The organism is Nitrosomonas sp. HPC101 (assembly GCF_009833125.1).
Lineage (GTDB): Bacteria > Pseudomonadota > Gammaproteobacteria > Burkholderiales > Nitrosomonadaceae > Nitrosomonas.
The window spans coordinates 1-57671 of the sequence record NZ_QRCC01000009.1 but is presented as its reverse complement, the minus strand read 5'-3'; the positions used below and the strand labels follow the sequence as shown (position 1 = coordinate 57671).

56 protein-coding genes, 1 tRNA gene and 2 pseudogenes are annotated in these 57671 nt (G+C 48.6%); 44 read left to right on the top strand and 15 right to left on the bottom strand.

Going from position 1 to position 57671, the window contains the following annotated elements:
* Nucleotides 1–191: 191 nt before the first annotated feature.
* From ABO04_RS06685 to ABO04_RS06665, 6 genes and pseudogenes are all read left to right on the top strand, one after another.
* Nucleotides 192–959, top strand: coding sequence for an ABC transporter transmembrane domain-containing protein (locus tag ABO04_RS06685; protein WP_160809905.1), 768 nt, complete (start codon nucleotides 192–194; stop codon nucleotides 957–959).
* Between the two features lie 9 nt (nucleotides 960–968).
* Nucleotides 969–1925 (top strand): ABC transporter ATP-binding protein, encoded by a 957-nt coding sequence (locus tag ABO04_RS06680; protein WP_160809904.1) that lies wholly within the window; start codon nucleotides 969–971, stop codon nucleotides 1923–1925.
* A complete protein-coding gene (locus ABO04_RS06675) occupies nucleotides 1925–3799 on the top strand; it encodes an ABC transporter ATP-binding protein (RefSeq protein WP_160809903.1) in 1875 nt (624 codons plus the stop codon). Before ABO04_RS06680 ends, ABO04_RS06675 begins: the two co-directional genes overlap by 1 nt.
* Nucleotides 3800–3979: 180 nt before the next feature.
* Nucleotides 3980–4178, top strand: a pseudogene (locus tag ABO04_RS12085) (IS3 family transposase); the annotation flags it as partial.
* 389 nt (nucleotides 4179–4567) lie between these two features.
* On the top strand, nucleotides 4568–5824 hold the full coding sequence (gene gltS, locus ABO04_RS06670) for a sodium/glutamate symporter (protein WP_240141456.1): 1257 nt from the start codon (nucleotides 4568–4570) through the stop codon (nucleotides 5822–5824).
* A gap of 511 nt (nucleotides 5825–6335) precedes the next feature.
* Nucleotides 6336–6917: a redoxin domain-containing protein gene (locus ABO04_RS06665; RefSeq protein ID WP_240141455.1), complete on the top strand. Its 582-nt coding sequence runs from the start codon at nucleotides 6336–6338 to the stop codon at nucleotides 6915–6917.
* A 74-nt stretch (nucleotides 6918–6991) separates the two neighbouring features.
* Here the strand turns inward: ABO04_RS06665 and gloB are convergent, their stop codons facing one another.
* Nucleotides 6992–7759 carry a hydroxyacylglutathione hydrolase gene (gloB, locus tag ABO04_RS06660; RefSeq protein ID WP_160809902.1) on the bottom strand — a complete coding sequence of 256 codons (768 nt, stop codon included), beginning with the start codon at nucleotides 7757–7759 and terminating at the stop codon, nucleotides 6992–6994.
* Nucleotides 7760–7858: 99 nt separating this feature from the next.
* Here gloB and ABO04_RS06655 point away from each other — a divergent pair, with 99 nt between their 5' ends.
* The 3 genes from ABO04_RS06655 (at nucleotide 7859) to dnaQ (ending at nucleotide 9857) form a co-directional block, all read left to right on the top strand.
* Nucleotides 7859–8590 (top strand): methyltransferase domain-containing protein, encoded by a 732-nt coding sequence (locus tag ABO04_RS06655; RefSeq protein WP_240141454.1) that lies wholly within the window; start codon nucleotides 7859–7861, stop codon nucleotides 8588–8590.
* 68 nt (nucleotides 8591–8658) lie between these two features.
* Nucleotides 8659–9147 carry a ribonuclease HI gene (gene rnhA, locus ABO04_RS06650; protein ID WP_164504295.1) on the top strand — a complete coding sequence of 163 codons (489 nt, stop codon included), beginning with the start codon at nucleotides 8659–8661 and terminating at the stop codon, nucleotides 9145–9147.
* Between the two features lie 11 nt (nucleotides 9148–9158).
* Nucleotides 9159–9857, top strand: a complete 699-nt coding sequence (gene dnaQ / locus ABO04_RS06645; RefSeq protein ID WP_160809901.1) for a DNA polymerase III subunit epsilon — start codon at nucleotides 9159–9161, stop codon at nucleotides 9855–9857.
* A gap of 242 nt (nucleotides 9858–10099) precedes the next feature.
* On the opposite strand, the gene ABO04_RS06640 is transcribed toward dnaQ, so the two are convergent.
* Nucleotides 10100–11488 (bottom strand): aspartate aminotransferase family protein, encoded by a 1389-nt coding sequence (locus ABO04_RS06640; RefSeq protein WP_160809900.1) that lies wholly within the window; start codon nucleotides 11486–11488, stop codon nucleotides 10100–10102.
* 463 nt (nucleotides 11489–11951) lie between these two features.
* Here ABO04_RS06640 and ABO04_RS06635 point away from each other — a divergent pair, with 463 nt between their 5' ends.
* The 10 genes from ABO04_RS06635 to der all read left to right on the top strand — a co-directional run bounded on the left by ABO04_RS06635 (nucleotide 11952) and on the right by der (nucleotide 22095).
* Nucleotides 11952–12362 (top strand): nitrosocyanin, encoded by a 411-nt coding sequence (locus ABO04_RS06635; protein WP_160809899.1) that lies wholly within the window; start codon nucleotides 11952–11954, stop codon nucleotides 12360–12362.
* A gap of 378 nt (nucleotides 12363–12740) precedes the next feature.
* Nucleotides 12741–13166: a nucleoside-diphosphate kinase gene (ndk, locus tag ABO04_RS06630; protein ID WP_160809975.1), complete on the top strand. Its 426-nt coding sequence runs from the start codon at nucleotides 12741–12743 to the stop codon at nucleotides 13164–13166.
* A gap of 37 nt (nucleotides 13167–13203) precedes the next feature.
* Nucleotides 13204–14343: a 23S rRNA (adenine(2503)-C(2))-methyltransferase RlmN gene (gene rlmN, locus ABO04_RS06625; protein WP_160809898.1), complete on the top strand. Its 1140-nt coding sequence runs from the start codon at nucleotides 13204–13206 to the stop codon at nucleotides 14341–14343.
* A gap of 45 nt (nucleotides 14344–14388) precedes the next feature.
* Nucleotides 14389–15183 (top strand): type IV pilus biogenesis/stability protein PilW, encoded by a 795-nt coding sequence (gene pilW, locus ABO04_RS06620; protein ID WP_160809897.1) that lies wholly within the window; start codon nucleotides 14389–14391, stop codon nucleotides 15181–15183.
* Complete coding sequence (locus ABO04_RS06615) at nucleotides 15170–16219, top strand: helix-turn-helix domain-containing protein (protein WP_160809896.1); 1050 nt, start codon at nucleotides 15170–15172, stop codon at nucleotides 16217–16219. The genes pilW and ABO04_RS06615 overlap by 14 nt, the downstream gene beginning before the upstream one ends.
* Before the next feature lie 33 nt (nucleotides 16220–16252).
* On the top strand, nucleotides 16253–17497 hold the full coding sequence (gene ispG, locus ABO04_RS06610) for a flavodoxin-dependent (E)-4-hydroxy-3-methylbut-2-enyl-diphosphate synthase (protein ID WP_160809895.1): 1245 nt from the start codon (nucleotides 16253–16255) through the stop codon (nucleotides 17495–17497).
* A complete protein-coding gene (gene hisS, locus ABO04_RS06605) occupies nucleotides 17490–18752 on the top strand; it encodes a histidine--tRNA ligase (protein ID WP_160809894.1) in 1263 nt (420 codons plus the stop codon). Before ispG ends, hisS begins: the two co-directional genes overlap by 8 nt.
* Before the next feature lie 22 nt (nucleotides 18753–18774).
* The gene (locus tag ABO04_RS06600) at nucleotides 18775–19413 is read left to right on the top strand and encodes a tetratricopeptide repeat protein (protein ID WP_160809893.1); all 639 of its coding nucleotides are present in this window, start codon (nucleotides 18775–18777) and stop codon (nucleotides 19411–19413) included.
* 2 nt (nucleotides 19414–19415) lie between these two features.
* A complete protein-coding gene (gene bamB, locus ABO04_RS06595; protein WP_160809892.1) occupies nucleotides 19416–20645 on the top strand; it encodes an outer membrane protein assembly factor BamB in 1230 nt (409 codons plus the stop codon).
* 49 nt (nucleotides 20646–20694) lie between these two features.
* Entirely contained in the window at nucleotides 20695–22095 is a 1401-nt protein-coding gene (gene der / locus ABO04_RS06590) for a ribosome biogenesis GTPase Der (protein ID WP_160809891.1), read from the top strand.
* A 99-nt stretch (nucleotides 22096–22194) separates the two neighbouring features.
* Here der and murU read toward each other — a convergent pair whose 3' ends face one another.
* Nucleotides 22195–22905, bottom strand: coding sequence for an N-acetylmuramate alpha-1-phosphate uridylyltransferase MurU (gene murU / locus ABO04_RS06585; protein ID WP_160809890.1), 711 nt, complete (start codon nucleotides 22903–22905; stop codon nucleotides 22195–22197).
* A gap of 23 nt (nucleotides 22906–22928) precedes the next feature.
* Nucleotides 22929–23927 carry a phosphotransferase gene (locus tag ABO04_RS06580; RefSeq protein ID WP_160809889.1) on the bottom strand — a complete coding sequence of 333 codons (999 nt, stop codon included), beginning with the start codon at nucleotides 23925–23927 and terminating at the stop codon, nucleotides 22929–22931.
* Nucleotides 23928–24075: 148 nt separating this feature from the next.
* On the opposite strand from ABO04_RS06580, the gene ABO04_RS06575 reads away from it, so the two are divergent.
* Complete coding sequence (locus ABO04_RS06575; protein ID WP_160809888.1) at nucleotides 24076–24378, top strand: accessory factor UbiK family protein; 303 nt, start codon at nucleotides 24076–24078, stop codon at nucleotides 24376–24378.
* 73 nt (nucleotides 24379–24451) lie between these two features.
* On the top strand, nucleotides 24452–25951 hold the full coding sequence (locus ABO04_RS06570) for a YifB family Mg chelatase-like AAA ATPase (protein WP_160809887.1): 1500 nt from the start codon (nucleotides 24452–24454) through the stop codon (nucleotides 25949–25951).
* Nucleotides 25952–25970: 19 nt separating this feature from the next.
* Here ABO04_RS06570 and dnaB read toward each other — a convergent pair whose 3' ends face one another.
* From dnaB to rpsF, 5 genes are all read right to left on the bottom strand, one after another.
* Nucleotides 25971–27368, bottom strand: coding sequence for a replicative DNA helicase (gene dnaB / locus ABO04_RS06565; protein ID WP_160809886.1), 1398 nt, complete (start codon nucleotides 27366–27368; stop codon nucleotides 25971–25973).
* Nucleotides 27369–27473: 105 nt separating this feature from the next.
* A complete protein-coding gene (rplI, locus tag ABO04_RS06560; protein WP_160809885.1) occupies nucleotides 27474–27929 on the bottom strand; it encodes a 50S ribosomal protein L9 in 456 nt (151 codons plus the stop codon).
* An 18-nt stretch (nucleotides 27930–27947) separates the two neighbouring features.
* On the bottom strand, nucleotides 27948–28178 hold the full coding sequence (gene rpsR / locus ABO04_RS06555) for a 30S ribosomal protein S18 (protein ID WP_205012760.1): 231 nt from the start codon (nucleotides 28176–28178) through the stop codon (nucleotides 27948–27950).
* An 80-nt stretch (nucleotides 28179–28258) separates the two neighbouring features.
* Nucleotides 28259–28567, bottom strand: a complete 309-nt coding sequence (gene priB / locus ABO04_RS06550; protein ID WP_160809883.1) for a primosomal replication protein N — start codon at nucleotides 28565–28567, stop codon at nucleotides 28259–28261.
* A gap of 1 nt (nucleotide 28568) precedes the next feature.
* Nucleotides 28569–28997, bottom strand: coding sequence for a 30S ribosomal protein S6 (rpsF, locus tag ABO04_RS06545; protein ID WP_160809882.1), 429 nt, complete (start codon nucleotides 28995–28997; stop codon nucleotides 28569–28571).
* A 654-nt stretch (nucleotides 28998–29651) separates the two neighbouring features.
* Here rpsF and ABO04_RS06540 point away from each other — a divergent pair.
* From ABO04_RS06540 to glmS, 11 genes are all read left to right on the top strand, one after another.
* A complete protein-coding gene (locus ABO04_RS06540; protein ID WP_160809881.1) occupies nucleotides 29652–30032 on the top strand; it encodes an ATP synthase subunit I in 381 nt (126 codons plus the stop codon).
* A 30-nt stretch (nucleotides 30033–30062) separates the two neighbouring features.
* On the top strand, nucleotides 30063–30872 hold the full coding sequence (gene atpB, locus ABO04_RS06535; RefSeq protein ID WP_160809880.1) for a F0F1 ATP synthase subunit A: 810 nt from the start codon (nucleotides 30063–30065) through the stop codon (nucleotides 30870–30872).
* 42 nt (nucleotides 30873–30914) lie between these two features.
* Entirely contained in the window at nucleotides 30915–31187 is a 273-nt protein-coding gene (gene atpE, locus ABO04_RS06530) for a F0F1 ATP synthase subunit C (protein ID WP_160809879.1), read from the top strand.
* Between the two features lie 31 nt (nucleotides 31188–31218).
* A complete protein-coding gene (locus ABO04_RS06525; protein ID WP_160809878.1) occupies nucleotides 31219–31692 on the top strand; it encodes a F0F1 ATP synthase subunit B in 474 nt (157 codons plus the stop codon).
* Nucleotides 31693–32229, top strand: coding sequence for a F0F1 ATP synthase subunit delta (locus ABO04_RS06520; RefSeq protein ID WP_160809877.1), 537 nt, complete (start codon nucleotides 31693–31695; stop codon nucleotides 32227–32229).
* A 12-nt stretch (nucleotides 32230–32241) separates the two neighbouring features.
* Nucleotides 32242–33783 (top strand): F0F1 ATP synthase subunit alpha, encoded by a 1542-nt coding sequence (gene atpA / locus ABO04_RS06515; RefSeq protein ID WP_160809876.1) that lies wholly within the window; start codon nucleotides 32242–32244, stop codon nucleotides 33781–33783.
* A gap of 3 nt (nucleotides 33784–33786) precedes the next feature.
* A complete protein-coding gene (gene atpG / locus ABO04_RS06510; RefSeq protein WP_160809875.1) occupies nucleotides 33787–34674 on the top strand; it encodes a F0F1 ATP synthase subunit gamma in 888 nt (295 codons plus the stop codon).
* A 30-nt stretch (nucleotides 34675–34704) separates the two neighbouring features.
* On the top strand, nucleotides 34705–36087 hold the full coding sequence (atpD, locus tag ABO04_RS06505; protein ID WP_160809874.1) for a F0F1 ATP synthase subunit beta: 1383 nt from the start codon (nucleotides 34705–34707) through the stop codon (nucleotides 36085–36087).
* A 25-nt stretch (nucleotides 36088–36112) separates the two neighbouring features.
* The gene (locus ABO04_RS06500; RefSeq protein ID WP_160809873.1) at nucleotides 36113–36535 is read left to right on the top strand and encodes a F0F1 ATP synthase subunit epsilon; all 423 of its coding nucleotides are present in this window, start codon (nucleotides 36113–36115) and stop codon (nucleotides 36533–36535) included.
* Between the two features lie 232 nt (nucleotides 36536–36767).
* Nucleotides 36768–38144: a bifunctional UDP-N-acetylglucosamine diphosphorylase/glucosamine-1-phosphate N-acetyltransferase GlmU gene (gene glmU / locus ABO04_RS06495; RefSeq protein WP_160809872.1), complete on the top strand. Its 1377-nt coding sequence runs from the start codon at nucleotides 36768–36770 to the stop codon at nucleotides 38142–38144.
* A gap of 39 nt (nucleotides 38145–38183) precedes the next feature.
* Entirely contained in the window at nucleotides 38184–40031 is a 1848-nt protein-coding gene (gene glmS / locus ABO04_RS06490; RefSeq protein ID WP_160809871.1) for a glutamine--fructose-6-phosphate transaminase (isomerizing), read from the top strand.
* A gap of 216 nt (nucleotides 40032–40247) precedes the next feature.
* On the opposite strand, the gene plsY is transcribed toward glmS, so the two are convergent.
* On the bottom strand, nucleotides 40248–40850 hold the full coding sequence (gene plsY, locus ABO04_RS06485; RefSeq protein WP_160809870.1) for a glycerol-3-phosphate 1-O-acyltransferase PlsY: 603 nt from the start codon (nucleotides 40848–40850) through the stop codon (nucleotides 40248–40250).
* Between the two features lie 225 nt (nucleotides 40851–41075).
* Between plsY and ABO04_RS06480 the strand changes: the two genes are divergently transcribed.
* On the top strand, nucleotides 41076–41429 hold the full coding sequence (locus ABO04_RS06480; RefSeq protein ID WP_160809869.1) for a dihydroneopterin aldolase: 354 nt from the start codon (nucleotides 41076–41078) through the stop codon (nucleotides 41427–41429).
* Nucleotides 41430–41848: 419 nt separating this feature from the next.
* Here the strand turns inward: ABO04_RS06480 and ABO04_RS06475 are convergent.
* From ABO04_RS06475 to rpsU, 5 genes are all read right to left on the bottom strand, one after another.
* Nucleotides 41849–41925 (bottom strand) — tRNA-Ile (locus ABO04_RS06475).
* A 49-nt stretch (nucleotides 41926–41974) separates the two neighbouring features.
* A complete protein-coding gene (gene rpoD, locus ABO04_RS06470) occupies nucleotides 41975–44218 on the bottom strand; it encodes an RNA polymerase sigma factor RpoD (protein ID WP_193565785.1) in 2244 nt (747 codons plus the stop codon).
* A gap of 161 nt (nucleotides 44219–44379) precedes the next feature.
* Nucleotides 44380–46185 carry a DNA primase gene (gene dnaG, locus ABO04_RS06465; RefSeq protein WP_160809868.1) on the bottom strand — a complete coding sequence of 602 codons (1806 nt, stop codon included), beginning with the start codon at nucleotides 46183–46185 and terminating at the stop codon, nucleotides 44380–44382.
* A gap of 96 nt (nucleotides 46186–46281) precedes the next feature.
* The gene (locus ABO04_RS06460) at nucleotides 46282–46734 is read right to left on the bottom strand and encodes a GatB/YqeY domain-containing protein (RefSeq protein WP_160809867.1); all 453 of its coding nucleotides are present in this window, start codon (nucleotides 46732–46734) and stop codon (nucleotides 46282–46284) included.
* 31 nt (nucleotides 46735–46765) lie between these two features.
* Nucleotides 46766–46978: a 30S ribosomal protein S21 gene (rpsU, locus tag ABO04_RS06455; RefSeq protein WP_011110871.1), complete on the bottom strand. Its 213-nt coding sequence runs from the start codon at nucleotides 46976–46978 to the stop codon at nucleotides 46766–46768.
* Nucleotides 46979–47256: 278 nt separating this feature from the next.
* On the opposite strand from rpsU, the gene tsaD reads away from it, so the two are divergent.
* The 11 genes and pseudogenes from tsaD to ABO04_RS06400 all read left to right on the top strand — a co-directional run.
* A complete protein-coding gene (gene tsaD / locus ABO04_RS06450) occupies nucleotides 47257–48273 on the top strand; it encodes a tRNA (adenosine(37)-N6)-threonylcarbamoyltransferase complex transferase subunit TsaD (RefSeq protein ID WP_160809866.1) in 1017 nt (338 codons plus the stop codon).
* Nucleotides 48274–48327: 54 nt separating this feature from the next.
* Nucleotides 48328–49557, top strand: coding sequence for an exonuclease SbcCD subunit D C-terminal domain-containing protein (locus ABO04_RS06445; RefSeq protein WP_160809865.1), 1230 nt, complete (start codon nucleotides 48328–48330; stop codon nucleotides 49555–49557).
* An 11-nt stretch (nucleotides 49558–49568) separates the two neighbouring features.
* Nucleotides 49569–52844: an AAA family ATPase gene (locus tag ABO04_RS06440; protein ID WP_160809864.1), complete on the top strand. Its 3276-nt coding sequence runs from the start codon at nucleotides 49569–49571 to the stop codon at nucleotides 52842–52844.
* 70 nt (nucleotides 52845–52914) lie between these two features.
* Nucleotides 52915–53640 carry a YebC/PmpR family DNA-binding transcriptional regulator gene (locus tag ABO04_RS06435; protein WP_160809863.1) on the top strand — a complete coding sequence of 242 codons (726 nt, stop codon included), beginning with the start codon at nucleotides 52915–52917 and terminating at the stop codon, nucleotides 53638–53640.
* 2 nt (nucleotides 53641–53642) lie between these two features.
* Nucleotides 53643–54179, top strand: a complete 537-nt coding sequence (gene ruvC / locus ABO04_RS06430; RefSeq protein ID WP_164504294.1) for a crossover junction endodeoxyribonuclease RuvC — start codon at nucleotides 53643–53645, stop codon at nucleotides 54177–54179.
* Nucleotides 54176–54760 (top strand): Holliday junction branch migration protein RuvA, encoded by a 585-nt coding sequence (gene ruvA, locus ABO04_RS06425; RefSeq protein WP_160809862.1) that lies wholly within the window; start codon nucleotides 54176–54178, stop codon nucleotides 54758–54760. The genes ruvC and ruvA overlap by 4 nt, the downstream gene beginning before the upstream one ends.
* 18 nt (nucleotides 54761–54778) lie before the next feature.
* Nucleotides 54779–55819: a Holliday junction branch migration DNA helicase RuvB gene (ruvB, locus tag ABO04_RS06420; RefSeq protein WP_160809861.1), complete on the top strand. Its 1041-nt coding sequence runs from the start codon at nucleotides 54779–54781 to the stop codon at nucleotides 55817–55819.
* Nucleotides 55820–55877: 58 nt separating this feature from the next.
* A complete protein-coding gene (gene ybgC, locus ABO04_RS06415; protein WP_160809860.1) occupies nucleotides 55878–56291 on the top strand; it encodes a tol-pal system-associated acyl-CoA thioesterase in 414 nt (137 codons plus the stop codon).
* Entirely contained in the window at nucleotides 56284–56988 is a 705-nt protein-coding gene (gene tolQ / locus ABO04_RS06410; RefSeq protein WP_160809859.1) for a protein TolQ, read from the top strand. Before ybgC ends, tolQ begins: the two co-directional genes overlap by 8 nt.
* Nucleotides 56985–57401: a protein TolR gene (gene tolR / locus ABO04_RS06405; RefSeq protein WP_164504292.1), complete on the top strand. Its 417-nt coding sequence runs from the start codon at nucleotides 56985–56987 to the stop codon at nucleotides 57399–57401. Before tolQ ends, tolR begins: the two co-directional genes overlap by 4 nt.
* 20 nt (nucleotides 57402–57421) lie before the next feature.
* Nucleotides 57422–57671, top strand: a pseudogene (locus ABO04_RS06400) (protein TolA); the annotation flags it as partial.

Genomic DNA, 57671 nt, shown 5'->3' with positions numbered 1-57671 from the left:
TGTGCAGATATTAGGCCATGGAAAGGAAACACCACAATGACAGATGATAATATTTTAAAGCTGAACGATCCAACTCAAATTGAGTGCAATCAACTTCTGACATTCTGTGCAATTGGCTTCTACACCGGGCAACTCCAATGGCGATTCAGGAGTGGCTTCGAGGTGCGCGTCAGACCGCAGGTTTCGCTGTAATGAAGACACTACTGCGTTACGCAGCTCATTACACAAGCCAAATCGCCTTGCAACTCGTCTTTGCAACGGTGTGGGTGGCCTCTCAGCTGGTCATCCCGTGGTTGATGGCGGATATCATCGATAACGGAATCATGCGCAACGACGTGGTCTACATCGTGCAGCGCGGGCTGCTGATGATCGCAGCCTCGGTCGTGAACGTCGCGAGCCTCTTGACCATGCTCTACTTCCTGACTCGTGTGAGCGCCGGGATTTCGCGCGACCTGCGTGGCGACATCTTCGAGAAGGTCATCGACTGGACGGGGCAGGCGCGCCAGGCCTTCTCCACTTCGACTCTCGTTACGCGCAACGTCAATGACGTGAAGCAGGTTTCGAGCTTCGTCGACATCGCGCTGCGCAAGATTTACACGCTGGCGATCACCATCATCGGCGCGGTCGCGGTTGCGTTCACGCTCGATGCTAGCCTCGCGCTGTTAATCTTCCTGATCGTACCCTTCGTGCTGCTGCTGACGACCATGCTGACCTCGAAGGTGATGCCGCAATACGCCAAGGTCCGCGAAAGCATCGACAGCATCAATCGTCTGTTCCGCCAGAACATGCACGGGATCCGCGTCGTCAAGGCTTTCGGCAAGGCCGAGTACGAGCAGCGCCGGTTCGACGGCGCGGTAGCCGATGCCTACGACGCCACCATCAGGGCAGAGAGTAGCATGCTGCTGCTGTCGCCGCTGGTGCTTCTGTTCGCGAACGTGCTGATATTGGTCATCTTGTGACGCGGCGGCGTGCGCGCCGAGTCCGGCCTCATAGAGGTCGGCGTCCTGGTCGCGCTGATCGAGTATGTCATTCTGACCCTGATCAGCATCCAGCAGTTCGCGGCGTTTATCACCGTCCTGCCGCGCGCGAAGGTGTCGCTCGACCGCGTCGGTGAGGTTCTCGCCACTGCGGAGCCGGTGTGGATTCCGGCCACCGGAGAAGGCGAGTCGGTCCGGCAAGACAGCTCCTCCGGCATCGAGATCGAGCAGCTGACGTTCCGTTATCCGGACGCAAGCCTCCCAGTCATCGACGAGCTGTCGCTGGCGGTCAGGACCGGTACGACATCGGCGATCATCGGCTCGACCGGCAGCGGCAAGACCACGCTGCTTCGGCTGCTAATCCGCGACTACGATCCCACTCGCGGGTCGATCCGCATCGATGGCAGGGATTTTCGGGATCTCACTCGCGAGGACTTCAACCGCCTGTTCACGATTGTCCCGCAGCAGACCTTCCTGTTCAGCGATTCGATCCGCGAGAACATCCGCGCGGGCAAGCCCGATGCCAGCGACGAGGAGATCTGGAGCGTGCTCGATGCCTGCCAGATCGGCGACTTCTTCCGCAGTTCGAAAGACAGGCTGGACACAGACATCGCCCAGAATGCCGTGAACCTCTCCGGCGGACAAAAGCAACGGATCGCCCTGGCGCGGGGCCTGATTCGCGACACCCGCTACTACCTCTTTGACGACTGCTTCTCGGCGCTCGACTTCGCCACCGAGCGCAAGGTCCGCCAAACCATCCAGGAGCGGCTGACGGGTAAGACCCTCATCATCGTTGCTCAACGCGTCGCGACCGTCCGACATGCGGCGGAGATCCTGGTCATGGATGAGGGGGCCATCGCCGGCCGCGGTAGCCACGAAGCGCTACTGGCGAGTTCGACGATCTACCAGGAGATCATCGTCTCCCAGGTTCGTGGGGAGGTCTCGTAATGGCAAACCGAGACCAGAAAGAAGGCGAGGCGCTGCCATCGATCGGTCGCGCATCCGGCGGTGCGGGCCGGGTCATGGGTATGCTCACCGACGAGCGGGCCGCAGACAGCAAGGCGACGCTGGCCAGGCTGCTGTCCATGATCAAGCTGTTCCGGATAGCCTTCATCGTGGCACTCGCCCTGACGCTGATCGGCACACTGTGCCAGGTTATCGCCCCGATACTGGTCGGCAGCATGATCACGACCATCGCGCGCACGCTTACCGACGGTATTGCCGTCGCTTGGGACGACATCTTGCACACCATGGTTATCCTGACGGTGTTGTATGTCGTTAACTTCGCGTCCACCTACGCAGCCAGTACAACGATGGTGCGGCTGACGCAGAAGATCGTGGCAATGCTGCGCACGGACATCGATGTGAAACTCAATCGCGTTCCGCTCAACTACTTCGATACCAGCGCCGCAGGGGACGTATCGAGCCTGCTCTCGAACGACCTGGACAACGTGTCGAATACGCTCCAGACCGGACTCACCTCTTCGATCGTTGCCGTGGTGATGATGCTAGGTGTATTCGTGATGATGCTCACGATCCATCCGGTGCTCACGCTCGTTGCGGTGGTGGTTGTGCCGCTCAGTTCGTGGGCGGTGAAGGCGCTGGTCGACCGGGCCAAGTCGATCTTCCGCCGGAATGCAGAAATCACCGGCGCCTTGAACGGAGAGATCGAGGAGGCATTCCAGGGCAAGGATGTCGTGCGCACCTATCATCTGCAGGACCGGCTGAAGCGGCAGATCAAGACGTTGAACGATGAGCTATACGAGACCGAATGGAAGTCCTCCTACGTGTCGTTCATGGCGCGCCCGGCCGGCGATCTGATGCTCAACATCGACTATGTCGTGGTGTCGGTTCTCGGCGGCTGGTACGTCATGAGCGGGGCCATCACGATCGGCAACTTCCAGGCATTCATCACCTACACGAGGATGTTCACGGGACCATTCCAACAGGTGCTCGGCATCGTCAACACGATTATGAGCGCGCTGGCTTCTGCCGAGCGTATCTATCGCTTTCTCGATGAGCCCGAGATCATCGAAACCGGCATGGCGACGCTCGATCCAAGCAAGATCAAGGGCGATATCGTTTTCGATAAGGTCGACTTCGCCTACGTGCCCGATCGCCCGCTGTTCGTCGACACCTCGTTCGCCGTCGAACAGGGTCAGCAGATCGCAGTCGTCGGGCCGACTGGCGCGGGCAAGACCACGCTCGTCAACCTGTTGATGCGCTTCTACGAGATTCAGGACGGCAGCATCCTGCTGGATGGCATTGACACCAAGACCTATGCGACCTCAGAATTGCGCAAGGCCTTCGCGATGGTGCTGCAGGACACCTGGCTATTCGAAGGTTCGATCCGTGACAACATCGCTTACGGCGCGCAGCTTCCGCCCGGCGGCACGCTCGCGGACGTGCCCGTGGCCGAGATCGAGTCCGCTGCGAAGTTGGCGCGCGCGAGCAGCTTCATCGAACACCTGCCTTGTGGTTACGAGACCAAGCTGACCGAAGGTGCCATCAACATCTCGCAGGGCCAACGCCAGCTGCTCACGATTGCCAGGGCGATCATCAAGCGTGCCCCGGTCATCATCCTCGACGAGGCCACGTCCTCGGTTGATACGCGCACCGAGGTGCTTATTCAGCACGGCATGAAGGTGCTGACTTCCAACCGGACGAGCTTCATCATCGCGCACCGGCTGTCGACCATCCGTGATGCCGACCGGATTCTGGTCATGGAGCGGGGCGCGATTGTCGAAAGCGGAACCCATGAGGCTCTGGTGCAAGGTAAGGGTTTGTATTCGCAGATGTTCCGGGCAGGCCAGGCGTTGTAATAGCTCCCGCTACGGAAAACAATCCTGATCGGCAAGGGTCGGGTTTTCAGGTCTCGATAATGGATGGTTGCCGATCGAAAACAGCCGTTGATCAGTCAGTTTGAGCAGGTGCAAAGGCTTGCGGAATCGAGCAAGCCTACGTCGAGGCAGCGTGTCCTTTCAAGATGCCGGTATGACTAGGTCAACGGCCTTTATAAAGCAGAATTGATTTACCGGAGAGCTCCGTGCAAATCCAGAGCTGCTGTAGAACTGGTAACTCTGGAGAGGGTGTTCTGGCTACCATCAGCGCTTGCCTGGCTCAATCGGCAATACTCCACCCATTAAGGCAGAACAACGTTATTATAGAGCAACTCGAAATATCCAAAAAGCAAACCACTAATCAGCCTCCTCAATTCCCGAGGCGATTACTTCGATGGAACTTACCAATATCAAGGCGGTTGCTGGAATCTCGATTGATCTGCCAAGCAATCCAAAAAATTAAGCATGGCATTTTCATAGTGTTGTCGAGTGATTTTTATCTTCTGAAAGCATTGTATTTGCTTGATTCGTAACCATTATCCTGAGGCTTCAAGATTCTGCAGTTGAGCGATAGGCTGCATAAAATACAGTATCGCAAAGATGCAGATTATGCCTTTTTCCACTTTATTTTTGTGCGTGAAATAACCCCCGCTGGGGGTAAAGCGCGCACCTTACAGCGCGCCGATTACGCCGGGCAGCAGTGCAATAAAGTCGGAGGTGCCGCTCACCCGGGAACGCGACGGAGTCCGTATGATTGAAAATATCGTGGCTGACCTGCCCAGTATCGATATGCTGCCGAAGGTGACCACCATGCAGGTGCTGCCCTCGCTCACCCTGTCGATCCTGCTGCTGTTCATCGGCAAGGGGCTTACGGTTCGGATCGCCACCTTGCGCCGCTACAGTATCCCCGAGCCAGTAGTGGGAGGCGTGCTGTGCGCGGCGGTGGTGTGCGCACTGTATTACGGCATGGGTATGAAGGTGCACTTTGAGCTCGGCGCGCGTGACATCTTCCTGTTGTACTTCTTCGCTGCACTGGGGCTGAACTCTAACATCGCCTCTCTGAAGAAGGGCGGCTGGAAGTTGGTGGTGCTGCTGGCGCTGGCGGGGTTCTACATTGTGTTCCAGAACCTGGTGGGCATGGGTCTGGCCGGCGCCTTCGGCATGGACCCGAAGGCTGGGCTGATGGTCGGCTCGATCTCGCTCACCGGCGGGATCGGCACCACCATCGCCTGGACGCCACACTTCGTGGAGGAGCTGGGCATTGTCAATGCCGGTGAGCTAGGGTTAGCCTCGAACATGGTCGGGATGATCGCTGCCTGCGTGGTGGGCGGCCCCATTGCTGGCTGGCTGATCAAACGCTATCCGGTGATGCCTTCAGTCGATGCAGAGCTTGAGGTCGGTACGCTGTACGGTGATGAATCGCGCTCGACCCTAGACTACACCGGCGTGCTGCTGGCGCTGTTCTGGCTCAACATCGCGCTGATGCTTGGCCAGGGTATCAGCTACCTGATCAGCGAGGCCGGGTTGCTGCTTCCGGAGTTCGTCGGCGCCCTGGTCGCTGGCATCCTGTTGCGCCTGCTCGGCGATCTGTTTGCGCCCAACGGCGGCCGGATGTGGAAGCTAGACACCATGCAGCCGGGCATTGCCCTGATCTCCGACATCAGCCTCGGCCTGTTTCTGGTGATGGCGCTGATGGGCCTGCAGCTCTGGGTGCTGGAGCCGCTACTGGGATTTATCTCGGTGGCGATGCTGGTGCAGATCACCCTGGTGGTGCTGTTCTCGATGTTCGTCGTGTTCAAGGCTATGGGCAGTGATTACGAGGCAGTGGTAGTCAGTTCGGCGTTCGGCGGCATTGCTCTGGGCTCCACGGCAACCGCGATGGCCAACATGACTGCGGTCACCCGCGAGTACGGTGCCGCGCCGCGTGCATTCGTGATCGTGCCACTGGTATGTGGATTCTTCATCGATATCGCCAACGCAGTGATCGTCGGCGTGATGGCGGGTTGAACAGGGTGATCAAAAACCGGAAGGCAACTGGTTCTCATCTCGCCATCCAACGGCTGACCCGGCAGATTGTGGTGCAGGAGCGCGCCATGCGCGTGAATTCAAAGTAACTTGGTCAAAATTAAATAAAGATCTGCTATTGCTCTTCAGTTTTCAGCACTATGAGAAAAAAACCTATGGAAGCAACGGGCGGTTTTCGCACTCAATCAGCGTGGTACAGATAGATAAGTCGCTCAATGTGGAATACTTCAAAGGTCGTGTAAACTACCCAAACAAACCAGACTGGTAACTGACTCTCATGACAAACGCTTTTCAGTGGCTAAAAAGTAACTGGAAACAGATTATGAACGTGGTATTTTTCATGATAGTAAGACATACACCGGCAAGATAACATTGAAAATAAAGAATTTTTTATCCTTTTTTACTATCGAAATTGGGAATGAAATCAGATCTCTTGGATGCGCTGCCGGCCAGCAAGAAATATTTTTATTTTTAATAATGTATATCGATTTAAATGATGAAAAAAAATACGACTGTTGAAAAAATAGCAGCGCCAGAGCTGATTACTTCAGGCTGGCTGAATACGCCTCAACCAATTACGCTGGCTTCTCTGCGTGGCAAGGTGGTGTTGATACATGCTTTCCAGATGTTATGCCCGGGATGTGTTCAACAAGGTATCCCGCAGACACAGCGGGTTTTTGATGAGTTTGACCCGGAGCGGGTAGCGGTGATTGGTCTGCATACGGTTTTTGAGCATCATGCAGTCATGGGGCGTGATGCGCTTGAGGTTTTTGCCTATGAGTACCGACTGCGTTTTCCGATCGGGATCGACAAGCCGAATGAACAACACTCCATTCCGCATACGATGATGACTTACCATATGCAGGGTACGCCGACTCTCATTTTGGTGGATAAAACCGGCCATCTGCGTTTGCATAAGTTTGGCCATGTCAATGATCTGTTGCTGGGAGTGTCGATTGGAACATTGCTGGCTGAGGAAATATCCGATGAGGCATTGTCTGCCGGATCGGCAAATTCAGCGGGAGAAAAACCCGGCGTGCAGCCGGGGTGCGATGATGAGGGATGTCAGGTCTGATGCGGGATCTTAAACGACTTCAGGTGGATTGATTGCTGAATCGTTACGGCTCTATGGACTTCTCAGCGCAGAGTTTACCGAAAGTTATTTTTCCAGTCGCGGATTGTCGCGAAAACACTAACCGGATTATCAAGTTGTCGACCGGCGTACTGGCTGGCACTTTGAATAATAGCTGGCTGATCGCAGCGCAGAAATGGATTGGTGGCCTTTTCGACAGCCAGGCTGGAGGGAAGTGTAGGGATGTTTTGCTCCCGTTTCTTTTCCACGACGCTTTCCAGCTTGATCAGCTCCAGATTGTCCGGATCGATTGTTCTGGCAAACCGGACATTGGTCAGCGTGTATTCATGGGCGCAATACACCAGGGTTTCATCAGGCAGTCTGGCCAGTTTTTGTAAAGAATCAAACATTTGTTGCGCACTGCCTTCAAATATTCGTCCGCAACCACAGGCAAACAGCGTATCTCCACAAAACAGACAATCCTGGCCATAATAGGCAATATGACCTGCGGTATGGCCGGGGATATCCAGTACATCAAGCTTTAGCGATAGCTCCGGGAAATTGAGCGTATCTCCTTGTGATAATGGATGGGTCAGTCCTGGTATTTTTTCATTGGCAGGGCCATAGACGGGGATCGCGAATTCTTGCATCAAGGAGGGAATTCCCCCTGTGTGATCGTGATGATGATGAGTACAGAGGATGGCAATTGGTTGCAATCTCTGTTGTCTTAACCAGACAAGCACTGGCGTCGCATCACCTGGATCTATGATGAGTGCGGAATGTTGATCATGCACGATCCAGATATAATTGTCTTTAAAGGCGCAGATGGGAAAAACGTTGATCATTTTTTCTCCTTGCAGTAAATGACAGGCGGATCCTTATCATAACGCATGAAAGTAGGTTCCCGGTTTTGCGGGTGGTATTCGACTAATCATTCTGACGATATGTTTGATTCTGCATTGCAGCAAAATATGCAACAGTGGTTTGAAACTGCATTGGGCCAGTACGTTCTGGAGCAGGAGCAGCGTTATTTTGATCGTGTTGTGGCGGATGTTTTCGGGTATAACGCAACTCAGATCGGTTTTGCCGGGTTTGATTTTATGCGGAACAACCGGATGCCTTTCAAGTTTGTACTTGGCATGGGGGAAAATGTATCAGCCAGCGCGTATCCTGGTTTTTTGCCGATCAGGAGCGGCAGTCTGGATCTGGTGCTGTTGCCGCATACACTTGAATTTAATTCGTACCCTCTTCAGATTTTGCATGAAGTGCATCGGGTATTGATTGATGAGGGCCGGGTGATCATCAGTGGATTCAATCCATTCAGCCTCTGGGGAATGCATCAGCGTATGGCAAGATCGGAAACTGATTTTCCATGGTGTGGCCGTTTTATTGCCTTGCCGCGTATACGGGACTGGCTGGATCTGCTGGATTTTGAAACTATTGGCGGCCAGTTTGGCTGTTATGTTCCACCTTGTACCAGGGAGAAATGGCTTTCCAGGCTGTATTTTATGGAGGCGGCCGGAGATCGCTGGTGGCCTGTTGCCGGTGGGGTGTATTTTTTGCAGGCGGTTAAGCGTGGATGTGGCATGCGTATTATCAAGCCTCGCTGGGAACATTCGTCTGCACGTAAAGGAAGAGCAGCAGCCGTTCCACAAATAGAACTCGGGCGGGATTGATGGTTTCGGGATCTGTACGTTAATACGGAAAGCGCGGCAAATGGGTGAATAACAAGGACAGGACAGACATGCAATCGGAAGGTAAGGTGAAACGGGTGGAAATTTTTACAGATGGCGCCTGCAAGGGTAACCCGGGCCCGGGAGGATGGGGGGTTTGTCTGCATTTCAATGGCGAAATACGAGAATTATTTGGAGGAGAGCCCGTTACCACGAACAATCGTATGGAACTGCTGGCCGCCATTCGTGCCTTGCAGGCACTGGAATCCATGCCGGATATTGGACAGCAGCCCTTGCAGGTGCGCTTGCATACGGATTCGCAATATGTACAGAAGGGGATTAGTGAGTGGATTCATGGCTGGAAGAAGCGTGGATGGCAAACTGCTGACAAAAAACCAGTCAAAAATGAAGCACTGTGGAGAGAGCTGGATGACTTGTCTCACCGTCACCAGGTTGAATGGTTCTGGGTGCGGGGGCATAACGGACATAAAGGTAACGAGCGTGCAGATAGGCTTGCTAATGATGGTGTGGCGTTGGCGTTTTCTGAAAAAGTAGATTGACTGGACAGATTATGCGATATGTATTTCTGGATACGGAAACAACTGGCCTGAACCCGGCGCTGGGGCACCGTATCGTCGAGATAGCTGCTGTAGAGGTATGTAATCGACGTTTGACTGGCCACCATTTTCATCGTTATCTTAATCCCGGGCGGGAAAGTGATGAAGGTGCTCTTCGGGTGCATGGCCTGACCCGTGATTTTTTGCGGGATAAACCTGTGTTCCAGGAGGTTTGCGACGAATTCTTGAAATTTATAGAAGATGCCGAAATTCTGATTCATAACGCGCCGTTTGACGTGGGCTTCATTAATCATGAACTCGATCAGATCAGATCTGAACCTTTGCAACAATACTGTCTGCAGGTGACTGATACGCTGCAGCTGGCAAAGGAGCTGCATCCGGGCAAAAGAAACAGTCTGGATGCGTTATGCGAACGTTATCAGATTGATAATTCCCACAGAACGCTGCATGGCGCTTTACTGGATGCCGAGCTGCTGGCCGAGGTTTATCTGGCGATGACACGTGGCCAGGAAAGCTTGCTGATAGAGCCGGAAGTATTGGAAGCAGGAAAACCCCGCGATTCAGAATTGCGTGTGGTGGAAAATCTCACATTGATTGTTCAGCCTGCTGGCAAGACAGAGTTAGAGTTGCATGACCAGTTGATGGAATATATCCATGCGGAAAGCAAGGGGAACTGCCTGTGGCGTAATTAAGATTATCAGTCATAAGAGATCGTTAGCGCGGGTCAATACAGCGATAACGATGCAGATAATTGTGCAGAGAGAGCCTTTCCATATTCATGAATACATTGATTATTGAAAGGGAAGAACTGGATTATTTCACGCCTATAGCGTTCGCAAGGACGAAGATTGATGAATTACCATCGCGGTGTACAAAATCCCTGTTATCGAGCATCACGTAGTGGCACGGCAATCCGGTGCCGCCATTACCGTTGCTAAGCATGTAATTTTGCACGCAGTGCCCGGGTTGCCAGTACCTTGCCAAAATCCCAGACTGCGGCGGGGCCGCGGTGTGCACTGGCTACGACATCGTTGACTGCTGAAACGATCCATTGAACATCAGATTCCGTCAGAATGAGTGGCGGAATGAATTTGACAATATTCATTCCGCGACCGGCCACCTGAGACAATATCTGATGTCGTCTGAATAACGGTACGGTTATCAGTTGCGAAAACAACCCTTTATTGGCGGCTTCAAGCATTTTCCATGACAGTTTTAATGACAGACTTTTTGTTGGCTCGGCAAATTCTAGTGCAATCATCATGCCCTTGCCACGCACTTCCTTGAGACACTCATATTGCTCTGTCAGCGGAGTCAGTGCATCCATGATGGCAGTGCCGGTATAGGCGGCATGTTCAATCAGATTTTCTGATTCCAGTACTTCCAGTGTGGCCAGACCGGCAGCCATTGCAAGATTGTTTTTGCCAAACGTGCTGCCATGAACGACAGCACGATCCATGCGATTAAAAACGCGATCAAAGATCCATTCCTTGCAGACCAGTGCGCCTACCGGCACGAATCCACCCGAGAGGGTCTTGGAGATACACACGATATCGGGTTCAACCGACCAATGTTCGACTGCCCACCATTTTCCGGTTCGTCCCAACCCGGTTTGTATTTCATCAACAATAAATACAACGCCATATTTGCGAGCGAGTGCTGCCGCTTCCGGCAGATAGTCATCATCCGGTATCCAGACGCCGTGCCCCTGAATTGGTTCGGTAATAAAGGCTGCAACATCTTCCTGGGCAAGTGCTTGCTCTAGTGCCTCAAGATCGTTGAACGGAATTTCAATGAAATCGGGCACTAATGGTCCGAACCCCTTTTTGTAATGATCATCTCCCGTGGCGGAGAGGGAGCCGAGACTCAGTCCGTGGTAGCAGCCGTGGCAAAAAATAACCTTGGATTTTCCAGTAGCGTAACGGCTGAATTTAATTGCCGCCTCGACCGTTTCAGTGCCCGAGTTAGCAAAAAAAACACGATTTAATCCATCTGGGGTCAGTTTTACCAGTTTTTCTGCCAATAGTCCGGACAGTAGCGACACATCGAGTTGGACAAGGTTGGGTAAATCTGCCTTTAGAGTGCTTTCAAGTGCTTCGATAATTTTCGGATGATTACGTCCCAATGCAAAAACGCCGAAGCCGCTCAATAAATCCAGGTAGCGATTATCCTGATCGTCAAATAAATAAGCACCCTGAGCTCTGACATAGTGGCGGTCAAAATCAATTGTTTTAAGCACTTTGACCATCTGGCTGTTCAGGTATTTATCATGCAGGGAAAAGTTTTCTCTGCTGCGATTCTGGATGAGATCTTGAATTTTCATGAATGGGGCTCCGGAGCGGGACGGATGCTGGTAAACAAGGATAAGAGTATAAAAATCAGCGATATTCTACATTAATCCAGGCCGGTTATATATTTGCCAACGGGGCTGCAATTTCAAGGGGCTGTATCAAGGGGCTGTATTGTGCCGCATTTGGAGTGGGGATAGGGAAGGCATTTATGACTCAGCACGGATCGGCGTTGTGACATTGACATTTCTGGTTGTCCTGTCTAAAATTTTGGACCGGAACTCGGTGGTCAATAAAAATAGTGAGCTCCCAGGTCGGCTGGACGGATTTTGATAACAAGCAACTTTCCTGGCAGGCAGAGGTAGATGTGCATATATTCTTTAAGGGTATGTTCATGCGCTGATTGCAAGTAAGAGTTACCTATATCAATAATATCGTCGGGCTGGTGAATGATATTTCGCTGAAATAAGGTATAAATACAAAGTAGAGGAAGATAATATGAAGATAACAAAGACAATGCTTGCTGGTTTTGCCTTGGGATCGTTGCTGGTAGCAGGTGCTGCACAAGCTGAGCACAATTTGAATGTGGTTATCAATGCTTACGATACCACTATCCCCGAGCTTAACGTGGAAGGTGTAACAGTAAAAAACATTCGTGCATTCAACGTGTTGAATGAGCCAGAAGCCTTGGTTGTCAAAAAAGGAGACAAGGTCAATATTGTAGTTGAGAACAAATCTCCGATCAGCGAAGGATTCTCGATTGATGCCTATGGTGTCAAAGAAGTACTAAAAGCCGGCGAAACCAAAACAATCAGTTTTACTGCTGACAAAGAGGGTGCTTTCAATGTTTATTGCCAGCTTCACCCACAAAACATTCACCTGCCTGGTTCCCTTAACGTCATAGAGTAAGTTTAGGAATCACAGTAGCTGGTAATAGAACAGGCTGGATTCAATCCGGCCTGTTTTTTGGGTGAACATCCCGCCTGAAATTAACCTGGTGTTGCCACATTACTGATATTTTTCCGTATTTCAGAAACTGATGTCTGATGACATCAGCCCCCTTTTTAAGTATCCAGTTGCACCTTGAGTGCGCTTCTTCCTCTAAGCCTGTTCAATATCTACTGAAGGGCGTATTGTGGTATTGAAATACAGGCATCAGAATGCTTTTCTGGTGTCGGTTGTCTCCAAGATATTTCCAATAACCCGCCAGGCTGTTGTTTGATAAATCACATAAAGGTTTTTTGTTAGAATGCCGGCTTGTGATGAACTATTTCTATGAGGTATTTGATGGTGGTTGAAAGGACTTTGTCCATAATTAAGCCCGATGCAGTAGCAAAGAATGTTATTGGGCAAATTTATGCAAGATTTGAAGCAGCTGGTTTGAAGGTTGTTGCCGCCCGTATGGCGCATTTATCGAGGATCGAAGCAGAAAACTTTTATGCTATTCACAGAGAAAGACCTTTTTTTAAAGATCTGGTTGAATTCATGATTTCCGGGCCGGTGATGATTCAGGTGCTGGAAGGAGAAAATGCAATTGCCAGAAATCGTGAATTGATGGGTGCTACCGATCCAAAAAAAGCGGGAAAAGGCACGATTCGCGCCGATTTTGCAGAAAGTATTGATGCCAACGCGGTGCATGGTTCGGATGCACCGGAAACTGCTGTCGTAGAAATAGCCTGTTTCTTTCCATCTCTGGAAGTATATTCACGCTGAAAATCTACAGATTTTCTGATCTGGGAGGTCGGATGCAATGATTAACTTGCTTGATTTCAATAAAACAGGGCTCATCCATTTTTGCGAAGAAATGGGTGAGAAACCTTATCGTGCGAGGCAATTGTTGCGCTGGGTGCATCAGTCCGGCAAGACAGAGTTCATGGAGATGAGTGACTTGGCAAAGACGTTTCGTCAGAAGTTGACGGAATGTGCGATTGTCCGTTTGCCCGAAATCGTCAGTGACCATACTGCAGGAGATGGTACGCGCAAATGGTTGTTAGCGACGGGAGCGGGAAATGCGGTGGAAATGGTTTTTATCCCGGAGCCCAATCGGGGAACACTCTGTGTTTCCAGTCAGGTTGGCTGCGCATTGGCATGCAGCTTTTGTTCTACCGGTCGGCAGGGTTTTAATCGCAACTTGAGTGTGGCAGAAATTATTGGCCAGTTATGGTGGGCTAACCGATTGCTCGAAACACAGGCTGACAAGTCATCTTCTCCGGATGCTGCACACATGCGGATGAATCATACGGAAACAAGACGCCCGGTTACAAATGTTGTCATGATGGGAATGGGAGAGCCACTGGCCAACTTTGAAAATGTGGTAACTGCGCTTGACCTGATGCTGAGTGATGATGCCTATGGCTTGTCACGCCGCCGGGTAACGGTGAGTACATCCGGCCTGGTTCCTGCGCTGGACAGACTGCGTGAGTGCTGCCCGGTGGCGCTCGCAGTTTCGTTACATGCGCCGAATGATGCTTTACGTGACCAGTTGGTGCCAATTAATAAAAAATATCCGATCAGGGATCTGCTGGCTGCCTGTGAACGCTACCTGCCGGCTGCACCGAGAGATTTTATTACGTTTGAATATGTTATGCTGAAAGGTGTGAATGACAGCGTAGAGCTGGCGCGCGAGTTGGTGCAAGTGATCAAAAATATCCCATGCAAACTTAACTTGATTCCATTTAATACCTTTGCAGGTTCCGGTTATGGACGATCGGGAGCTGATGCTATTGGCAATTTCCGGGATGTATTGATGCAAGCAGGAATTGTCACGACAGTACGCAGGACGCGCGGGGATGATATTGCAGCTGCTTGTGGCCAGCTGGCGGGGCAAGTGCAGGATAAAACGCGCAGGACGAGGATATGTGGATCTACTCAGGCTATGAATGCAGGGTGAAAGAGATTTGTAAATCCAGTGTTGCAAGGGATGATTGCAGGCAGTATGAGCAGGCTGATTAGAGCAGGCGCTATCGGGTTTCTGGTCTGGTTGGTGGGTTGTGAGCATGTACCGGTTCAGGAAAAACCAACGCCTGAAGAATTGAAACAGCGTGCATTGCAGAGTGCAAAGATTCATACTGAACTGGCGGGTCAGTATTATTATCGTGGCCAATATCGGGTAGCGATAGAAGAAGCCGGAATAGCGCTGCAGAAAAAATCTGATTATGCGCCCGCTTACAATATGCTTGGGCTGGTTTATATGGATTTACAAGAGGACGACCAGGCAGAGTGGAACTTCGAGCGTGGGCTTGGAATTACACCGGACGATCCTGATATACGTAATAATTTTGGCTGGTTCTTATGCCAAAGAAAGCCCGATAAAATGGAACAGGCTATTGGTCATTTTATGGCGGCTGTCCGTGATCCCTTGTATGAAACACCCGAGCGCACTTATACCAATGCAGGGTTGTGTGTTCTGAAACAAAATAATTTTGAACGAGCGCAAGGTTTCTTTCAGCAAGCTCTGGTGATTCGCCCTGGTTATGCCTTGGCGCAACTTGGGATGGTAGAGCTGGATTTCAGTCGGGGTGAGGTGAAGAAAGCCTGGTCGTCGATTATCCGGTATCTGCAAACATATTCTCCTACGTCGGGCAGTTTATGGTTGGCGGTTCGTATCGCACAAGCAAACGGTGATATCAATGCAGAAACCAATTATGCTTTTCAGTTACAGAAGCGTTTTCCTGATTCGAAGGAAGCCAGGGAATTGCGTGCAGGCAGATTGAATCATGAAAAAAAGTGAGATAGATAAAAAAGATATACTGGACAAGGGTCAGAACTTGGTGGCTGACAACAATATTGACACAATCCAGGAAAATTCTGATCAGACTGCATCATTTCAGCCTGAACATACAAAGACGACGTTGTCATTTCAAGCCGATACAGAAAGCACAGGCAGTGTGACAGTGCCCGATTTTGGACAAAGATTGCGTGCTGAAAGAATCAGGCGTGGCATGAATATCGGAGAAGTGGCACACCGGTTGCGTTTGTCTGAGCAACAGATAGAAGCAATTGAGGCACAGGATTTTTCCAAGCTCCCTGCTGCCGTATTTCTGCGGGGCTATGTACGCAACTATGCTAACTTATTGCAGCTCGATGATACGACTTTGCTCGTAGAGGCGATACCACAATCCAGACCGGCAGACAGCATTTTTACCAATAAGAGTCCATTGCAGCGTTTTAAAGCAATGGAACCTGTTTACCAGCCCGGGCGAGGTGGCCGGGGCGGATGGTTGCTGTATGTAGTGGTAATACTGGCGGCATTTGTGGCTTATGGGCTGTATCATGAAGAAATTCCGGAGCAGATGGCATCCTATATGTCGGATGAAGAGGATCAGGTTATCCAATCAGGTTCTAACAGCGGGAATGATCAGATGGCGGTAGATCTGGCGCTGCCGCTGTCACCAAGCACCTCGATGCCACCCATGGCACCGTCTGCGTCAGCGGGTGTCAGTTTGCCATCCACTGCCGTGATCTTGCCTAGTTTGCCGGCCCCGACTCCGGTTGCAGATGCAGCCAGGGCAGCAGATACTGGTAAAAAATCATTGCACTTTGTTTTTTCCAAGGATTCCTGGGTGAAAATCAAGGATACTAATGGCCAGGTTATCCTTGAAAAAATCAATTCACGAGGAACTGAGCAGACGCTGGAGGGAGAGCCACCCTTGTATCTCGTGATCGGCAATGCAGCCGGGGTCAGTCTTACCTATAACGGACGCAAGATCGATCTTGCACCCTATACCCGCGGCAATGATGATGTTGCACGCTTTTCACTTGAATAACCTGTATCAAATTTAGAGATCTGAGTGCTAGCCATGTCTTCTAATAACGTACCTGCCCCGCGCCGGAAGTGTGTGGGCGTAAAAGTGGGGTCAGTGATGATCGGTGGCGGTGCACCGATTGTTGTGCAGTCAATGACCAATACCGATACTGTCGATGAGCTGGCGACTGCCCAACAGGTCGAACAACTTGCACTTGCGGGTTCCGAGCTGGTCCGAATTACCGTCAATTCCATGGAGGCTGCACGAGCGGTTGTGGGAATTCGTGCACGTCTGGATGATGTGGGGTGTCATGTTCCGCTGGTTGGTGATTTTCATTTTAACGGACATAAGTTGCTGACAGCCTATCCGGAATGTGCGAAAGCGTTGGCCAAATACCGTATTAATCCGGGAAATGTGGGTCATGGCAAAAAGCGTGACGAACAGTTTGCCATGTTGATTGAAATGGCCTGCAAATATGACAAACCAGTTCGCATTGGGGTCAACTGGGGTAGTCTTGATCCGGAAATGCTGGCACGGATCATGGATGAAAATGCACGTTTGCCGGATCCACTGGGCGCTTCGCAGGTCATGTATAAGGCGCTTATCACCTCTGCGCTGGAAAGTGCGGCAAAGGCAGAAGAATTGGGTCTGGGTCGAGATCACATCGTGTTGTCATGCAAGGTCAGTGGTGTGCAGGATCTGATTGCGGTTTATGGTGAACTGGCTGCGCAGTGTGACTATGCGCTGCATCTGGGGTTGACCGAAGCCGGTATGGGATCGAAAGGTATCGTTGCTTCAACAGCAGCACTGGCGGTACTTTTGTTCAAAGGGATCGGCGATACGATCCGGATTTCCCTGACGCCGGAACCGGGTGGAGACCGTGCGCGCGAAGTCATCGTCGCCCAGGAAATCTTGCAGACAATGGGGCTGCGCGCGTTTGTTCCTCTAGTGGCGTCCTGTCCGGGATGTGGTCGCACAACCAGTACTTATTTCCAGGAACTTGCTGAAAGCATCCAGCTTTATGTGCGTGAACGGATGATCATCTGGCGTGAGCAATATGAAGGTGTCGAAAATATGTCGCTGGCAGTGATGGGGTGTGTGGTCAACGGACCGGGCGAAAGCAAACATGCCGATATCGGTATCAGTTTGCCCGGATCAGGAGAAACACCCGTTGCTCCGGTTTTTGTGGATGGCCAAAAGACCGTTACCCTGAAAGGCGACAACATCGCAGGCGAATTCCGCATGATCGTCGATGAATATGTACGCACCAAATACCGGAAGAAAGCAGCTAATGCCTGAAACAATCCGGGCCGTGCGCGGGATGAACGACATCCTGCCCGACGAAAGCAGCTTGTGGGCGTTTTTTGAGGATACCATTCGTACCTGGCTGGCTGGTTATGGCTACCGTAATTTGCGTACCCCCATTGTTGAACAGACTGATTTATTCGTCCGCTCGATTGGAGAAGTGACTGATATCGTCGAAAAGGAGATGTACTCGTTTGTTGATCATCTTAATGGCGAGAATCTGACATTGCGTCCGGAAGGCACAGCTTCCTGTGTACGTGCGGTAATCGAGCATAATCTGCTGTATTCCGGTCCTCAGCGCTTGTACTACAACGGCCCGATGTTTCGTCATGAGCGTCCGCAGAAAGGGCGCTATCGCCAGTTTCATCAGGTGGGTGTGGAAGCGCTTGGGTTTTCCGACCCGGATATCGACGCAGAACTCATCATTATGTGCACGCGGTTGTGGCGTCTGCTGGGTATTTCGGATGTGCGTCTTGAAATCAGCACACTGGGAAACATTGAATCACGTTCGATTTACCGTGCGCGCCTGATCAGCTATCTGGAAAAATTTCATGATGTACTGGATGAAGATGCACGTCGACGACTGAGAACCAACCCGTTACGTATCCTTGACAGCAAGAATCCGACCATGCGTGCAATACTGGAAGATGCCCCCCATTTGTTCGATGATCTGGATGAAGATTCGCTTGCGCATTTCGACGCGTTGCAACAAATTTTGCACAATCAGGGCATCAGCTTTGAAATTAACCATCGTCTGGTCAGGGGACTGGATTATTACAATCGCACCGTATTCGAATGGGTGACTGATAAACTGGGTGCCCAGGGAACGATCTGTGCAGGTGGGCGTTATGATGGACTGATCGCCCAGATTGGTGGTAAACCAGCGCCAGCATGTGGTTTTGCTATGGGAATAGAGCGAATACTCTCTTTGATCAGTGAAACAGGCACTGCGGAAATACGCTTTGTGCCCGATGTTTATGTTGTTCACCAGGGGGATACTGCGGCTGAATTTTCATGGAAAGTCGCAGAATCCTTGCGGGACGAGGGATTCAAGGTTGTGCGACATAGCGGAGGAGGAAACTTCAAAGCACAGATGAAAAAGGCTGATGCCAGTGGCGCACGTTTTGCTGCCATTATCGGAAATGACGAGGCGGAAGCCGGGCAGGTCAGTATCAAATCGTTACGCGAAATTGCGGAACAGATCAAAATTGATCTGACAAAAGTTGCTGTGTTTCTGCAAAATATTTAATGAAGATGGAAGGTGGGAAATAATGTCTGCATACAATTTTGAAGAACAGGAAAAGATAGATCGGCTGAAGACTTGGTGGTCCGCTAACGGTGCAACATTGTTGCTTGCTATTGCCGTTTTTGCAGCAGCAGTAGTAGGTACCCGGTTGTGGAATCATTACAAGGTAGAACAGGCCCGGCAGGCAGCTGATTTATATACTGTCCTTCAACAACAGATTGAAAAGGGAGGAGATCTAGTAAAAATAACGGATGCTGCGCAGCTGATCACCGAAAGTTTTCCCGGTAGCGGATATGCCTCGCGTGCAGCGTTGATTGCGGCCCACTCTGCAGTACAGGCAGACAATAACCAGTCTGCCAGGGATATGCTGCAATGGGTGCTTGATCATACCAAAGAACCGGAAGTGAAGGATCTGGCCCGGTTGCGGCTGGCGAGTGTACTGATGGATGAGAGCGAATATGATCAGGTGTTGTCCCTGTTGAACACGCAACACGGTGCTTCTTTTACCGGGCTTTATGCAGATTTGCGGGGAGATGCACTGGCAGCTTCCGGGAAGACGAATGAAGCACGTGCAGCCTACCAGAAAGCGCTGGACAGCTTGGATGCACAAGGTGCCTACCGGAACGTGGTACAGATGAAACTCGATGTATTGAGAGCACATTAATAGTGGTCGGCAGCATTCTGTTATTGGTTTTTGGCCATGTTTTTTATGCAGGTGGCCGGATGTTGCGTGCTTGTGTTCTTTCTTTACTGATTTTGCTGAGTGGCTGTGCGAATTTGAGCGAGCTGGGCGGAGGACATTTAACTGATCTTTTCAGTGGCGATGAAGATGAGGTCGAGATCGATAAGGAAGAGATTGCTGCATTACAAAGCTTAGCTCCGATCAGTCCACTCTGGCAGGCAAAGTTAGCAGAAAGCAAAACTGCTGTTTTTTTACCAGTTTATGATAACGGTGCGCTTTACGTTGCTGATGAAGATGGGCGTCTGATCAAACTCGATCCGGCGACCGGTCTTGAAATCTGGCGTGTGGAGACCAAGTCCCAACTTTCGGGGGGAGTCGGCGCAGGCCGAGGGATGATCTTGCTTGGAACCTACAAAGGTGAAGTGCTGGCATTTGATGAGGCAGGAAATGCCTTATGGCAATCGCGGGTTCCCGGAGAAATCCTGAGTCCACCAAAGACAGACAGCGGTATTGTGGTGGTGCGTACCGGTGACAGTCGGCTTTTTGGATTGAATGCGACAGATGGTAAACGCATCTGGAGTTATCAGAGCGTAACACCGCCGCTGACAGTTAGAAGTTTTGTCGGCGTATCAATTGCGCGAGGCGCTGTTTTTGCCGGATTCCCCGGTAGCAAGCTGGTTGCGCTGGATCTGCTCACTGGCAATGTCGGTTGGGAAGCAACCGTTGCACAACCGCATGGCGTTACTGAACTGGAACGCATGACCGATATCAGCAGTCTGCCCATTGTTGATGAAAATCAGGTGTGTGCTGTGGCTTATCGCGGACGTGCCGCCTGTTTTGAAATTTCCAGCGGTAATCAGATTTGGGTGAGAGATGCATCCAGTAGCATGGGAATGGTGATTGATAATCATCACGTGTATATCAGCGAGGAACATGGGACAGTTGCAGCGTATGACAAGAGTAGTGGTACTGTTGTCTGGAGGCGCGGAAAATTGGGCAGTCGGAAGCTGTCCGGCCTGATGATCGCCAGAGGCGACCGATTGATAGTCGGCGATGATCAGGGATTCGTTACTCTAATCAATCGCCAGGATGGCTCCTTGCTCGCCCGCTCACCCACCGATGGTGGCATGATTTTATCGCGTGCCGAATATCTGCCGGATGGCTTTGTTGTACAAACACTTAAAGGTGGGATCTTCGCCTTTTCCTTGCAATAACCGGGTTTCTCTGCTTTCCGGGTAAGGCATTTTTCATATCGCCATCATTATGAAACCCACTCTCGTACTAGTCGGGCGTCCGAATGTCGGAAAATCGACATTATTCAACCGCCTCACCCGGACTCGTGATGCAATTGTAGCTGATATTCCCGGCCTCACGCGCGATCGACACTATGGTCACGGCAGGCTGGGTATTAAACCCTATCTGGTGGTGGATACCGGCGGTTTTGAGCCGGTGGTTAAAGCTGGCATTTTGCATGCTATGGCTAAACAAACCCTGCAAGCCGTGGATGAGGCCGATGTTGTTCTATTTATTGTCGATGGCCGTCAGGGATTGGCTCCGCAAGATAAAATCATCGCAGAGCAACTACGCAAAACTGGCCGGAAACTGATTCTCGTCGTCAATAAAACCGAAGGAATGTCCTATGCATCGGTGACAGCTGAATTTCATGAGCTGGGGTTGGGTACACCTTGTGTTATTTCAGCTTTGCATGGGGAACATCTTGGGGAACTGATTGATTTTGCCCTGGAGGATTATCCGTATACAGAAGATACCGGAGAATCCAGTCAAGATAAGCGTCCTATCATTGCTGTTGCCGGCCGTCCGAATGTCGGGAAATCTACGCTGATTAACGCTCTTTTAGGTGAAGAACGGATGATCGCCTTTGATCAACCAGGCACTACCAGGGATAGTATTTACGTTGATTTCGAATATGACCAGCGTTGCTATACGCTGATTGATACGGCGGGTTTGCGGCGATCAGGCAAGATTTGGGAAACCGTGGAAAAATTCTCGGTTGTCAAAACCCTGCAATCGATCGAAGCAGCCAACGTGGTTATTCTGGTGCTCGATGCGCAAGACAGTATCTCCGAACAGGATGCCCATATTGCTGGATTTATCCTGGAAACTGGCCGCGCGCTGGTGGTTGCAGTCAACAAATGGGATGGGATGGATGATTACCGGCGCGATACTGTCAAGCGGGAATTTGAACGTAAACTTGCTTTCCTGAATTTTGCCAATCTGCATTACATTTCCGCCCTATACGACAAGGGTGTGAAAGGATTGATGCCCTCGGTGGATCAGGCTTACGCTGCTGCCATGGCGCATATCCCCACGCCCAGGCTGACACGTGCCATGCTGGCTGCCGTCGCCAAACAGCACCCTCCTCGTGGTGGAATGTCACGCCCTAAACTGCGTTATGCCCATCAGGGTGGAGAGAACCCCCCACTGATCGTTATTCACGGATCCATGCTCGAGCATGTTCCGCAAACCTACCGCCGCTATCTTGAAAATACATTCAGGGATGTTTTCAGCTTGCAAGGCACTCCGTTACGCGTAGAATTCAGAACCGGCCACAACCCTTATGCCGGTAAAAAAACACCGCTGACAGAGGAAGAAGCCCGCCGGGCGCGCAACCGGCGTCGCCGCAACCGCAAGAAATACGGCTGATTCAGAACGTAATTACTGCCGCTGCTGTTTTTGCTGGTGTTATTTCATCGTATTTTTCTGCTGGCGGGATGCTTTTTATATCAGTTTGAAAAGGCAATGCTACTTCAAATGTTTGAGCATGATATCAAGCTGCTGCAGGCGTTCTGGCGTGCCGATATCCAGCCATTTACCAGAGAAGTGTGAACCACTGATTTTTCCGGCTGAAATTGCTTGTCGCAGCAGTGGCGCCAGTTTAACGGCCTGATCCGGCGGGACAGTTGCGAATAATGCGGGATGATAGACGCCGACGCCGCTGAAAGTGAGTTTCCTGCAATCCGGATCGGCTGATTCAACCAGCGTACCAATGCGGGTATTCAGAAAAAAATCACCTTGAGGATGATGGGGTGGATTGTTCACCAGGATCAGGTGTGCCAGTGTTTGGATCGGGTTTGATTGTATCTGCTGCAGAACGGCTTGCAGCGCGGAAAAATCCATGTCACAGAAAATGTCGGCGTTGATGACGACAAAGGGCTGATTTTGACTGGAATCGGTGAGCAGTGGAAGGGCGTTGGCAATGCCGCCGGCTGTTTCCAGTATCCGTTGTTCAGGCGAATAATAGATTTGCAAGCCGTAGCGGTTACCATCCTGCAGCGCCGCTTCGATCATGTTGCCAAGGTAGGCATGATTGATGATGACATTGGTGAAGCCGGCCTGTGCTAGTTTTTCCAGATGGTACTCAATCAGCATTTTACTGCCGGCTCGCAGCAGCGGTTTGGGACAGGTGTCGGTGAGCGGTCGCATGCGTTTTCCCTGGCCTGCAGCCAGTAGCATGGCCCGAAATTTCACAGGGTGCGTCAAAATGTGTAGCCGGTTGCTGGCTGTCGATCTTCCAGTTGATCGAGCAGTCGGGCGAGCAGATGCAGTTCGTGATAACGTTCACAGGTTTGTCGCAGGTGATGCAGAACAATGGGGATATCCTGCAGATAGGCGGATTTGCCATCGCGGTAATAAAGTCGGGAAAAAACACCTAGCACCTTGAGGTGACGCTGCACCCCCATAAATTCGAAATCCCGATAGAACGTTGAAAAATCGGTGGTAACCGGCAGTCCGGCGTGGCGTGCCTGTTCCCAATAGTGGATTGTCCAGTCCAGTACTTGTGCCTCTTCCCATTGAATATAAGCGTCTTTGAACAGCGAAACCAGATCATAGGTGATCGGACCGAAAACAGCATCCTGAAAGTCGATTACGCCCGGATTGGGGGTGGCGATCATTAGATTGCGACTGTGGTAATCTCGGTGGACAAAAACCTGTGGTTGTGCAAGGTTGTTACCGAGCAGCTGATCAAAAGTAAGCTGCAGTACATTTTTCTGCTCATTATCTGGTGCAGATTGCAAATGGTTTGTCATATACCAGTCTGGAAATAATGCTAGCTCGTGTAAAAGCAGCGCCCGATCGTATTCGGGGAAAACATTTTTACGGCTGGGACGTTGAATTTTGATCAATGCATCGATGGCTTCCCGGTAGAGTGGGTCAGCATGGTCAGGGTTGGCGTTCAGCGCTTGTAGATAGGTGGTGTTGCCCAGATCGGAGAGCAGCAGAAAACCCTGCTCCAGATTTTGCGCAATGATATCGGGCACGTGAATGGACGCTTTTGAAAAAACAGTAGCTGCGTGCAAAAACGGCCGGCAGTCTTCCTGTTGCGGCGGCGCATCCATTGCAATCAGTGTGTGCTCAGGAAATGAGATGCGGAAATAGCGGCGAAAGCTGGCATCTGCCGAAGCGGGTGCCAAGGTGAAAGACTGATCGGGGTAAAGCGTTTTTAGCCAGAATTGCAGAAGTTGCAGACGGTTCATTAGAGCGAATTGGAAAAATAATGCTGATTTTGTGCTGTTTACCGGCCAAGGTGCAGGCGACTGATTTGTGTTTGCCTGTTAATTGAAAATATGAGATTTTATCTCGGAAACCGCTTACAAGGCTTCGAAATTTTAATGGAGAGAAGAAATGCTAAATAAGAATGTACTGGATGAAATCGGCAGCAAGGTAAATGAAATTCTGGCCGGCAGTCCAGCCAAGGATATCGAAAAAAATATGCGCGTCATGCTGTCAGGCGTATTTTCCCGGCTGGATCTGGTCACGCGCGAGGAATTTGATGTGCAGCAGGAAGTGATCAAACGTACTCGCATTAGGCTGGCAGAGCTGGAAGAAAAAGTGAACAGACTGGAGCAGCAGATACATCCATCCACAGTGGCTGAAGGCACCGTAGAGGATGTGATGGATGCTTCTGATTTCAAGACCGGCCAATGATAGAAAGCACTGAGATTTGTTGCATTTTTTGCCAGTAAAGTACCGATTCTCCATGCTGTGATCATCATCTTTTATGTCGCTGGCTATTCTGTATAGCCGCGCATTGTGTGGCATGGATGCACCGCTGGTGACTGTGGAGGTGCATCTTGCCAACGGCCTGCCAAAATTTACTATTGTCGGGCTTCCCGAAACGGAAGTCAGGGAGAGTAAGGACAGGGTACGTGCTGCGCTGCAGAATGGACGATTCAAATTTCCTGCTCGACGTATCACGGTTAATCTCGCACCGGCTGATTTGCCCAAGGAAAGCGGACGTTTCGATTTGCCCATCGCACTGGGTATCCTGGCGGCGACTGGACAGATCCCTGTAAACAAACTGGATCAATACGAATGGGCGGGAGAGTTGTCGCTGGATGGTCAGCTACGCCCTATTCGTGGGGCTCTGGCCATGACTTATAGCGCTTCTCGCTCCGGTCGCAGTTTCGTTCTGCCTGAGCAGAATGCCGGTGAAGCGGCGCTGGTCAAAGAAGCAACCATCTATCCTGTGGCTTCGCTGTTACAGTTGTGTGCGTATTTGACTGGTCAGGAGCCATGGCGACCTTATCGTGTCGAGCTGGAAGAGCGGATATCAGAAAATTATCCGGATATGGGGGATGTCAAGGGGCAGGTGCAGGCCAGGCGTGCACTAGAGATTGCTGCAGCAGGCGGGCACAGTGTGCTGATGATTGGCCCGCCGGGTACGGGAAAAACCATGCTGGCCCGGCGTATTCCAGGCATTCTGCCCCCCATGACAGAGCAAGAGGCACTGGAATCGGCTGCCATTCAGTCCTTGGGAAGTGGTCGTTTTGATTTAACTCACTGGAAATGCCGTCCTTTCCGCGCACCGCATCACACAGCGTCAGCGGTAGCATTGGTTGGTGGGGGCAGTATTCCACACCCGGGCGAGATTTCACTGGCAATGCACGGCGTTTTGTTTCTCGATGAGTTGCCTGAGTTTGATCGGCGTGTGCTGGAAGTGCTGCGCGAGCCGTTGGAATCCGGCCATATTACGATTTCACGTGCAACACGACGGGCAGATTTTCCTGCCCGATTCCAGCTCATTGCCGCAATGAATCCGTGTCCGTGCGGGTATCTTGGGCATTATGATGGCAAGTGTCGCTGTACGCCTGATCAGGTGGCGCGTTACCGTAGCAAAATTTCCGGTCCGTTGTTAGATCGAATTGATATTCAGATTGAGGTGCCCATGCTAGCAAAAAAGGATTTAATGCATCCTGGCCCGGGAGAATCCAGTACTGCTATCCGGGCAAGGGCAGTGGCTGCGCGGCAGCGGCAGTTGGATCGGCAGCATGTATCCAATTCAGAGCTGGGAGTGCAGGAGATTGAGAAATATTGCCGTCTGGATGCGGCAGGGAAACAGATGTTGGAGCGGGCCATGACGCAGCTGAATATTTCAGCGCGAGCTTACCACAGAATACTCAAGCTGGCTCGGACCATTGCAGATTTATCGGGGAGTGAGCCTGTTCTGGGAAAACATGTGGCAGAAGCTATCCAGTACCGCCGTATGGGTATAAATTGATTATCTGGGTAGTAATTGATCAGTAGTAATCGCTGGAGCGGGCGCAATTTTCAAATCGTGTAAATTCACCCAGAAAGGTCAAATCAACCTTACCAATCGGCCCATTACGCTGTTTGCCGATAATAATTTCGGCAATACCTTTGTCCGGAGTATCCGGGTTATATACTTCATCCCGATAAATAAACAAAATAACATCTGCATCCTGTTCGATGGCCCCTGATTCACGTAAATCAGACATAATCGGCCGTTTGTTGGGACGTTGCTCAAGGCCACGGTTCAGCTGTGATAAAGCAATGACGGGGACCTGTAATTCTTTTGCCAGCGCTTTCAGTGAGCGTGAAATTTCTGAAATTTCAGCAGCGCGGTTTTCATTGCTGGAAGCAGCTGCTGACATGAGCTGCAGGTAATCAATAATGATCAATCCTAGTCCTTCATGCTGTCGATATAAGCGTCGGGCGCGGGCACGTACTTCCAGCGCATTCAGTGCTGCGCTCTCATCAATGAAAATGGGTGCATCATGCAACTTCCCCAGCGCATGTGTTAGCCTTGGCCAGTCATCGTCATCCAGTTGACCAGTGCGTACCTTGTGCTGATCCAGTCGGCCAATTGATCCCAGCATGCGCATGACAAGCTGTGCCCCGCCCATTTCCATGCTGAAGACTGCAACCGGTTTACCGGCTTCTAGCGCGACGTATTCGCCTATGTTGAGCGCAAATGCTGTTTTTCCCATAGAAGGCCGGCCGGCAACGATGATTAGATCGCCCGGCTGAAAGCCGGAAGTTTTCTGATCGAGGTCATTGAAACCGGATGGAATGCCGGTGATGTCGCTGGGATTGCTCCGGTTATAGAGCATCTCGATCCGTTCGACTACCTGCTTAAGCAACGGCTGTATATCAGTAAACCCTTGTTTCCCGTGTGCGCTTTGTTCAGCAATTTCGAATATCCTGCTTTCTGCTTCATCCAGCAGATTTCCCGCAGAGCGGCCTGCCGGATTATAAGCGGAGTCTGTTATCTGAGTACTGACTTGTGCCAGCTTGCGCATGATCGAACGCTCGCGCACGATTTCTGCATAACGGCGGATATTGGCAGCAGACGGGGTGTTTTGTGCAATAGCGCCGATATAAGCTAATCCGCCCGCATGCTGTAGTTGAGCTGCATTTTCGAGCGATTCTGCAACGGTTATTACATCTGCTGGCTTACTCTGCTCTATAAGATGACATATGTGTTGATAGATGAGTTGATGATCCTGGCGATAAAAATCACTCTCGATAATAATGTCTGCTAGTTTGTCCCATGCCTGATTATCCAGCATGAGCCCGCCAAGGACGGATTGTTCAGCCTCGATGGAGTGGGGTGGAAGTTTGTAGATACTATTATCAGCGAGGTTTTGAATAAAGTTGGTAGTGGATTGATTCATGTGGATTGATAGTGGCTAGCAGCAAGATCGAGGGGTATCTGATGAAGAAACAAAAAAAGGACTGCTCCGGTCCTTTTTTTGGTTTGATTTTTCTCCAGCAGGGTGTCAGGTTGTTGTTTCGCCCAGTACGGATACAGTAATATGAGACGATACTTCGCTATGCAGTACAACAATAACCGTATAGTCACCCACTTGCTTGATTTGTCCTTCGGGCATACGAATCATGGATTTTTCAACGGCGAATTCCTGTTTGCGTAATTCTTCAGCAATATTTGCACTGGTGACTGATCCGAAAAGTTTGCCATCCACACCCGCTTTCTGGGAAATTTGTATGAGCAACCCATCCAGCTTTGCAGCTTGAGCGCCAGCCGCATCCAAAATATCAGCCTGTTTCTTTTCCAGTTCTGCACGTTGTGTTTCAAATTCAGCTATAACCTTCTCGGTTGCCCTCCTTGCTTTTTTCTGGGGGATCAGGTAATTGCGGGCATATCCTGGTTTGACATTCACGATACTACCCAGTGAGCCAAGCTTAGCGATTTTTTCTAACAAAATAACTTGCATGTTGTTTCTCCCGATTGCTTAGTGCTGATCAGTATAGGGTAATAACGCAAGGAAGCGAGCACGTTCAATGGCTACGTTTAACTGACGTTGGTAATATGCGCGCGTGCCTGTAATACGAGCCGGTATAATCCTGCCATTTTCGCTGATAAAATCTTTCAGCAGATCAACATCTTTGTAATCTATATTTTTGATTCCTTCAGCAGTAAATCGGCAAAATTTCTTGCGCTTGAAGAGAGGCCGGTTTGCCATCCGATCCTTCATCTTGTTTTTTGCATCCTTGTTTCTTGAGAATCTCATATTATTTCTCCGTATGGGTTGGGTATTTGTTTTCAGACGATTCTGGCATCACGAACATGTAAAACCAGCTGGTTACTTAAGCGATTCTTCTTTGTAACGAAACCGGTAAGTTCGACATTGCTGCCAGATCCCATGCAAGCAATTTTTTCAGCCATGCCCGCCATGGCAATTGCCGCAAGTTCAAATTCAATCTTGCGCTGGGCGCCAGCTTCTTCCTGATTGGAAGCATGGCTGAGTCTAAACTCGGTAATCATAATACCCACGGGGGTATAGCGAGGTGTATTCAGATCAATAATTTTTCCACCAATAACTACTTGATTCAGGTTCAGCGGAAGTTTCATGTCAGGATTGGGTATCGCTTTCCTCGGCTACTGTTTGTGTATCGTTGGTTGAGTCACTGGCTGTTCTCGTTCGGGGAGGGGCGCTTCTGTTGTTTTCATCCGGTTTCGATTTGTCTTCTTGCATCATGGGGGAAGGTGTTGTGACCGGAGCATGCATGCGAACAGTAAGATGACGGAGAATAGCATCGTTAAACTTAAAACTGTGCTCCAGCTCATTGAGGCACTCCTGATCACATTCAATATTCATCAGGATATAGTGTGCTTTGTGTAGTTTTTGTATGGGATAGGTGAGCTGCCTGCGTCCCCAGTCTTCAAGTCGATGAATTTTACCGGATTTTTCAGTAATAGTATTGCTGTAGCGCTCAACCATGGCGGATACCTGCTCGCTCTGATCTGGATGAACAATAAAAATAATTTCGTAATGTCTCATAATTTCCTTGTGGATAAAGCCTTCTTGCAACGTTTCAGTGTAAAACGAAAAAGTAAGGCAAGGGATCACCTTAAAACTTACGCGTCGACATCATATCGAATCGCGCCAACAAACCTGCCATTTTCAACGGCGGTTTGATAATTTTACTTAATCAATGGCTAAATTTCAAAAAGAATTAGATCTTTCTTTTTTGGGGTATGTGCAGGAGTTGCAGAAAACAGGAGAGAAGACTCCGATGCGAATGAATCCAAAGCAAGTAAATACGCTGACGTAATCTAAATCACGGAAATATATGAAGTATTGGGTGATGAGTTCAACCGGTATTTCCAAGGCAGTTGCGCTTACATTCTCCTAATGTCCTAATGACGCGAAGGAGCGATAGTCATTATCCCATTCTTTAGGCGTTTTGTTTTAACCTGAGTACCTCGAGTACTCGAAAAGTGATGAATAATTAAAAGTATAGCGTTCTTTATGATTAATTATCAAATAATAAAAATCTACCTCGTCTAAATTCTAGTTTCAGGCAGTTTTAAACATGATTGCTCTACCGATATTTCTCGTTCGCATTGACTGGGTAGGGTGATCAAGGTAGAATCGCCGCACTTTTTTAGGGGCATTGCACTTTTTTGATTTTTCGAAGTATCCGCTTGGATTATGTTTCTGATTAAGAACAGGCCGCTTGGCATTATTCTGCTCTGGCAGCTGGCATTTGCGATTGTGGCGATGATCGTGTGTGGCTTGTTGGCAGGTGTGAGTGGCGCGTTCTCTGGTTTTCTTGGTGTGTTTGTCAGTGTGATTGCCGGAGGAGCTTACGCAGTTTTGATATCGAGGCATAGCGGATATTCGGCAGGCAATGTTTTGCGCACTGCACTTCGTGCGGAGGCTGTAAAAATATTTTTAATAGTGATGCTGTTATGGAGCGTATTTACAGCATATAAAGATTTAAAGCCTGTCATGTTTATCGGTTCATTTGTTATTGCTGTACTGATATCAAGCATGGCAGTGTTTATTTCTGAGAAACCTCGTGTTAAATGAGCATATCAAATAACGTCAAAAGGCAGGTGGATGTCAACAGAAGCTGAGTTAAACCCAACATCTTATATACAGCATCATTTAACAAATATGACGGTAGACCTCGGAGAGGGGTCGTTCTGGGTTCTGCATGTCGATACACTGGTGATGTCGCTGATACTCGGTGTGATCAGTCTTGGTTTTATCTGGATGGTTGTAAGGAAGGCTACATCGGGAGTTCCCAGTAAAACACAGGCTTTTGTCGAGTTGCTAATAGAGTTTATAGATGATCAGGTGAAGAATACATTTCATGGCAATCGGCATGCCTTTGTTGCTCCTGCGGCATTAACGATTTTTGTCTGGGTTCTGCTGTTGAACTCAATGGATTTTTTGCCTATCGATATTATGGCGTGGATCTATGAGCATGTATTCGGTTTGCATAACTGGCGAGGTGTGCCAACAGCTGATGTCAATACGACTTTTGCGCTTGCGTTGTCTATCTGGATATTGACAATTTACTTCAGTATCAAGGTGAAGGGCTTTGGCGGATGGATTAAAGAGTTATTTTGCGCTCCTTTCGGCAAAAACCCTGTGTTGTGGCCATTTAATTTATTATTGAACCTGATTGAGTACATCTCAAAGCCTTTGTCTCATTCCTTAAGACTTTTCGGGAATATGTATGCGGGTGAGATTATTTTCATGTTGCTTGGCATGTGGGCGGCAACAGGGGTTGCCGGTACAATTTTTGGAGCTGTCCTTGGTGTTGGCTGGGCAATTTTTCACATACTGATCGTAGTGTTGCATGCGTTCATATTTATGATATTGGCTGTGGTTTATCTTTCCATGGCACATGAGTCACATTAATTGATAAGATTTTTATTATTAACTTGAGCTAAAGGAAAAATTATGGAGAACGTTCAATTTCTTGCAATGATTCAGGCATACACCGGAATTGGCATTGGATTAATGATCGGCTTGGGTGCAGCGGGTGCGTGTATCGGTGTGGGTGTGATGTGTGGTCGATTTTTAGAGGGTGCGGCGCGTCAGCCTGAAATGATTCCTACTTTGCAAGGGAAGGTGTTTTTGTTGTTGGGGTTGACTGATGCTTCATTTATTATTGCCGTGGGTTTGGCGATGCTTTTTGCATTTGGTAATCCGTTATTAGCTGTTGTTCAATAAATTGGTTGCCGAATGTAAATAAGGGGCTGTTATGAATATAAATTTCACATTGGTCTCGCAAGCGATAGCTTTTTCCGTATTTATATGGTTTACCACAAAATTTGTGTGGCCGTATTTGTTGCGTGCCATTGAGGAGCGTCAACAGAAAATAGCAGATGGTTTGGCTGCGGGTGAGCGTGGCAAAAAGGAATTGGAACTTGCCAGTCAACGGTCATCAGAGGTATTAAAGGAAGCCAAGCAACGCGCAGGTGAGATCGTTATTCAGGCGGAAAAAAGAGCTTCGGATATTATAGAAGAAGCGAAAAAAAACGCTCGGGTTGAGGGCGAAAAGATTATGGCTGGAGCCAAAGCAGAAATTCAGCATGAAATTTTTAGTGCACGCGAATCTCTGCGTCAACAGGTGGCAGGGTTGGCAGTGCAAGGTGCTTCAAAAATTCTACGTCGTGAAGTGAGTGCAAAAGTTCATGCTGATTTACTGGCATCAATAGAGACAGAGTTAAAATAAATGGCTGAGGCGATAACAATTGCACGACCCTATGCAGAGGCAGTTTTCAGACTTGCTCAAGAAAGTGGATCTTTGTCTTCCTGGTCGGAGATGCTTGGGATTGTCAACTCGGTTATTCAGGAGTCTCAGGTAAGTGCTTTAATCGGTAATCCGCAAATCCCGTCAGCAAAGTTGCGTGAAATTATTTTTAGTGTCTGTGACAAGAAACTAAGCGAAGATGGCAGGCGCCTGATTTCATTGCTGATTGAAAACGGGCGGCTGCTTGTGTTACCGCAGATAGGCGAGCTGTACGAGCAGCTTAAGGCTCAATATGAGAGTGTACTTGAGGCAGAAATAGTGTCAGCGTTTCCTCTTGAGTCGCATCAACTGGAAAAGCTCATATCGGTTCTTGAGGCGAAATTCCAGCATAAGGTAAAAGCTCGGGTAAATGTGGATAGCGAGCTTATTGGTGGTGTAAAAATTGAAATTGGTGACCAGGTGATTGACAGTTCTGTGTCCGGAAAGCTGGAAGCTATGGCGGCGGCTCTCAAAAGCTAGGAGTTATATAAAATGCAGTTAAATCCATCAGAAATTAGTGAGTTAATCAGGAATAAAATTGAAGGGCTTTCCGTTACGTCGGAATTTCGTACGCAAGGGACGGTTGTGTCAGTGACGGATGGTATCGTTCGGGTACATGGGCTCTCCGATGTAATGCAAGGCGAGATGCTGGAATTTCCGGGTGGGACGTATGGTTTGGCGTTAAATTTGGAACGTGATTCGGTCGGATCAGTTATCCTTGGCGCTTATGAGCATCTTAAAGAAGGGGATGTTGTAAAGTGTACTGGCAGAATTCTTGAGGTTCCTGTAGGAGAGGCACTGCTGGGTCGTGTTGTAAATGCTTTGGGGCAGCCGATTGATGGTAAAGGGCCTGTGGCTGCACAGGGGATGGAGCCTATAGAAAAAATTGCTCCTGGTGTTATATCACGTAAATCAGTTGATCAACCGATGCAAACCGGCTTGAAATCGATCGATTCAATGGTTCCTGTTGGAAGGGGGCAGCGAGAACTGATTATTGGAGATCGACAGACGGGTAAGACGGCGGTGGCAATTGATGCGATCATTAACCAAAAAAATGAAAATATGATCTGCATCTATGTTGCAATTGGTCAAAAAGCTTCATCAATTGCAAACGTGGTACGCAAGCTGGAAGAAGTCGGTGCCATGGAGTACACCATTGTGGTAGCGGCTTCTGCTTCTGAATCGGCAGCTATGCAATATATCGCGCCTTATTCTGGCTGTACCATGGGTGAATATTTTCGTGATAAGGGCCAGGATGCGCTGATTGTCTATGATGATCTGACTAAGCAGGCATGGGCTTATCGTCAGATTTCCTTGCTGTTGCGCCGACCTCCTGGTCGCGAAGCCTATCCGGGCGACGTTTTCTATCTTCATTCTCGTTTACTGGAAAGAGCAGCAAGAGTCAATGCTGATTATGTCGAGAAATCTACTGGTGGAAAAGTAAAAGGAAAAACAGGATCACTAACAGCACTGCCTATTATCGAGACTCAGGCAGGTGATGTAACGGCATTTGTGCCTACTAACGTCATTTCAATTACAGATGGGCAGATATTCCTTGAATCTGATTTGTTTAATGCAGGTATACGTCCGGCAATTAATGCGGGTATTTCAGTTTCCAGAGTGGGAGGGGCTGCTCAGACCAAGGTGATTAAAAAATTGGGCGGAGGTATACGTTTGGCATTGGCACAATATCGTGAGCTTGCCGCCTTTGCGCAATTTGCTTCTGATCTTGATGAAGCAACACGTAAGCAGCTGGAACGTGGGAAAATGGCGACCGAGTTAATGAAGCAGGCACAGTACGCTACATTAAAGGTTTCAGAGATGGCATTAACGCTGTTTGCGTTGAATAAAGGTTATTTTGATGATGTGGATATTAAACGCGCGCTTGCTTTTGAGTCTGCATTGAAAAGTCATGTACGTAGTCATCATGCTGCGATACTGGATAAGATCGAGGTGACCAAGGAGCTTGATGCAGAAACAGAAAAGGCATTAGAAGCGGCTATTCAGGAATTCAAGCAGAACGGAACATACTGACCGATGGCAAGCAGCAGAGAGATACGAAACAAAATCAAGAGCGTTAAAAATACGCAAAAGATTACCCGTGCGATGGAAATGGTCGCTGCCTCTAAGATGAGAAAGGCACAAGACCGTATGAAAAAAGCACGTCCTTACGGCGAAAAGATTCGTAATGTGGCTGCACATATGAGCAAGGCAAGCGTTGAGTATCGCCATCCTTTTCTGATTGATCGTAATTCTGTTAAAAGAATAGGAATTATTGTTGTGACATCAGACAAGGGGTTATGTGGCGGGTTGAATACCAATGTGTTGCGTAGAGCTCTTAATGAAATCCGGATCTGGGGGGCTGAGGGAGAGCAGGTAGAGGTTTGCTGCATCGGTAACAAAGGTCTGGGATTCATGAGCCGTCTTGGTACAAGGGTGATTTCACAGGTTACCGGATTAGGTGATGCGCCTAATATGGAAAAATTGATCGGTGCGGTCAAGATCGTCCTGGATGCTTATACGGATGACCAGTTCGACAAGGTGTATATTTTCTATAATCGTTTTGTCAATACTATGAAACAAATACCGGTTATGGAACAGCTTCTGCCATTGACTGACGCGCATATGGGAAGTGATGGTAACGAAGAAGCTAAGCCTGCTCGTGCTCCATGGGATTATATTTATGAACCCGAGGCTAAGCCTGTCATTGACGATATTATGGTCAGGTATGTGGAGGCACTCGTATATCAGGCAGTTGCTGAAAATATGGCTTCCGAGCAATCAGCAAGGATGGTTGCTATGAAAGCGGCTTCCGATAATGCGGGTAATCTGATTGACGAGTTGACACTTATTTATAACAAATCTCGTCAGGCGGCTATTACCAAGGAGCTTTCAGAAATCGTTGGCGGAGCAGCGGCTGTTTAAGTATTGTAAATTTGTATTTAGGGAAAAGTGATGAGCCATCAAGGAAAGATCGTTCAATGCATTGGCGCGGTAATCGACGTGGAATTTTCACCAGAGGGAATACCAAAAGTATATGACGCTCTGGTAATGGAAGGATCGGAGTTAACACTAGAAGTACAGCAGCAGCTGGGAGATGGAGTTGTCAGAACAATTGCACTCGGATCATCAGATGGTCTGAGACGAGGAATGATGGTTACCAATACCCAAAAGCAGATATCGGTTCCTGTAGGCACCAAGACATTGGGGCGTATCATGGATGTCCTAGGTAGGCCCATTGATGAAATGGGAGAAATTGGTGCGGAATCATTAATGCCTATTCATCGGGCTGCTCCTGCTTTTGATGAACTGTCAGCTTCGACAGAATTGTTGGAAACCGGGATTAAGGTGATTGATCTGATTTGCCCTTTTGCCAAGGGAGGTAAGATCGGGCTTTTTGGTGGCGCGGGTGTGGGAAAAACCGTAAACATGATGGAGCTTATCCGTAATATTGCGATTGAACATAGTGGATACTCGGTATTCGCTGGTGTGGGCGAGAGGACACGGGAAGGAAACGATTTCTATCATGAGATGAAAGATTCCAATGTGCTGGACAAGGTGGCATTGGTTTATGGTCAAATGAATGAGCCGCCCGGAAACCGCTTGCGTGTTGCTCTAACTGGTTTGACAATGGCTGAAGCTTTTCGCGATGAAGGGCGCGATGTTTTGTTCTTTGTGGATAATATTTATCGTTATACTCTGGCAGGAACAGAAGTTTCTGCGTTACTAGGGCGTATGCCATCCGCAGTTGGATATCAGCCGACACTTGCAGAAGAAATGGGACGTTTGCAGGAAAGAATTGCTTCTTCTAAAACAGGTTCAATTACATCAATTCAGGCTGTGTATGTGCCAGCTGATGATTTGACTGATCCATCGCCAGCAACGACGTTTGGCCATCTTGACGCTACTGTGGTGTTGTCGAGGGATATTGCTTCTCTTGGGATTTATCCTGCTGTTGATCCGCTTGACTCGACTTCCCGCCAGCTGGATCCTCTGGTTGTCGGTGAAGATCACTACAATACAGCACGTGAAGTCCAGCAAACATTGCAACGTTACAAAGAGCTGCGTGACATCATTGCTATTTTGGGTATGGATGAACTTTCACCTGAAGATAAATTATCGGTTAGTCGTGCTCGAAAAATACAGAGATTCCTTTCGCAACCATTTTTTGTTGCCGAGGTTTTTACAGGATCGCCCGGAAAATACGTTTCATTGAAAGAAACCATTAAAGGGTTCAAAGGCATCGTTAATGGTGAGTATGATGATATTCCTGAACAGGCTTTTTACATGGTGGGTGGAATTGAGGAAGTGCTGGAAAAAGCCAAATCATTCCAATAATAAATATCTATTTTACAGGTAATCAATGGGCACGATATTCCACTTGGATATAGTGAGTACAGAAGAATCGATATATTCCGGACCTGCAGAATTCATTGTTGCTCCGGCAGTGATGGGTGAGGTAGGAATATATCCTCAGCATACTCCTATGCTGACTCGTATTAAATCAGGTGTAGTGCGGGTAAAAGCACCACTTCAGGATGACGAGGAAATTTATGTTTCGGGTGGAATGCTTGAAGTACAACCAGATGTTGTAACAATTCTGGCAGACACCGCAGTACGTGGAAAAGATCTGGATGAAGCCAAGGCTTTGGAGGCCAAGCAGAAAGCAGAAGAGATCATGAAAAACAAGATTTCAGAGATTGAGTATGCGCGTGCACAGGCCGAACTCATTGAGGCAACAGCACAGTTAGCAGCCATTCGGAAGCTCAGAAAGAGAGGCCACTAAAAATTTCTTTGATTCATTCATAAGCAAGTTTAGTTAAAAAGGGCGATCAACAATCGCCCTTTTTTTATAGGATACAGGTGTTTTTACTATCCAGTTTAGTGATTTAGACTGCCTCACTTTCTGTACACTAAGACCATTATGTGTTTTTGGTGATAAGTATGTGGACAAGTAAAGAGCTTCCGGTTTACGGATAAATAATGGTCAGTGAAGTGATTCAAAAAGGTTAAAACACGTGTTACAAATTGATGTTGTGATATTGGCAGCTGGCATGGGCAAGAGGATGCACTCACCCTTGCCCAAGGTCTTGCATCCGTTGGCCGGAAAATCGATTTTATCCCATGTTCTGGATGCTGCGCGCACCCTGTCTCCTGCAAAGATATGTGTGATTTACGGATATCGCGGAGAGCTGGTTCGTCAAATGATTGGTAACGATTCTGATCTTACTTGGGTAGAACAGGCTCAGCAACTTGGGACTGGGCATGCTGTAAAACAGGCATTACCTTATCTTGGTAATAAAGGTGCGACGCTAGTTTTATTTGGCGATGTACCACTGGTAAAGCATGATACGCTCAAGGCCCTGGTTGAAAAATCAAGTGAAGATAATCTTGTTCTGCTGACAGTAGAGTTGGATAATCCGACCGGTTATGGACGGATTGTGCGCGATCCTGTGACAAATTGCATCCAGGCAATTGTAGAAGAGAAGGATACTTCCCAATCACAGAAAAAAATTCGTGAAATCAATACCGGAATCATGGTTCTTCCAAATATGTATCTGGAGAACTGGCTCGATAAGCTAAGCAATGCCAATGCTCAAAGCGAATACTACCTTACTGATATTATTGCGATGGCTGTCAATGATGGAATTCGGATTGAAACTTCCAGTCCTGCATCTGATTGGGAGGTATCGGGTGTGAACGATAAAATTCAATTGTCTGTCTTGGAGCGTGTTCATCAACAGGATATTGCTAACAAACTTATGGAGCAGGGAGTGATGCTTGCTGATCCGGCGCGCTTTGATGTACGTGGTCAACTGGTTTGTGGGAATAATGTTGAAATTGATATCAACTGTGTATTTGAAGGGAATGTACGTTTGGGTGATAACGTGAAGATCAGCGCAAACTGTATACTTAGGAACGTGGTTATTGCGGATGGAGCGATTGTCCATCCTTTTAGCATGCTAGAAGACGCGGAAGTAGGTAAGAATTGTCGCGTTGGACCATATGCTCGTGTCCGGCCGGGGACACAACTCGACGATGCTGTACATGTCGGAAATTTTGTGGAAATTAAAAATAGCCGTATAGCATCGGAGAGCAAGATTAATCATCTCAGTTATATAGGTGATACTGAAATGGGCAAACGGGTTAATATTGGTGCCGGTACGATTACCTGTAACTATGACGGAGCCTTTAAATACAGAACGGTTATTGAAGATAATGTGTTTATTGGTTCCGATTCGCAGTTGATCGCTCCGGTAACGGTTGCCAGGGGATCAACAATCGGTGCTGGGTCTACTATTACACGGGATACGCCTGAAGGCCAACTTACATTATCCAGAAATAAACAAATTAGTATTGCTGGCTGGAAACGACCGGAAAAAAACAAGGATTGATGCTGTTTATGCAGAATAGGGCTGAGTAGAGGGGGGAGTATGTGCGGTATTGTGGGTGCAATTGCAAAGAATGATGTTGTACCGTTTTTACTGGAAGGATTATCCAAACTTGAGTATCGTGGATATGATTCGGCTGGAATCGTGGTTGCAGCTGGGACGTTGCATAGGCTGCGGACAACAGGCCGTGTTTCTGAGCTGACCAAGCTGGTTCGTACCGAGAGAACAACTGGATTGACCGGTATTGCGCATACTCGCTGGGCAACTCATGGCGCTCCCTCGGAACGGAATGCACATCCACATTTCTCCGATGATCAAAGAAAGATTGCCGTTGTACATAACGGTATTATTGAAAATCATGAAACGCTCCGACACCGTTTACAGCAGGATGGGTTTAAATTTCTGTCGGATACCGATACCGAAGTGATAGCCCATTTGATTTCATCTTATCTTCGCAGATCTGACAATTTGCTGGATGCGGTCTGTCATTCTCTTGATGAATTGCAGGGAGCATATGCGATAGCCGTGATGGAGGAAGGGCGCCAGGATCGCATTATCGTAGCCAGAAATGGAGCTCCACTTTTGCTTGGAATAGATGATGATGGGCTGTATGCTGCCTCTGATGCCTCTGCGTTGGTGCAGGTTACACAGCGAATCGTATATCTTGAAGAAGGAGATGTGGCGGAACTGTCTAATGATGGATATCGGATTCTAAATTGTCTGGATTCGGTAAAAGGTTATGAAGTTACTCGCAAAGTGACTGAAAGTAGTCTGACGCGTGATTCGGTAGAATTGGGGCCCTATTCACATTTCATGCAGAAGGAAATTTTTGAGCAACCGGTTGCCGTGGCGAATACCTTGGAAATGGTGCTGAATGCTCAATCAGTATCTCCTCAATTATTTGGTAGTGAAGCGCAAAATATTCTTGCACAGACTCAGGGGGTTTTGATACTTGCCTGCGGGACTAGCTACCATGCCGGTCTGATTGCCAAACATTGGCTGGAAACAATTGCAAAGCTGCCTTGTAATGTCGAAATTGCCAGTGAATATCGTTATCGTAATCCAATTGCTGATCCGGCCACGCTAGTTATTGGTATTTCTCAATCCGGTGAAACTGCAGACACTCTGGCTGCACTGAATTATGCTAAATCATTAGGCCATCGCTATAGCCTGGCTATTTGTAACGTGCCGGAAAGTGCCTTGGTCAGGCAAACAGATTTGCGCTTCCTGACCCGTGCCGGCCCTGAAATTGGGGTTGCCTCCACAAAGGCCTTTACGACACAACTGGCGGCTTTACTGCTATTTTCAGTGGTGTTTGCTAAGATACGTGGCAAGTTGTTGGCTGAAGATGAGCACAAAATGATTGCTGCATTACGGCATTTACCCGTCGCAATACAACGTGCACTCCAAAGCGAGCTGGAAATCAAAAATTGGGCAGGTGATTTCTCTCAGAAACATCATGCTTTGTTTCTGGGACGTGGTGTGCACTATCCGATTGCACTGGAGGGTGCGCTGAAGCTCAAAGAGATCTCATATATCCATGCCGAAGCTTATGCTGCTGGAGAACTTAAACATGGTCCCCTCGCACTTGTGGACAGCGGAATGCCCGTAGTTGCCATAGCCCCGAATGATGTGTTGCTGGAAAAGCTGAAATCCAACTTGCAAGAGGTACGTGCACGCGGCGGAGAGTTGTATGTCTTCGCCGATGCAGATTCACGTATGGAAGAGAGTGAAGGTGTGCATATTATCCGCATGGCTGAATATGGAGGCGTGCTTAGCCCCATTCTGCATACTATTCCGTTACAACTGCTGGCCTATCATGTGGCTTTGCAAAAAGGTACTGATGTTGACAAGCCCAGAAATCTTGCAAAATCTGTTACAGTTGAATGATCAAACCATACTGATTTTACTTGTGCGGACACCCGGTAAAGTTGGTAGCTTGAAATATAGTTGATATAAAAAATTGATGCTTAATTTCCGGGAACTGCGACAATTTCGGATCGCGGGCAAGATATGACAAATAAATCCAAGTGAGATTATGAAAATATGAAGGATAGCCCGTAATATATCTGTAGCTGTCTATCTGACAATCAACAGGCTCACGACCTAGCTACTCTTACCTATCCTTGTCTCTTTACCGGCGATCAGATTAGTAATGTTTGGTCGATGCTTTATGATCAACAGTATGGATACGGTCAGAACAGTTATTGTGAACACTTCTTCTTCCAGCAAAAAGTATGCATATAACGGTGCAAGCAAAGCTGACAGCAAGGCAGACAATGACGAAATACGTGAGGTCAGCGCAATGATTACCCAGGTAGAAATAACAAGAATACCTAACCAAAGGTTTAATCCCAACAGTATGCCGGCTGATGTAGCGACGCCTTTTCCTCCTTTGAAAGCTAAAAAAACCGGAAACAAATGCCCCAAAAATACTGCAAGAGCGCTAGCGGCGATAACTTCATCGCCCAGTCCATAAAAATTACTCAAGTATTTTGCGGCCACAACGGCTACCCAGCCTTTACCGGCATCTCCCAGTAAAGTTACTGCAGCAGCAGCTTTCTTGCCGGTACGCAATACATTTGTAGCGCCAGGATTTCCCGAACCGTAACTGCGTGGATCCGGGAGTTTGAACAACCAGCTTGCGATAACAGCGAAAGAAATTGAGCCCAGCAAATAGGCAGAGAAAATTAAAGCTACTGTAATCATCAATGTTTTTATATTCCAAATAAATTAAAATACGCAATCCGGGTATTACCCTAACCTTGCTAACTGGCTCAAGATCACGATCGAAGAAGGAAGTGAAAGGCAAAATTGAACGAGAAATAAAGCATACCTGAAGTACTATGTATAAGTTTTGAGCTCGATTTTAATGCTGCAATGTACTCTTCAGTGGGATCTTAGACAGGTTTCAAGCTAACCCGGAGCCTGTCTATGGATATTATCTTTCTCAAAGAATTCAGAATAAAAACCTTGATTGGCATTTATCCATGGGAAAAAAAAATTCCGCAGACTATCGAATTAAACCTTGAAATTGCTTTGCCTTCTCAACAAGCCAGCAGGACCGATCATATTGAAGATGCATTGGATTATTCAAAAATTGTTTACAAAATCAACTCAATGCTTAGCCAGCAACATTTTTCTTTGCTTGAAACACTGACAGAAAACATCGCCCAGATGATTCTCAATGAATTTGGCGCACCTTGGGTAAAGGTCAGTGCGGCAAAACTGAATGTTATTCGGGGGGTGAAGCAACTTGGTATCTGTATTGAACGTAGCCGTCAGTAGCAACCATAATTAGTCGTCCCTGGAAAACATAATAATTTATTGATTTTTATGAAATGTTCTGCCGTTGATACTGACCGGCTCGACTAAGAATAATAAAATTTCAATTATTTCTCTGGTTGAAATGATGATTGTCAATGCTTATGCCAAGTATAGCAAAGCTCAAATAAATTGATTTCAATTTATAAATGACTTATCCATCAGCATCTCGCCGCAAATTTTTATCTGTTTGAGGAGAGAAAGGGGCTCACCATTGCGCAAACGGCAGCGTATTGTTGTGTAGGAATTGCCAGGGTGTGTGACATCAGGTGTTAGTTGGTAATTCTAGCGTGGCTTTCTATTGCAGAAATGAATGACTTGGAACCCTTAAAAAACATTTCCGCTCTCGCTTCTGGAGGGAACCGAGAGCGGAAAATATAAAGTGGTGGGTCTGGTAGGACTTGAACCTACGACCAAGGGATTATGAGTCCCCTGCTCTAACCAACTGAGCTACAGACCCCAAATATAGTAATTTTACGGCTTCTTTAATTCACCTGACAGGCTTACTGTCAGGAATTTCCGCTGTCCAGAAAACTGCGCAGTCGATCGGATCGCGCAGGATGCCTCAGTTTCCTCAGCGCTTTTGCCTCGATCTGGCGAATTCGTTCGCGTGTCACATCAAACTGTCTCCCCACTTCTTCTAGAGTATGATCTGTATTCATTTCAATGCCGAAACGCATGCGTAAAACCTTTGCTTCCCGGGGAGTTAAAGAGTCCAGCACATCTTTTGTAACAGTACGCAATCCCGCATAAATCGCAGCATCTGCCGGTTCCATCGTGGAAACGTCTTCAATAAAATCTCCCAAATGAGAATCTTCATCATCACCAATAGGCGTTTCCATTGAAATCGGCTCTTTCGATATTTTGAGGATCTTTCTGATTTTTTCCTCGGTCATCTCCATTTTTTCTGCGAGTACTGCGGGTTCCGGCTCCTGTCCGGTTTCCTGTAGAATCTGGCGGGATATACGATTCATCTTGTTGATAGTTTCTATCATATGTACCGGGATGCGGATAGTACGTGCCTGATCTGCAATAGAACGTGTAATCGCCTGACGGATCCACCATGTTGCATACGTTGAAAATTTGTATCCACGTCGATATTCAAATTTATCAACCGCTTTCATTAATCCAATATTACCTTCCTGTATCAGATCAAGAAACTGCAATCCACGGTTAGTGTATTTCTTAGCAATCGAAATAACCAATCGTAAGTTAGCTTCTGTCATTTCACGTTTTGCACGCCGTGCTTTAGCTTCACCTGTCGTCATGCGACGATTGATTTCTTTCAGCTCCTTGATAGGAATACCCGCTTGTTCCTGCAGAGTAAGCATCTTCTGCTGCTGTTCCATAACAGCCGGGCGGTAGTGCTCAAGAGATTGGCTGTAAGGCCGATTTGCATCCACTTCCGAATTGATCCAGTCAATATTTGTTTCGTTGCCTGGAAATGCCTTGATAAAATGATTTCGTGGCATTTTCGCTCGTACAACACATAGTTCGGCAATTCTGCGTTCGCAGCTGCGAATATCATTCACAATGCCACGTTGTGTATCACACAGCCTTTCAACCATCTTGGCAGAAAAACGCATTGCCATCAGTTCGGCAGAAATTTTTTCCTGAAGCTGTTTGTATATTTTATCCTGGCGCCCGCCTTCTTTTGTATCAATAATTGCCTTCATATCATCATAGGCTTGGCGTATTACTGCAAAGCGCTCCAGCACTTCATTTCTCATCTTTAGCATATCGGCATTGGCAGAAGCAATTTGCTCTTCTTCAGTTTCATCCGAATCAAAATCCTGATCCTGCGGCTCTTCTGGCATGCCCTTGCTCATGATTTCCTCTGTACCGTCATCCAGGAAACCATCGACCAGCTCGTCAGCCCGCAACTGGCCATTTTCCACATCTGCAGCCAGCCCAAGTATGTTTTCTATAATTGTCGGGCAGGCAGAAATTGCCTGGATCATATGCCTTAAACCATATTCGATACGTTTGGCGATTTCTATTTCACTTTCCCGTGTCAATAACTCTACTGAACCCATTTCACGCATATACATCCGTACCGGATCCGTAGTGCGCCCAAATTCTGAATCTACGCTGGAAAGTGCTGCTTCTGTTTCTTCAACCACATCCTCATCGGCTACCGCTGTTGCCGTATCCGACATCAGTAAAGCTTCCGCATCAGGCGCTTCATCGTGCACCGAAATACCCATGTCATTGATCATGCTGATAATGCTTTCAATTTGATCAGCATCCAGCATGTCATCTGGCAGATGGTCGTTAATCTCAGCGTAAGTCAGATAGCCGCGCTCCTTACCCTGCATAATCAGTTTCTTTAAACGCATCCTGCGTAATTCCACATCATCGCCCGAGCCCGATGATGTGGATACAGAATTCCTACCCAGTTCGATAACCTGACGTTCTAACAAAGGGTTTTTATTTTTTTTGCTCACTTTTTTTTCAGAAATATCATCAATAGGCTTCGATTCTTTCAATCCTGCTTCGGACGACATCATACCCTGTGCGATCGGGGCAGCAAGATCACTGTCTGATTTTGCCCTCCTGACAGGTTTTTTTCTGGCAATTACCTTCTTTTTAGCGGAAACTGCCTCTGACTCAGTCATGCTACTGGTACCGTCACCAGCTTTAATTCCATCATCATGGATAATGGGTTGTCGCGTGCGTTTTTTTGTTTCAGTTGCTTTTTGTGATGTAATCGTATTTTCTTTAGCTGATTCTGACACTTTTTCTTTTGCCATTCAGAGTACCTATTAAGACCCAAGACGAAACGAACCGAAAGTTTTCGATTGTACCAAATTTTTGACACACTTCGAATATATGAAAAGAATGTCTCTTATTAATTCAATTGTGGCAGCACAATTTTGACTATCTTGCAAAAAACATTTCTCCCCGACGCTGCTCAGGAAAGCATCAATCGACGCAATTCTTGTTTTTCCTCTGGAGTAAGTGATGCAAGTGGTTTATTGTGCAACTCAGCCACTCTCGACTTACGTTGAACCTCTCGTAATCGCACCATTGCGCCAGTAAATTCAGCATCAATATCCCAGTCTGTAGTTTTTACATGTATATCTCGGGCAATCTTTTTCAATAAAGCGCAATGCGGCGTTTGGTCAAGATGCGACATAATTTCCTTTGAACTCAATTTATCCACTGAGGAGCGGGAAGCAGATGTTTTGATAAAATCTACCAATATTGCCAGCAGTACTTTTTCCTCACTTTGATTATCATCTAATGCAAGAAGTTCTGTATCCAGCTTATCTACATAAGCTGGAGCGTACAATAGAATCTGTATCAGCCTTCGATACGGCGTCACGGATAGTGGTCTGGGCACGTCCACATGAGATACAGAGGGTGGATTTTTTTTTCCGGATTTCAGAAAAACAGCCAGCTGACTCTGATCCATTCCAACTAACTCGGATATGCGCTTCATTAGCATAAATCCAAATACGGGAGCATTAATTTGTGCCAGTAATGGTTCTGCTTGCCGGACTAGCCGGGCACGCCCCTCGCTTGTACCAAGATTCACACGACCGGATAGCTCTTTACAAAAAAAATCTGATAACGGCTGAGCTTTTTCCAGTAGGTCTTCAAAAGCATCCTTGTTGTATTTGCGAATATAGCTATCCGGATCTTCCTTGGCTGGTAAAAACAGGAATTTGATATCTTTTCCATCTCTGAGTTGCGGCAAACTGGTTTCTAGTGCTCGCCAGGCAGCTTTTGTACCAGCCTTGTCGCCATCAAAACAAAAAATCACTTCATCCGTATAGCGTAAAAGTTTCTGAATATGAACGGATGTTGTTGCTGTTCCTAGAGTTGCCACCACATTCTCGACGCCGTACTGCGCCAGCATTACAACATCCATGTAGCCTTCTACGACAACGACTCGACCTGATTTCCGAATGGCCGGGCCGGCCGATACCAGGTTATAAAGCTCGTGCCCTTTGATAAATAATGAGGTTTCCGGTGAATTGAGATACTTTGGTTCATTTCCGTCCAAGGTCCGTCCGCCAAATCCTATTATTTTCTTTTTACGATCCAGAATAGGGAACATGATCCGATGACGGAAGCGGTCATAGCTTTTTTTGCCTTCATGAGCAACGATCAGACCTGATCGTACCAGTGCGTGGTTGGAGTCCCCCGACGGATAATCTGTAAAAATTTCGGCTAGATTCTGCCAGCCAGGAGGTGCATATCCGATTCCAAAACGCAAGGCAGTTTGTCCTGATACTCCTCGACTTTTCAAATAAGTGATCGCCTGCTCTGATTGCTTGAGTTGCACACGATAAAATGTTGCGGCCTGTTCCATCCGCCCATACAAAGCATGTAATGTCTGTGCAGTCTCATCTGCTTCATCAAACTTTACTTGATCCCGTGAGGTTTTGCCTGAGTCAGGGGTTTTGGAATTCACGCTTTTCCAGGTGGGAATCTGCATGCCCGCGTGCGCTGCAAGATTTTCTATCGCTTCGACAAAGCTGATCCCACTATGTTCCATCAGGAAATTAATGGCATTGCCATGCCTGCCACAACCAAAACAATGGTAAAACTGCTTGGATGGATTTACAGTAAATGATGGGGTTTTTTCATCATGGAAAGGACAGCATGCTGTAAAATTTGCACCTGCCTTTTTAAGCTGTAGATATCTGGAAACAATATCGACAATATTGATACGATCCAGCAATTCCTGAATAAACGGCTGTGCAATCATTTATAGGTAATAAATTTCCGATAAAAGACCACTCGGAGCACACTTTTTCCAGAGTGTGCCTGCCTGGAAAACAGGTATCAGCTGACCGGTTCCACTTCAATTTGATACGATTTTTCCCTTTACCAGCTGAGATACCCTTCCCATATCTGCCTGACCTGCAAGCTTTGGTTTAAGCGCTGCCATGACTTGACCAATTTGTATTGGTCCTTCGTTGCCTCCAAGTGAAGCAATTACTTCATTTATCATAGCATCCAGCTCGGCATCACTGAGCACTTCAGGCATATACACCTGTAAAACTGCCATCTCAAATTTTTCGATATCTGCCAGATCCTGCCGCTGTGCTGCTTCATATTGTGAAATGGAATCCCGGCGCTGTTTAAGCATTTTTTCTATCACAGCGACTACGGCGCCATCTTCCAGCTCAACCCGCTCGTCGACTTCTTTTTGTTTCAGGGCAGCTTGCAGCAAGCGTAACGCATCCCGACGCTTCGCATCCCCTGCACGCATCGCCGATTTTACATCCTCAGTTATCTTCTGCCTTAAGTTCATGGAATGATGGAACCCGGGGAAACAAATGGAATCAATATAATTTAGGCGGCAACATCTGACTACGTAACCGTTTATAGGTACGTTTTACTGCCGCAGCATGCTTGCGCTTACGTACCGCTGTGGGCTTTTCATAAAACTCCCGCGCACGTAACTCAGTCAGCAAACCTGTTTTTTCAATAGAACGCTTAAAACGCCGCATTGCAATTTCAAATGGCTCATTTTCCTTGACTTTAACAGTAGTCATAAAGTAATAATTCCTTTCGGTCTCCCTTGATTGTTTTCCACACCCTACAAAACACACGTTAATTAATCAGTTTGCCCTGTAACTGAAACTAGGTTATAAATCAGACTGATTCCCTGTTTACTGATGAAACAACGCAGGCTTGCGCCAAGCCCGCCCGTTTCCTCCGAGACATGTTTATTCAACCAGCCTCGAAAAATCCCGCTAGTGTAGCATCAATCATTTTTTTTCAAAAGAAAGTTTGAACATCGAAAAAATATTCCTCTCTCTCCAATTCCATCATGCTTGTGCTTGGTATTGAAACTTCATGCGATGAAACAGGGGTGGCGCTTTATGACACCCGGCTGGGATTACTTGACCATGTTCTGCACTCTCAGGTTGATATGCATTGTGATTATGGTGGTGTCGTGCCGGAGCTCGCATCACGTGATCATATCCGTCGGGTACTACCTCTCATCAAACAGGTATTTGAACAAACGCATACCTCTCTGGAGGCGGTTGATGCAATTGCCTATACCCAGGGTCCGGGACTTGCAGGAGCATTATTGACCGGCGCGAGCATTAGCAGCGCACTGACCTTTGCACGTAACATTCCTGTATTGAACATCCATCATCTTGAAGGTCACCTTCTTTCTCCGCTTTTATCTGATCCGGCACCCGATTTTCCGTTTGTAGCTCTACTCGTATCCGGTGGACACACCCAGTTAATGCAAGTAGATGGAATCGGGCAATATCAGTTATTAGGTGAGACGGTGGATGATGCAGCAGGGGAGGCATTTGATAAAACTGCAAAATTGCTCGGCCTTGGCTACCCGGGCGGAAAGCTATTGGCACAATTGGCTACACAGGGACAAGCAGGGCGATTCGAGCTTCCACGCCCCATGCTGAATAGCAAGGATTTGAATTTTAGCTTCAGTGGACTGAAAACAGCCGCGGCACTGCTCATTCGTAAACAGGAAACAAATGCCCAAACGCGTGCCGATATAGCATCAGCCTTTGAAGATGCGATTACTGACGTGCTGGTAAAAAAATCTGTAACTGCTCTAAAAACCACCGGATTGCAACAACTGGTTGTAGCGGGCGGTGTAGGCGCAAACAGCTGCTTACGCCAAAAATTACTGCATCACCTGGCTGAAACAGGCGCCACTGTTTTCTTTCCTGAACTGGAATTCTGTACCGATAACGGTGCCATGATTGCACTGGCAGGCGCATTGCGTTTGCAGCAGCTCAACGAAGAACTGCCGGGGTCAGATGGCCGCTTTACCGTCAAAGCCCGCTGGAATCTGGAAGATTTATGAAAACATACCACTCGAGAAAAGAAGCTTCCCGATTAACCGGGGGGATAAGGCAGTATGCGAATTCTCCATACGTCTGACTGGCATATCGGCCGCACGCTTTACGGCAGAAAACGCCATGAGGAATTCAAGGCCTTTCTGGCCTGGATGGCGGAGACAATTCAACAGAATAAAATTGATGCACTGCTGGTAGCCGGTGATATTTTTGACACCAGTACTCCGAACCATCATGCTCAGGCGCTTTATTACCGATTCCTGTGCCGGGTGGCGGCTTCGCCCTGTCGACACGTTGTCATTGTCGCAGGAAACCACGATTCCCCCTCTTTTTTGAATGCCCCCAGAGAGTTGCTTAGGGCGCTCGACGTTCACGTGATCGGAAGCACCACCCTCGATCCTGAAAGTGAAGTGCTGGTGCTCCGAAATGGGCAGGATGTTCCTGAATTGATTGTCTGTGCCGTGCCCTATCTCCGTGACAGGGACATCCGTACAGCAGAAGCAGGTGAAAGCATCGAGGACAAGGAGCAAAAGCTGATTGACGGCATCCGCACTCATTACAATGCGGTCGCCACCTTGGCTGAACAGAAGCGTGAGGAACTCGGGGCCGATATTCCCATCGTTGGCATGGGGCATCTGTTCACCGCTGGCGGAAAAACTGTCGATGGCGATGGCGTGCGCGAACTCTATGTCGGCTCCCTGGCTCATGTGACGGCCGGGATTTTTCCTGCCTGTTTCAACTATCTGGCACTTGGGCATCTCCATGTCCCGCAAAAGGTGAACGGCTGCGAAACCATTCGGTACAGCGGTTCCCCATTGCCCATGGGGTTTGGAGAGGCAAAACAGCAGAAGAGCGTTTGTCAGATTGAATTCCATAGCACAACTGCATCCGTACAACTGATCGATGTGCCGGTGTTTCAGAAACTCGAGTGCATCAAGGGAGACTGGGACGACATCTCAAATCGCATCCTTGAATTGTCGGCAACCGACTCCCAAGGCTGGCTCGAAGTCATTTACGAGGGTGACGAGATCATTGGTGACCTGCGCGAATGCCTGGAGGCTGCGATTTCCGGCACACAAATGGAAATCCTCCGAATCAAAAACAACCGCATCATCGGCCGTGTACTGAAACAAGCCCATGAAGAAGAAACGCTCGACGACCTGAGTGTGAATGAGGTGTTTGAGCGCTGCCTTGCCGTTTATAGCGTGCCTGAAGAGCAGTGGCCGGAGCTGCTGCGAGCCTATCAGGAAGTACTCTCGTCCTTCTACGAAGATGACGTACAGGCGGAATAGAGAAGCTGTCGATGAGAATACTGCAGATACGCTTCAAAAATCTGAACTCATTGGTTGGCGAATGGCAAATCGATCTGACACACCCGGCCTTCGTATCTGACGGCATCTTCGCCATCACCGGCCCCACCGGCGCGGGAAAGACCACGATTCTTGATGCTATTTGCCTCGCCCTTTATGGACGGACGCCGCGCCTGAGTAAGGTTACCAAGAGCGGAAACGAAATCATGTCCCGCCAGACCGGTGAATGCTTTGCCGAGGTGGTCTTCGAAACCCAGTCTGGACGTTACCGCTGCCACTGGAGCCAACGTCGGGCGCGCAAGAAGCCGGATGGCGAACTCCAGGCCCCGAAGCACGAAATTGCCAATGCCGATTCCGGCGAGATTTTCGAATCCAAGATCAGAGGTGTGGCCGACCAGATCGAGTTGGCTACCGGCATGGATTTTGACCGTTTTACCCGTTCCATGCTGCTGGCCCAGGGCGGCTTTGCCGCGTTCCTGCAGGCAGCACCGGATGATCGCGCTCCGATTCTGGAACAGATCACGGGCACAGAGATCTACAGCCTGATATCCATCCGCGTCCATGAACGCCAGCGCGAGGAATGGGAAAAATTGAGCTTGCTCCAGGTTGAAACGGCAGGCATCGTGATTCTTGAGCCGGAGCAGGAACAAGAGATTGGACAGGCACTTGAGACAAAACAGAAGGAAGCGACAGAACTTGCAGCCAAATCTACTGATATCGAGAAGGCCATTGCCTGGCTCACCGCCATCGATGGGCTGAAGAAGGAAATCGGCAACCTGACTGACGAAGCGAGTAAACTGCTAAGCGATATCGAGACGTTCAAGCCGGATCGTGAAAAGCTCAATCGAGCTTTGAATGCCGTCTCACTGGACGGCGCATACGCGACGCTCACCGCTACCCGTAAGCAGCAGACGGATGACAGAGCCGCATTGAAAACCGAGGAAGATGCGCTTCCTGGAATCGAATCCTCCGCCAAGGAACAGGCCGGAGTACTGAAATCAGCCGAGCAACAAACCGCTCAGGCAAAAGAAGAGCTGAAAGCAGCCGCGCCTGCATTGCAGAAGGTTCGCTCTTTGGATCAGAGACTTGCCGATCAGAAAAAAACTGTTTCGGAAGGAAATGAGGGTTGTAAGAAGGATGTGGCAAAAATTGATGCTGACAAAAAAGCCCGGCATGAAGAACATGAAAAACGATCCAGGGCTCTTGAGGCGTTAGGCCTTGTGAGCGGCTACCTCAAAGAGCATGCGCAGGACGAATGGCTGATCGGTGGTCTGGCTGGAATTGAAGAACAGTTGAGTGATCTGCTCTCCAGGAAAAATGAAAGCGTTCAAAAAGAGATCGACCACGACAAGACAGCGAGAGTCTGGGAACAGGCAGTCAAGTCATTTGATGTCTGTCAGAAGCAATTCGGCATTCGGGAGCAAGAGTTGCAGGATGCCTCAAAACAGCTTCAGCAGGGCAAGGATGCTTTGAGCCAGCTACTGGGGGACCGCTTGTTGCGGGAATACCGCTCCGAGAAAGAAACCCTGCTGCGTGAAATGGCCTTCCTGACGAAAATTGCGGAGCTTGAAGATCATCGGGCAAAGCTGGAAGACGGCAAGCCCTGTCCACTCTGCGGCGCAACCGAACACCCGTTTGCGGAAGGGAATGTCCCTGCTCCCGATGAAACCGAACAGAAGATCGACATCCTGACCAGGCTGATCAGTAAAGCCGAGGATCAGGAAGCCGCGATCAAGAAACTCGAAGAAGCTGAAAACCTGGCCCGCAAAAACCTGGCTGAGGCTGAAAAGCTGGAGTCAGCAGCGGCTAATGACAAGAAGGCTGCCGAAAGAGCGCTTGCCGAAGCGAAAGGCAATCTGGAAAAATTCCAGGCTGATTTTGCCGAACGCAGGCAAGTTGTCTCTAGCAAATTGCTGCCGCTTGGCATTGCAGATGCCCCTGACAGGGATATTTCATTGTTACTTGAAACTCTCAGAGTACGGCTGAAATCATGGCAGGCCCAGGCCAGGGAAAAGACGGACATCGAGAAACAAATTGCTGACATCGACAGTGAGGTGAAGCGGCTGGATGCGGTTATCGAAACTCAAAACATCACCCTGACTGAAAAGCTGGAACGCCTGGAGATCTTGAAAAAGGAACTTGCCGCCGGGAGTAATGAGCGTAATGTGCTTTACGGCGACAAAAAGCCGGACGATGAGGAAAGTCGCTTGAACAAGACGGTTTCTGATGCTGAAGGTGCCGAAAAACAGGCCAGAGAACGGCATAATGAACTCCAACAAAAATGGAATACCGCGAAGGCCTATGTCGAATCTCTGAAGAAACGCATCGACCAACGGGAGCCGGAACTGAGAAGGCTGGAAACTGAATTCGCCGCAGCACTCGCGCCCGTTGGCTTTTCAAATGAAGAACAGTTCCTGACGGCCATATTGCCTTCTGAAGGTCGGGCTGAGTTGACGGCCATGGCCAAGGATCTGGATGATCGACAAGCAGACCTGAAAGCCAGACAGAAGGATCGGGAAACACGCCTGGCCTCGGAAATGGCCCGCAGACTCACCGACAAACCGCTGGAAGTGCTTGAGTCCCAATTCAAGGAACACGAGGAGGCTCTGAGAGAGTTGCGGGACATTATTGCTGCTCTCAGGCACAAGCTAAATGAGAATACAGCTGCAAAAGAGCGGATCAAGGAAAAGCAGGCGGCTATCGAGGCCCAGAAAAAAGAGTGCCACAAGTGGGAAAGTCTGCATGAATTGATCGGTTCCGCGGACGGTAAGAAGTACCGCAATTTTGCCCAGGGACTGACCTTCGAGATGATGATTGGCCACGCTAACCGGCAGCTGCAGAAGATGACGGATCGCTACTTGTTGGTTCGTGATGATGTCCAACCGCTGGAACTCAACGTGATCGATAGCTATCAGGCTGGGGAAATTCGATCCACAAAAAATCTCTCCGGCGGCGAGAGTTTTATCGTCAGCCTGTCCCTGGCGCTGGGTTTATCCTATATGGCCAGCCAGAATGTCCGGGTGGATTCACTGTTTCTGGATGAGGGCTTTGGCACACTAGACGAGGAAGCCCTCGACACCGCTCTGGAAACCCTCGCAGGCCTGCGACAGGAAGGGAAGCTGATCGGCGTCATTTCGCATGTACCTGCCTTGAAAGAGCGCATCAGTACGCAGATTCAGGTAGCGCTCCACGCTGGGGGAAGAAGCCGGATATCCGGCCCTGGATGCGGCACAGCGAACACGACAGAACGTTCAGGAGAAATAGTATAGTTTGCGGCACGCTTTATACAATAATGCTGCAATGGTAGCATTGTAGCCTTTCAGTGATTAGAGGAAGTCAATGGCTGGTCATAGCAAATGGGCCAATATCAAGCACAAGAAGGCCGCACAGGATGCAAGACGGGGAAAGATCTTTACGCGTCTGATCAAGGAAATTACAGTGGCTGCCCGGCTGGGTGGCGGGGATCCGAGCAGCAATCCTCGGCTGAGATTGGCAATGGATAAAGCTTTCGGACATAATATGCCGAAAGATAACGTGGAGCGCGCAATCAAGCGTGGGTGCGGAGAGCTCGGGGGCGTTAACTATGAAGAAATCCGCTACGAAGGTTATGGGGTATCCGGAGCAGCAGTCATGGTTGACTGCATGACGGATAACCGCACGCGAACCGTGGCGGATGTTCGCCACGCGTTTACCAAACACGGCGGCAACCTGGGAACGGATGGCTCTGTTGCATACTTATTCACGCATTGCGGCCAATTATTGTTTGCACCGGGTACCAGTGAAGCACAATTGTTGGAAGCTGCACTTGAAGCGGGCGCCGAGGATGTTATCAGTAATGATGATGGCAGCTTGGAAGTCATTACCGGTCCGGATGTATTCGTGGCAGTCAAGGATGGGCTCGAAAAATCCGGTTTTAAGGCTGAACTGGCTGAAGTAACCTGGAAGCCGGAAAATGAAGTCTTGTTGCAGGGTGATGACGCAACCAGAATGCAGAAGCTGCTGGATGCCCTGGAAGATATAGATGATGTACAGGATGTTTACACCACAGCCATTTTAGATATTTAATCTTGTTACATTCCGGCAAGAATATCCGCATACTGGGAATTGACCCGGGTTTACACATAACAGGCTTTGGCGTTATCGAAAAAAATGGAAACCAATTAAGCTACCTTGGGAGCGGCTGTGTCGTAACCGGAAAATCCGGTTTGCCGGATCGCTTGAAGACCATTCTCGATGGGCTGAATGAAATTATTCAGCAGCACCAGCCGGAGCAGGTTGCTGTAGAGCAGGTTTTTGTCAATGTCAACCCAAAATCAACACTGCTGCTCGGACAAGCACGTGGTGCCGCAATTAGTGCTGCAGTCCTGCATGAACTTTCTGTGTTCGAATATACCGCACTGCAAATCAAACAATCCGTAGTCGGAAACGGACATGCCCGGAAAGAGCAAGTGCAGGAAATGGTTATGCGATTGTTGAGATTGGGGGAGCGTCCTCGTCCGGATGCAGCCGATGCGCTGGCCTGTGCCATTTGTCATGCTCATGGAGGAACAGGTTTGCTTGCCCTGGGGATGCGCAATCACTCAAACCGGGGCAGTTGTCGGTGATTGGCAGGATCACCGGATTGCTGCTGGAGAAACATCCTCCGCTGGTGCTGGTCGATGTACAGGGTGTTGGTTATGAGATTGATGTACCGATGAGTACCTTCTGTAAGCTACCCGATATTGGTAACAGGATAACACTCCACACCCATTACTGGGTGCGAGAGGATGCGCATTTATTGTTTGGTTTTATGACAGAGCAGGAGCGAACGCTGTTTCGCCAGCTTACAAAAATCTCTGGCATTGGTGCGAGAACAGGTTTGGCAATCCTGTCCGGCTTGAGCGTCACCGATCTCCATCAGGCTGTGGTATCACAGGACAGCATTCGCTTAACCGGGATTCCCGGCATTGGAAAGAAAACAGCAGAGCGTTTACTGCTGGAATTACGTGACAAGATCAACCCGGCATCAGTTCTGTCCGCAACGGGAACGGTTACGTCCGGCATTGGTAGAGACATTCTCTCTGCATTATTGGCGCTGGGCTATAATGGCCGCGAAGCTGACCGGGCATTAGCGCAATTACCGGAAGGCGTTACAGTATCTGACGGTATCATGCAGTCATTGAAATTTTTATCGAAAGCAAAATAACACTCTGACTGATCTTAAATGATTGAATCGGATAGAATTCTTACTGCTTCCCCGTTTTCTTCTCAAGAGGAAGTCATAGAACGTGCACTTCGCCCCGTTCATCTGGATGACTATGTCGGTCAGGAAAAGATTCGTGAGCAGTTAAAGATCTTTATCGAAGCTGCCAGGCAAAGGCAAGAAGCGCTGGATCATGTGCTGCTGTTTGGTCCACCCGGACTGGGTAAAACAACACTGGCCCATATTGTTGCTCGCGAAATGGGCGTGAATTTGCGGCAGACTTCCGGCCCGGTGCTGGAGCGTGCGGGTGATCTGGCCGCTTTGCTGACCAATCTGGAAGCTAATGATGTACTGTTTATTGATGAAATTCACCGGCTTTCACCCGTTGTCGAGGAAATACTGTATCCCGCGATGGAAGATTATCAGCTTGATATCATGATCGGTGAAGGGGTGGCAGCAAGGTCGGTCAAGATTGATTTACCGAGTTTTACTCTGGTAGGCGCTACCACGCGCGCAGGCATGCTGACCAATCCGCTGAGAGATCGCTTTGGCATCGTCTCCCGCCTGGAGTTTTATACCACGGACGAATTATGCAAGATCGTCATCCGCTCCGCTAGCCTGTTCAACGTTGATATAACTGTCGATGGCGCCAGCGAAATTGCACGCCGATCACGAGGTACACCACGTATTGCCAATCGTTTGTTACGCAGAGTACGTGATTTTGCTGAAGTTCGGGCAAATGGGCGTGTGGATCGTCAGGTGGCTGATGCGGCTTTGCTGATGCTGGATGTGGATGCTACTGGCCTGGATGTGCTGGACAGAAAACTGCTGCTGGCAGTACTGGAAAAATTTGATGGCGGCCCGGTGGGTGTGGATAATCTTGCTGCTGCCATTAATGAAGAGCGTGACACGATCGAAGAAGTACTGGAGCCCTATCTTATTCAACAGGGTTTTTTGCAGCGCACGCCGCGTGGCCGCATGGCAACCGCTATGGCTTATCAGCATTTCGATATCATTCCCTCACAACGAACTACTGTCCCAAGCCTGTTCGATTCGGATTAAAAGCTGACAACAACCCGTAAACCAGGAATTCAATATCTTTGAAGAGTATTTTACAAAAATGAAAACTGCTTTTGTTCATCCTGTACGCGTTTATTACCAGGATACAGATACAGGAGGCGTTGTTTATCATGGATCCTACCTTAATTTCATGGAGCGCGCCCGTTATGAGTGGTTGCGCGATCTGGGGTTTACAGTGGATACCATGATCCGGTCACACAAAATGATTTTTCTGATTCGCTCACTCAGTATCGAATATTTTAAACCGGCAGTATTAGACGATCTGTTGAACATCACCGTGAAGGTGACAGAAATTGGCAGAAGCCGGATAACGTTGCAGCAGCAGATTGTGCGTGAGCAAGATACGCTGGCCGACGCAACTGTCCATGCAGTATGTGTCGGATCAGATACGTTAAAACCAATTAGTATTCCACCTCTTCTTCGTCAAAAAATAGAAAACAGCCGCCATGAGTAAAACCATCACCCAGGATTTATCATTTCTTCACCTGATTGGCAGCGCAAGCTTACCAGTTCAACTGGTTATGCTGTTATTACTGCTGGCTTCGCTTGTTTCCTGGTGGTTTATTTTCAGGAAATTGTTTACGCTCCGCCAGGAAATCAAACAAACCGATGAATTTGAAAGCATATTCTGGCGTGGCTCGGATTTGAACGTGCTTTATCAGCGGGCAGCCAGTGCACGTCATGCAGCAGGCGGTATGGAACGTATTTTTGAAGCCGGGTTTCGTGAATTTACCAAATACCAGCCGGGAACCGATATTGGCCCCGTCATGGATAGTACGCGTGGCGCAATGCGGGCTGTTTACCAACGGGAAATGGACAGGCTTGAGTCACATTTGTCATTCCTGGCTACTGTGGGATCAGTTAGCCCTTATGTAGGGTTGTTTGGAACGGTGTGGGGAATCATGAATGCCTTTCGCGAGTTGTCCAGTGTGAGTCAGGCAACGATTGCGCATGTTGCACCCGGCATTGCCGAAGCGCTGATTGCAACGGCAATGGGGCTTTTTGCAGCGATTCCTGCTGTGATTGCCTATAACCGCTACGCCAGTGACACTGCTCAACTTGCCACGCGCTACGAAAGCTTTATAGAGGAAGTATCCAATGTTCTGCAACGTCGTGTGGCCAAACCCCGGGATATGGCGAATTTCTCATGATCCAACGTCGCAATAAACGTCGGTTGATGAACGAGATCAATGTTGTGCCATACATTGATGTCATGCTGGTACTGCTTATCATTTTTATGATTACAGCGCCACTCATCCAACCCAGTCAGATCGAGTTACCTGAAATTGGTAAATCATCTATGCCACCAGCAGAGCCTCTGGAGGTTACAATTGCTGCAAATGGAAGCCTTACGTTACGCGATCGTGCCGGAGCGAACCAGGAACAGCAGGTTGATCGCAACCAGCTGGTGGAGCTGATCAAGGCTAAACAGGCACAGAATGTCGATCAGCCTGTTGTGATCGCGGCAGATAAAAATGTCCGCTATGAAGAAGTGATTCGCATAATGGATCTGCTGCAACAACAACAAATCCGTAAAATCGGATTGTTAACCAGGTCAAAATAAACGAGCGGGGTGTATACGCAATGATCCGGCTACCTGGACATAAGAGCGAACCGGGAAAACTGCGTGCAGCGTTGTTTGCCTTGCTGGTACACGCCGCGTTTCTTGCTTTGCTGGTGTTTGGCCTGAACTGGAAAAATGATGTGCCCGAGGCAATGTCTGTTGATTTATGGGCCGAACTGCCCCGGCAATCTGTCAAACCTGCTCAGTCTGTCGAAAAAGTAACGTCCAAGCCCGAGCCAGTTAAAGTTAAGCCACAGCCACAGCCACAGC

Coding starts and splice junctions, on each gene's coding strand:
- gloB (WP_160809902.1), bottom strand. CDS start 7,759: ATGATCAACGTTTTTCCCATCTGCGCCTTTAAAGACAATTATATCTGG.
- ABO04_RS06460 (WP_160809867.1), bottom strand. CDS start 46,734: ATGAACTTAAGGCAGAAGATAACTGAGGATGTAAAATCGGCGATGCGT.
- tolR (WP_164504292.1), top strand. CDS start 56,985: ATGATCCAACGTCGCAATAAACGTCGGTTGATGAACGAGATCAATGTT.
- ABO04_RS06525 (WP_160809878.1), top strand. CDS start 31,219: ATGAATATAAATTTCACATTGGTCTCGCAAGCGATAGCTTTTTCCGTA.
- ABO04_RS06640 (WP_160809900.1), bottom strand. CDS start 11,488: ATGAAAATTCAAGATCTCATCCAGAATCGCAGCAGAGAAAACTTTTCC.
- ABO04_RS06520 (WP_160809877.1), top strand. CDS start 31,693: ATGGCTGAGGCGATAACAATTGCACGACCCTATGCAGAGGCAGTTTTC.
- ABO04_RS06655 (WP_240141454.1), top strand. CDS start 7,859: ATGTTTGATTCTGCATTGCAGCAAAATATGCAACAGTGGTTTGAAACT.
- ruvB (WP_160809861.1), top strand. CDS start 54,779: ATGATTGAATCGGATAGAATTCTTACTGCTTCCCCGTTTTCTTCTCAA.
- rlmN (WP_160809898.1), top strand. CDS start 13,204: ATGATTAACTTGCTTGATTTCAATAAAACAGGGCTCATCCATTTTTGC.
- ABO04_RS06435 (WP_160809863.1), top strand. CDS start 52,915: ATGGCTGGTCATAGCAAATGGGCCAATATCAAGCACAAGAAGGCCGCA.
- der (WP_160809891.1), top strand. CDS start 20,695: ATGAAACCCACTCTCGTACTAGTCGGGCGTCCGAATGTCGGAAAATCG.
- rplI (WP_160809885.1), bottom strand. CDS start 27,929: ATGCAAGTTATTTTGTTAGAAAAAATCGCTAAGCTTGGCTCACTGGGT.
- rpsR (WP_205012760.1), bottom strand. CDS start 28,178: ATGGCAAACCGGCCTCTCTTCAAGCGCAAGAAATTTTGCCGATTTACT.
- ABO04_RS06500 (WP_160809873.1), top strand. CDS start 36,113: ATGGGCACGATATTCCACTTGGATATAGTGAGTACAGAAGAATCGATA.
- ABO04_RS06540 (WP_160809881.1), top strand. CDS start 29,652: ATGTTTCTGATTAAGAACAGGCCGCTTGGCATTATTCTGCTCTGGCAG.
- rpsU (WP_011110871.1), bottom strand. CDS start 46,978: ATGACTACTGTTAAAGTCAAGGAAAATGAGCCATTTGAAATTGCAATG.
- glmS (WP_160809871.1), top strand. CDS start 38,184: ATGTGCGGTATTGTGGGTGCAATTGCAAAGAATGATGTTGTACCGTTT.
- ABO04_RS06675 (WP_160809903.1), top strand. CDS start 1,925: ATGGCAAACCGAGACCAGAAAGAAGGCGAGGCGCTGCCATCGATCGGT.
- ABO04_RS06445 (WP_160809865.1), top strand. CDS start 48,328: ATGCGAATTCTCCATACGTCTGACTGGCATATCGGCCGCACGCTTTAC.
- ndk (WP_160809975.1), top strand. CDS start 12,741: ATGGTGGTTGAAAGGACTTTGTCCATAATTAAGCCCGATGCAGTAGCA.
- rpsF (WP_160809882.1), bottom strand. CDS start 28,997: ATGAGACATTACGAAATTATTTTTATTGTTCATCCAGATCAGAGCGAG.
- tsaD (WP_160809866.1), top strand. CDS start 47,257: ATGCTTGTGCTTGGTATTGAAACTTCATGCGATGAAACAGGGGTGGCG.
- ABO04_RS06480 (WP_160809869.1), top strand. CDS start 41,076: ATGGATATTATCTTTCTCAAAGAATTCAGAATAAAAACCTTGATTGGC.
- ABO04_RS06685 (WP_160809905.1), top strand. CDS start 192: ATGAAGACACTACTGCGTTACGCAGCTCATTACACAAGCCAAATCGCC.
- atpB (WP_160809880.1), top strand. CDS start 30,063: ATGTCAACAGAAGCTGAGTTAAACCCAACATCTTATATACAGCATCAT.
- ABO04_RS06580 (WP_160809889.1), bottom strand. CDS start 23,927: ATGAACCGTCTGCAACTTCTGCAATTCTGGCTAAAAACGCTTTACCCC.
- rnhA (WP_164504295.1), top strand. CDS start 8,659: ATGCAATCGGAAGGTAAGGTGAAACGGGTGGAAATTTTTACAGATGGC.
- ABO04_RS06665 (WP_240141455.1), top strand. CDS start 6,336: ATGATGAAAAAAAATACGACTGTTGAAAAAATAGCAGCGCCAGAGCTG.
- ABO04_RS06635 (WP_160809899.1), top strand. CDS start 11,952: ATGAAGATAACAAAGACAATGCTTGCTGGTTTTGCCTTGGGATCGTTG.
- ABO04_RS06570 (WP_160809887.1), top strand. CDS start 24,452: ATGTCGCTGGCTATTCTGTATAGCCGCGCATTGTGTGGCATGGATGCA.
- atpA (WP_160809876.1), top strand. CDS start 32,242: ATGCAGTTAAATCCATCAGAAATTAGTGAGTTAATCAGGAATAAAATT.
- atpG (WP_160809875.1), top strand. CDS start 33,787: ATGGCAAGCAGCAGAGAGATACGAAACAAAATCAAGAGCGTTAAAAAT.
- dnaG (WP_160809868.1), bottom strand. CDS start 46,185: ATGATTGCACAGCCGTTTATTCAGGAATTGCTGGATCGTATCAATATT.
- priB (WP_160809883.1), bottom strand. CDS start 28,567: ATGAAACTTCCGCTGAACCTGAATCAAGTAGTTATTGGTGGAAAAATT.
- hisS (WP_160809894.1), top strand. CDS start 17,490: ATGCCTGAAACAATCCGGGCCGTGCGCGGGATGAACGACATCCTGCCC.
- tolQ (WP_160809859.1), top strand. CDS start 56,284: ATGAGTAAAACCATCACCCAGGATTTATCATTTCTTCACCTGATTGGC.
- gltS (WP_240141456.1), top strand. CDS start 4,568: ATGATTGAAAATATCGTGGCTGACCTGCCCAGTATCGATATGCTGCCG.
- ABO04_RS06575 (WP_160809888.1), top strand. CDS start 24,076: ATGCTAAATAAGAATGTACTGGATGAAATCGGCAGCAAGGTAAATGAA.
- atpE (WP_160809879.1), top strand. CDS start 30,915: ATGGAGAACGTTCAATTTCTTGCAATGATTCAGGCATACACCGGAATT.
- ABO04_RS06440 (WP_160809864.1), top strand. CDS start 49,569: ATGAGAATACTGCAGATACGCTTCAAAAATCTGAACTCATTGGTTGGC.
- dnaB (WP_160809886.1), bottom strand. CDS start 27,368: ATGAATCAATCCACTACCAACTTTATTCAAAACCTCGCTGATAATAGT.
- dnaQ (WP_160809901.1), top strand. CDS start 9,159: ATGCGATATGTATTTCTGGATACGGAAACAACTGGCCTGAACCCGGCG.
- plsY (WP_160809870.1), bottom strand. CDS start 40,850: ATGATTACAGTAGCTTTAATTTTCTCTGCCTATTTGCTGGGCTCAATT.
- murU (WP_160809890.1), bottom strand. CDS start 22,905: ATGCTACTGGCTGCAGGCCAGGGAAAACGCATGCGACCGCTCACCGAC.
- ispG (WP_160809895.1), top strand. CDS start 16,253: ATGTCTTCTAATAACGTACCTGCCCCGCGCCGGAAGTGTGTGGGCGTA.
- atpD (WP_160809874.1), top strand. CDS start 34,705: ATGAGCCATCAAGGAAAGATCGTTCAATGCATTGGCGCGGTAATCGAC.
- ABO04_RS06600 (WP_160809893.1), top strand. CDS start 18,775: ATGTCTGCATACAATTTTGAAGAACAGGAAAAGATAGATCGGCTGAAG.
- ABO04_RS06615 (WP_160809896.1), top strand. CDS start 15,170: ATGAAAAAAAGTGAGATAGATAAAAAAGATATACTGGACAAGGGTCAG.
- pilW (WP_160809897.1), top strand. CDS start 14,389: ATGAGCAGGCTGATTAGAGCAGGCGCTATCGGGTTTCTGGTCTGGTTG.
- ybgC (WP_160809860.1), top strand. CDS start 55,878: ATGAAAACTGCTTTTGTTCATCCTGTACGCGTTTATTACCAGGATACA.
- rpoD (WP_193565785.1), bottom strand. CDS start 44,218: ATGGCAAAAGAAAAAGTGTCAGAATCAGCTAAAGAAAATACGATTACA.